Annotated in this window: 35 protein-coding genes (1 of these 35 only partly in view); 1 reads left to right on the plus strand and 34 read right to left on the minus strand. The window is 39.4% G+C overall.

Features of this window, described 5'->3' with window-relative positions; all coding sequences use genetic code 11:
- The 16 genes from BM146_RS03720 to BM146_RS03795 all read right to left on the minus strand — a co-directional run.
- Positions 1-1,573, minus strand: partial view of an EAL domain-containing protein gene (locus BM146_RS03720; RefSeq protein WP_074884532.1) — the 5' portion only. Its footprint begins 386 nt before the window's first position; the window shows 1,573 of its 1,959 coding nt (coding positions 1-1,573); it begins with the start codon at positions 1,571-1,573; its stop codon lies beyond the left edge, outside the window.
- On the minus strand, positions 1,573-3,525 hold the full coding sequence (locus BM146_RS03725) for an EAL domain-containing protein (protein ID WP_074884535.1): 1,953 nt from the start codon (positions 3,523-3,525) through the stop codon (positions 1,573-1,575). The genes BM146_RS03720 and BM146_RS03725 overlap by 1 nt, the downstream gene beginning before the upstream one ends.
- A 19-nt stretch (positions 3,526-3,544) precedes the next feature.
- Positions 3,545-3,805, minus strand: coding sequence for a hypothetical protein (locus BM146_RS03730; RefSeq protein WP_074884538.1), 261 nt, complete (start codon positions 3,803-3,805; stop codon positions 3,545-3,547).
- A 77-nt stretch (positions 3,806-3,882) separates the two neighbouring features.
- Positions 3,883-6,063: a beta-galactosidase gene (locus BM146_RS03735; protein WP_074884541.1), complete on the minus strand. Its 2,181-nt coding sequence runs from the start codon at positions 6,061-6,063 to the stop codon at positions 3,883-3,885.
- A 16-nt stretch (positions 6,064-6,079) separates the two neighbouring features.
- The gene (locus BM146_RS03740; RefSeq protein WP_074884544.1) at positions 6,080-7,078 is read right to left on the minus strand and encodes a LacI family DNA-binding transcriptional regulator; all 999 of its coding nucleotides are present in this window, start codon (positions 7,076-7,078) and stop codon (positions 6,080-6,082) included.
- 198 nt (positions 7,079-7,276) lie between these two features.
- Entirely contained in the window at positions 7,277-8,140 is an 864-nt protein-coding gene (locus BM146_RS03745) for a sugar ABC transporter permease (RefSeq protein WP_074884546.1), read from the minus strand.
- Positions 8,140-9,537: a carbohydrate ABC transporter permease gene (locus BM146_RS03750; protein WP_074884550.1), complete on the minus strand. Its 1,398-nt coding sequence runs from the start codon at positions 9,535-9,537 to the stop codon at positions 8,140-8,142. The genes BM146_RS03745 and BM146_RS03750 overlap by 1 nt, the downstream gene beginning before the upstream one ends.
- 106 nt (positions 9,538-9,643) lie before the next feature.
- Positions 9,644-10,984: an extracellular solute-binding protein gene (locus tag BM146_RS03755; RefSeq protein ID WP_074884553.1), complete on the minus strand. Its 1,341-nt coding sequence runs from the start codon at positions 10,982-10,984 to the stop codon at positions 9,644-9,646.
- Positions 10,985-11,202: 218 nt separating this feature from the next.
- On the minus strand, positions 11,203-12,387 hold the full coding sequence (dprA, locus tag BM146_RS03760; protein ID WP_074884557.1) for a DNA-processing protein DprA: 1,185 nt from the start codon (positions 12,385-12,387) through the stop codon (positions 11,203-11,205).
- Positions 12,384-13,955, minus strand: coding sequence for a YifB family Mg chelatase-like AAA ATPase (locus BM146_RS03765; RefSeq protein WP_074884560.1), 1,572 nt, complete (start codon positions 13,953-13,955; stop codon positions 12,384-12,386). The genes dprA and BM146_RS03765 overlap by 4 nt, the downstream gene beginning before the upstream one ends.
- A 265-nt stretch (positions 13,956-14,220) precedes the next feature.
- Entirely contained in the window at positions 14,221-15,282 is a 1,062-nt protein-coding gene (locus tag BM146_RS03770) for a type IV pilus twitching motility protein PilT (RefSeq protein WP_074884563.1), read from the minus strand.
- A gap of 204 nt (positions 15,283-15,486) precedes the next feature.
- Positions 15,487-16,080, minus strand: a complete 594-nt coding sequence (gene yfbR, locus BM146_RS03775; RefSeq protein WP_074884566.1) for a 5'-deoxynucleotidase — start codon at positions 16,078-16,080, stop codon at positions 15,487-15,489.
- Positions 16,081-16,107: 27 nt separating this feature from the next.
- Positions 16,108-17,334: a radical SAM family heme chaperone HemW gene (gene hemW / locus BM146_RS03780; protein ID WP_330391722.1), complete on the minus strand. Its 1,227-nt coding sequence runs from the start codon at positions 17,332-17,334 to the stop codon at positions 16,108-16,110.
- Positions 17,276-19,084: a translation elongation factor 4 gene (gene lepA / locus BM146_RS03785; RefSeq protein WP_074884569.1), complete on the minus strand. Its 1,809-nt coding sequence runs from the start codon at positions 19,082-19,084 to the stop codon at positions 17,276-17,278. The genes hemW and lepA overlap by 59 nt, the downstream gene beginning before the upstream one ends.
- Positions 19,085-19,435: 351 nt before the next feature.
- On the minus strand, positions 19,436-19,699 hold the full coding sequence (gene rpsT / locus BM146_RS03790; protein ID WP_074884572.1) for a 30S ribosomal protein S20: 264 nt from the start codon (positions 19,697-19,699) through the stop codon (positions 19,436-19,438).
- Positions 19,700-20,121: 422 nt separating this feature from the next.
- The gene (locus tag BM146_RS03795) at positions 20,122-20,616 is read right to left on the minus strand and encodes an Abi family protein (RefSeq protein WP_074884575.1); all 495 of its coding nucleotides are present in this window, start codon (positions 20,614-20,616) and stop codon (positions 20,122-20,124) included.
- Positions 20,617-20,759: 143 nt separating this feature from the next.
- On the opposite strand from BM146_RS03795, the gene BM146_RS03800 reads away from it, so the two are divergent.
- A complete protein-coding gene (locus BM146_RS03800; protein ID WP_074884578.1) occupies positions 20,760-20,957 on the plus strand; it encodes a hypothetical protein in 198 nt (65 codons plus the stop codon).
- A 19-nt stretch (positions 20,958-20,976) separates the two neighbouring features.
- On the opposite strand, the gene BM146_RS03805 is transcribed toward BM146_RS03800, so the two are convergent.
- The 18 genes from BM146_RS03805 to BM146_RS03885 all read right to left on the minus strand — a co-directional run.
- Entirely contained in the window at positions 20,977-21,957 is a 981-nt protein-coding gene (locus BM146_RS03805; protein WP_143087415.1) for a hypothetical protein, read from the minus strand.
- 229 nt (positions 21,958-22,186) lie between these two features.
- Positions 22,187-22,768, minus strand: a complete 582-nt coding sequence (locus tag BM146_RS03810; RefSeq protein ID WP_330391723.1) for an NUDIX hydrolase — start codon at positions 22,766-22,768, stop codon at positions 22,187-22,189.
- Positions 22,769-23,206: 438 nt separating this feature from the next.
- Positions 23,207-24,367 carry an RNA-guided endonuclease InsQ/TnpB family protein gene (locus BM146_RS03815; RefSeq protein WP_074884587.1) on the minus strand — a complete coding sequence of 387 codons (1,161 nt, stop codon included), beginning with the start codon at positions 24,365-24,367 and terminating at the stop codon, positions 23,207-23,209.
- The gene (locus BM146_RS03820; protein ID WP_177201584.1) at positions 24,330-24,953 is read right to left on the minus strand and encodes an IS607 family transposase; all 624 of its coding nucleotides are present in this window, start codon (positions 24,951-24,953) and stop codon (positions 24,330-24,332) included. Before BM146_RS03820 ends, BM146_RS03815 begins: the two co-directional genes overlap by 38 nt.
- 109 nt (positions 24,954-25,062) lie before the next feature.
- A complete protein-coding gene (locus tag BM146_RS03825) occupies positions 25,063-25,791 on the minus strand; it encodes a PrsW family intramembrane metalloprotease (RefSeq protein WP_074884595.1) in 729 nt (242 codons plus the stop codon).
- Positions 25,792-25,854: 63 nt separating this feature from the next.
- Positions 25,855-25,977 carry a hypothetical protein gene (locus BM146_RS20150; RefSeq protein ID WP_278308492.1) on the minus strand — a complete coding sequence of 41 codons (123 nt, stop codon included), beginning with the start codon at positions 25,975-25,977 and terminating at the stop codon, positions 25,855-25,857.
- Positions 25,978-25,982: 5 nt separating this feature from the next.
- Positions 25,983-26,735 carry a YdcF family protein gene (locus BM146_RS03830; protein WP_177201582.1) on the minus strand — a complete coding sequence of 251 codons (753 nt, stop codon included), beginning with the start codon at positions 26,733-26,735 and terminating at the stop codon, positions 25,983-25,985.
- 176 nt (positions 26,736-26,911) lie between these two features.
- Positions 26,912-27,355: a flavodoxin domain-containing protein gene (locus BM146_RS03835; protein ID WP_074884602.1), complete on the minus strand. Its 444-nt coding sequence runs from the start codon at positions 27,353-27,355 to the stop codon at positions 26,912-26,914.
- Positions 27,356-27,997 carry a hypothetical protein gene (locus BM146_RS03840; RefSeq protein ID WP_074884605.1) on the minus strand — a complete coding sequence of 214 codons (642 nt, stop codon included), beginning with the start codon at positions 27,995-27,997 and terminating at the stop codon, positions 27,356-27,358.
- Between the two features lie 282 nt (positions 27,998-28,279).
- The gene (locus BM146_RS03845; RefSeq protein WP_143087416.1) at positions 28,280-30,262 is read right to left on the minus strand and encodes a hypothetical protein; all 1,983 of its coding nucleotides are present in this window, start codon (positions 30,260-30,262) and stop codon (positions 28,280-28,282) included.
- A 94-nt stretch (positions 30,263-30,356) separates the two neighbouring features.
- A complete protein-coding gene (locus BM146_RS03850; protein WP_074884612.1) occupies positions 30,357-32,222 on the minus strand; it encodes a nuclease-related domain-containing DEAD/DEAH box helicase in 1,866 nt (621 codons plus the stop codon).
- 3 nt (positions 32,223-32,225) lie between these two features.
- Complete coding sequence (locus BM146_RS03855; protein WP_074884616.1) at positions 32,226-37,559, minus strand: DEAD/DEAH box helicase; 5,334 nt, start codon at positions 37,557-37,559, stop codon at positions 32,226-32,228.
- Between the two features lie 4 nt (positions 37,560-37,563).
- Positions 37,564-41,148 carry a hypothetical protein gene (locus tag BM146_RS03860; RefSeq protein WP_074884620.1) on the minus strand — a complete coding sequence of 1,195 codons (3,585 nt, stop codon included), beginning with the start codon at positions 41,146-41,148 and terminating at the stop codon, positions 37,564-37,566.
- 139 nt (positions 41,149-41,287) lie between these two features.
- Positions 41,288-41,539, minus strand: coding sequence for a hypothetical protein (locus BM146_RS03865; protein WP_074884623.1), 252 nt, complete (start codon positions 41,537-41,539; stop codon positions 41,288-41,290).
- A 206-nt stretch (positions 41,540-41,745) separates the two neighbouring features.
- A complete protein-coding gene (locus tag BM146_RS03870; protein ID WP_074884625.1) occupies positions 41,746-42,723 on the minus strand; it encodes a putative ABC transporter permease in 978 nt (325 codons plus the stop codon).
- 22 nt (positions 42,724-42,745) lie between these two features.
- Positions 42,746-43,705 carry a TIGR03943 family putative permease subunit gene (locus BM146_RS03875; protein WP_074884628.1) on the minus strand — a complete coding sequence of 320 codons (960 nt, stop codon included), beginning with the start codon at positions 43,703-43,705 and terminating at the stop codon, positions 42,746-42,748.
- Between the two features lie 20 nt (positions 43,706-43,725).
- The gene (locus BM146_RS03880; protein WP_074884630.1) at positions 43,726-45,009 is read right to left on the minus strand and encodes a GTP-binding protein; all 1,284 of its coding nucleotides are present in this window, start codon (positions 45,007-45,009) and stop codon (positions 43,726-43,728) included.
- A 104-nt stretch (positions 45,010-45,113) separates the two neighbouring features.
- On the minus strand, positions 45,114-46,745 hold a 1,632-nt coding region (locus BM146_RS03885), incomplete at its 5' end, for a hypothetical protein (RefSeq protein ID WP_074884635.1).

Below are 46,745 nucleotides of genomic sequence, written 5' to 3' on the forward strand. Positions count from 1 at the left end.
TTATCTCAAGATTTATATGTTTGGAATCAACATTGTATTTTTTCAATGTGCCAAGTATATTTTCTGCCAGATTAGTCTGAATGCAATCAACTATAGACAGATTAACCTCCACATATTCTATTCCGTAGTCCGTGATTCCCGTTGAGGAAATCATCTCACAGACGTTCTCAAGCACATAGCGGTCAATTTCAAGAACACTTCCGTTTCTCTCAGCAACCGGCATGAATACTGCAGGCGAAATAAATCCAAGTTTAGGATCCTTTAGACGCACGAGCGCTTCGCAGGATGTAAATTTCCCATCTGAAGGAGAAAAAATCGGCTGATAATAGACATCCAAAAGCCCGTCTTCGAGAGCCCTTTTGACTATTCCATCAATCTTCTTATCATGTTCAACATATTTAAGATTCAGTTCTGACAACCTTAAAACATCCCTGTTATGCCTAAGAAGTGCTTTTTGCATAACACTCCATATCTCATTAAACCTTTCAAGGGAGTCTGCTTCACTTGGAAATCCCAGAGCGCATGGACTCTGAAAAAGCTTAACTTCATTATTTTTTAAAATCCATTGGTCTTTAAACCTTATCTTAATCTGCTCTGCAGTTTTTTTAATTACAGCATCATCCGGATCTGCATCCGGGATCAGCAGGATAAATGTGCTGTCAAATGGGTAAAAAAGACTTCCGTCAGGGCACAATTTCTTTAGATAGTCTGATATCTGTCTAAGGAGTTCAGATGATGTTTCAACTGATTCTTCGCTAAGAAACACATCGAGTTTATCCACATACACTCCCAAGAGCGAAAATGTCTTTTTCTGCAACAGATTCGTAGAAATCGTGAACTCAAGAGCTTTCTTAGTTCCTGCCCCTGAAGTCAGATCTACAAATTCACTGGGATTTTGGAATGTGTAAACACACAGCAAAAGAGCTATCGATACTGAAAATTCAAATATAGAGCTGGATCTTGTCAGTATCCTTATGGGAATGCCTGCTGCCATAAGTAAATAGTAGACCACCAGAGCTACCTGTTTTTCACTGCTAAAAGATTTTTTGTACTTAATGATAAGGTAAGCTGCAAAAATCAAGTAAACCCATACACTCAGATATATTATTACGCCCTGAGGATATATATATCTGGTATCCGCATTTTCATCGAACCTATAAAAGAAATCAGTAAATATACTACTAAAGATAAATAAAAAAGAACAAAGCGTCGGAAGCACAAAAACAGTCTTTTTTACAAAGCCTTGTATTTCAATTCGAAAAATGGCAAGTCCATAGAGAACAGACAAAAACGGCATTGTATAAATGCATAGTTTCTCAAGCATTACCAGCACACAGACCGTTTGGTAACCAAGAGACATTTTGGCAAAATCAGACTGTATCCATACTTTGTGTATGAGGCCCAACAGGCTCATGCAAAAAGCATTAAAAAGCAGCCCTCCAAATATGTCATTTTGCCTGCTGTAATAATGTTCTCCGAATACATGCACAAAAACAGTAATAAAAAGAACCACCATAGAGCATAATGCAAAGCATATTTCGTAGTTTTGTGGATTTGTTAATAAATTCATCATCAGTTTTCCTCAAAATATGCATCAATAAACTTTACGTAGGAACTGTCTTTCATAGGTACACCCATGTAATCTCCTATGAGATAATCACATCCGAGGTCCTCTGCCATTTTTTTGTCCATCTCATTCTCAATATCAGTAGCGCAGACAAATATACTGATATCATGAAAAAGATTCACAATTCCCTGTGCAACCAGCATCATCTTTTCAGACTCCATGGCAGAACGAAGTATAGAGCTGTCTATGTTGATCTGTGATACCGGAAGCGACAGCACCCTGTTAAGATCTCCATAGCCACTTCCAAACTTATCAACAATGATTGAACTCTTTATATCTCCTAACATCTTTATATTTCTTTCTGCAACCGAATTCATGGTAGAAATCGTTGTCTCAGTAAGTTTAATGCTGACCCATGTGGCCATTGCATTTTCTTCTCTAAGTATTTTCTTGATACGCTTAATGAAATCATTTCTGGATATTTCACCCTGTGACATGGAAACAACAGCCCTGTATTTGCCATTTTTGTCGCCTGCATTCCAAAACGAAAGTGCTCTGCAAGCCCTTCTGAAAACAAACTCGTCCATATCCATAAGTGCCTGGGTAACTCTTATATCAGGAAATTTTCCTCTCATATCAATTTCGTTTCCGGACATATCATGGAGGAAGCAAAAAACATCTGCACAGTAATTGATCTTATAGATTTTAGACAAAAACGGCTGGAACTTTATAGTTGCCATTTTGTTATCAATATTCATCCTCGCCAGATTATCATAGTCGCTTTGCCTTTTGATCTCATCAAAATCAACCTTATCAACATCTATGATAAGTTCATGATCATCAGCCACATTATTAACCATCATTTCAATCTTATTTATCAGATCCGCTGTAGTCTCATAATGTTTTGGATAATGAAGTAAAAACAGATGTCCATCAACTTTCAGCTTCATGTTGCCAACGTTCCAAGGCTCACGCATTCTGAAAGAAATCTTATACATCAAAGCTTTGGCTTTCTCGGCGTCATCTGTATGAACAGTCAATGCAAATACATACTCGGAATATCTGTAAGCATAAGTAATAAGGTGAAGTTCCTTCTGGCCTACACTCTTTAAATACTTCGCAATGGTTTTAAGCGCATCCTGCCCCTTTCCATATCCTATTTCATCACTAAGGGCTCGAACGTTGCTTATTGTAAGAAAAATTGTATAATGCTCTGCTTTTCTTTTTGTCTTAAGGTCATTCCCTTCAAGAAATGCCTTTTTATTTAGGATATCCAGCACTTCATCAACCATTTCACTTGGATTTTGAAGAGTAATATAGATAAATGTAACACTGATAGTATTACAAAAATTCTCAATTAGCAGAGTCGGGTAAAAATACTGTATCAGAATTCCAACCAATACAAACAAAACATACGAAGCCACTACAACCTTGGTCTTTCTTCGCATGAGATTATTGTACTTTAGAAGCAGCACAAGGCTGACAGCCAGATAATATGTCGCAATGATATAAAACAGGAACAAATACTTTCCTCTGTGATAAATACCATCAACAGAGTAACTGAACATAATGGGAACAAACCAGTTAATCACCAAAAGAACAGCGCAGATAATATACCCAAACCACAGAAACCAAAACCCTTTCCACGTGGTAATAGGTACATAAATATCCAGTACTGACATGATATATAAGAGATAAAAAACAGCTGAGCCCAGATGAAAAAAGAAAAACGCGCTTCCAGATATTTTTTCAAGAATACTGTATTCCGAAAAAATAAAGGGATGCATCTGAAGATAAGTTTCTATTCTTTCACACAAGGTTGCCATAAAAATTGCAAAATAAAGCGCACTGTAAGCTCTCTGTCGATAAGAAGGCACACCTCTTCTGGACATAGAGGTTACAGCAATTGTAATTAGTATGAATAATGCGCAAATATCAAAATATATATTATATTGCATCTGCAAACTCCAGCTTTGTTTATAACCATTTAAGCGGATTGCTGATAACCTTTGCTTTTGAAATAATATCATCCGCATTTGCTCTAAGGTATACCTCAAGACCTGCTATTTCGTCCGGAGAATACCCATTATTTTTAACTATCTTTCCACCAGGAATAACACCTTCTGCAATCTCTTTACCATTTTTTCCGTTTCGTTCAAAAGAAACCCTTACAATTTTCTTGTTATCTTTTCCGGTAACAATTGCAGAGTAAGTCATTCTCATTTCTTCTTCAGACATACAATCACCATAAGTAAAAAACAAAAAAGTGTTATCGGAATTTTATAACCCCGATAACACTATTTTAACACATATTTTTAAATTTCAATTTTAAATTGCGCTATCAAATGTATATCATTTACTCTGCATGCCTTTCCATCTGTCATTTCGGGCCATTTCTGAAGATATAATTTTGTATTTTCTTTTAAAGACTGAATATTTATGTCACAGCAAAAGGCTTCGCATTCATTACCGCAAAAACGTTTAAGTCCAACTTCCCATTTTTGTCCTGTATAGAAGCTATCGGCAATCATCCTGCCATCAAAATACATTTCAGCAGTATCCCCTTCATAGTCTATGCTCATAAACATCTCATTTCTGTCAGAAGGCATGTTAGAAACTTTTATTGAAACATTAAGCTTATCAGAACACTCATCCGTAGACCAAAAAGCTTCTGCTCTGTTTTCATGGCTGTTTTGGCTCTTATAAACAGTAAAAGAGTCATCATCTTTCTTTAGCACTTCAAATCCATCAGGTGTATCAAGAAGTTCAGGAAAAGCCTTAAACACAGCGTGTTTAGTTTCATTTTCTGACACTTCAAAATATAGTTCCGGCTTTCCGTCAGCTTTTGTCACAACATCACCATTGCTTATAATAAAATGCTCTTTTCCGTTCTTTACAACTTTAGACCCATGAACAGCTTCATCTCTGGTAATAACAATCACCTTATGACCATCAAGTTCCCCTTTTACTGTTAAAGACGGCTCTTTTTCTGAATCTTTATAGAAAATATAAGCCACATGTCCCTTACCATCAAAATCAGCAACCTGACAAACAGGAGTTGCATCAATAGTAATTACAGCTTTTTTTCCAACAGGCATGTTAAACGGATAGAAGAAAAAGTCTCCATCCTCAACATCTATTTTTTCAAATTCGGCAAGAATACTCTTTCCGTCAGTATCATAAGCTCTCAGTTCAACATTCTTATGCTCTGCCATTTTATATCTGCGCTGATAATTATTAACGAAAAGATAACCGGATTTTACTGTCTCACCATCAAAGAGAATTCTGTCCTTGCATCTCACTGCGCTTCTAATATCTTCAAAATTATCAGGTTTTAAAGGATTTCCCGGTTGCTCAACATAAATCATGTCGCAAAGGTCACTTCCAAAATCGTGAATGAAATTCGCCAAAAGTCTGACCTGTCTGTAAGTATCCTCCATCTGTCCATATTCACGAAGAGGAGCATTAAAATCGTAAGACAAAACAGGAAGATCATTAGGATATCCTGTCTCCTTTGTCTCCTGAAGCGTAGTCAGTTTTCCTTCAGGATTGGTTCCGCCATGGTACATGTAATAGCCTAAAAGATTGGCTCCACTGCCAAGTTTTGTCATGGTCATAGCTGCTGTATCAAGTCCTGTCGCTATTGGTCTTCTGTGTTTTGTAACCTGAAGTCCTCCGCCAAGTTCAGCAGTAAGGAAAGGGAACTTGTTCATGTCAAATGTAATTCCATCACCCAGGCCATGATCTGAGCCAATATTGTGATCATTTCTTTCTCTGGTAAAAATGTAATTACCGCTTGGCTCAATCTCAGTAGTTCTCTGATCCCATGGAGCCTCGCAGTAACCGCCCATAACAGGGATCATTCCGCCGGTGACGGCACCGCCCCAGCCTGTAGCTGTGTAGATTGGCACTTCAAAGCCAATCTCTTTTGCCATGGCCAGAAGAGTTCTCATGTGCTGCTCGCCCTCTTCGCCATTTTTTCCACCGCAGTGCCCGTATTCGTTTTCAATCTGCACTCCGATCACGGGACCATCGTCCTTTATCAAAAGACCTTTCGCCTGTTCAAATGTCTTTTCATAGAACTTTCTTACATGTTCAAGATAGCGTGGCGCATCAGTCCTGACTTCGTAGCCATTATCCACTGAATCTTTTAAAAGCCAGTCAGGAAATCCACCGTTTCTTGCCTCTCCATGTGCCCATGGACCAATTCTCAATATTGCATATAAGCCACATTTTTTAACTGTTTCCAAAAACAGTCTTAAATTTCTGTCTCCGCTAAAATCAAAATCGCCATGGATTTCCTCATGGTGGATCCAGATGACGTAGAGAGAAACTATATCAATTCCTCCCGCTTTCATCTTGCAGAGTTCTTCTTCCCAGTACTGATGGGGATATCTGCTAAAGTGCATCTCTCCCATCATAGGGAATACTCTCTTCCCATCAACAATCAGACTGATCGGGTCGAATCCAACCTTTGAATCTGACAATATTTTCATAAAAACTCCCCGTTTCTTATTTAGTACTTTCTTTGAGTATTACTTCGTAGTTGGTAAGGACAGTATTTGAAACATCCTGTCCGTCTATGAGCTCAAGCAGCTTTTTGGCCGCCGTTGCTCCAAGATTTCTATCGTCAAAATTAAGCGACGTAACTGAAGGAACTGAACTTTCCAAAATGGAGCTGTTGTAAAAAGAAGCAACTTTAAGCTTTTCCGGAACAAGAATATGCTCTTCCCTGCACCTTGCAATAACCTCTCCTGCAAGATTGTCGTCCATACAAATAACTCCATCTATGTTCTTTTTCATTAATTCTTTTAAAATCCCGTCCACTTTAGTTGTTTTTTCAACATCAAGATAAACAAGTGCAGGATCCATCTCAAGTCCGGCATCAACAAAAGCAGCTACAAAGCCATTATGTCTGGTTCTTGTGATAACGTGCTCGGTTGAGCCGCCAATAAGCGCAAGTCTCTTTAAGCCTTTAGCAATGAGTACCGAAGTAAGCTCTTTGCACGCCTCAAAATTGGCATTGTCAACGCAAATTATCTCAGAATCCATTGAACTGCCTATAGCCACGAAGGGAATTCCGCACTCCTTTAAGTAAGCAGCGGGTTTATCATTTACCAGCGTTCTCGTAAGAATGATGCCATCCACCTTATGATTTTCAACCACTCGCCTAAGGCCTGAAATATCATCACCTGCAATAAGTGAAACCACAATATCATAACCATAGGATGAAGTTATCTCGCTCATTCCAACCATGCATCTCTGAAAGAACGGCAGGTCGACAGCGTTGTAGTCATCCGGCCAGACTACACCTATATTAAATGTTCTCTGCTGAGCCAAAGCTCTGGCCATGACATTTGGCCTGAAATTATGCTTTTCAATATATTCCATTACTTTGATCCTGGTGGAATTCCCGACCCTGCCTTTTCCGGAAATAGCCCTTGAAACAGTGGTCTTGGAAATGCCAAGAGCTTTGGCAACATCATCAATTGTGAGTTTTGGATTATTCATAACACTCTTTTCTCGCTTCGCTCGCCAGAATTCTTTATTCTGCGTGGGTTTTTCACAAGGAAGTTCTGCTCTCGCTTCGCTCGCCAGAACACGATTTCTTCTACACATGTTTTTTCACAAGGAAGTTAAGCTCTCACATGCAAGCATGTGAGCCTTAACACGTTCACACTAGGCTCGAAAAAACCTCGCCAAGTGTTCTCAGCCTTTCACCGCGCCGCCGGTTACACCTTCAACGTAGTATTTCTGAAGGAACATGAACAGTAATGTAACAGGAATGGCGATTAAAACGCCGCCTGCACAGAACCTTGTAAAGTAACCCTGATAGTCATTAGTCCACACCCATCTGGTCATGGCAACTGCTACATTGTAACTTTGATCGTGACCAAAAGCAACATAAGAAGCAAATACGTAGTCACACCATGGTGCCATGAAGGCAACAAGTGCAGTGTAGATGATTATAGGCTTTGACATAGGAATGATCATTGTAAAAAATATTCTTGCTCTGGTAGCGCCATCTATTCTTGCAGCTTCATCAAGAGCCTTGGGAATTGTGTCAAAGTATCCCTTACATACGTAGTATCCCATACCTGAACTTGCTACTGATACAAGGATAAGACCCGGGATAGCGCCTGCCTGAGTAAGTCCAAACTGTTTCAACAGGAAGTACAGGCAGATCATAGTAAGGAATCCGGGGAAAAGACCTAAAATAAGCCAAAAACGCATAAGAAGTTCTCTTCCGGCAAATCTCATTCTTGAAAGTGCATAGCTTACACAGAGGATGATGACGGTCTGGAAAGCAGTAACAAAGAACGCAACTATGAGAGTGTTGCCATACCATCTTACATAGTTGGTCTCACCCGAAAACAAAAACTTGTAATTATCAAGTGAAAAAGCTTTGGGAAGAAGGTAATCAACCATTCCTCCATATTCTGTTGCGTATGATCTAAAGCTCTGAAGAACAAGTCCCACAAAAGGGAACAGCCAAATTATACTGATAAGTATAAGAACAATGTATGCAATCACATTTCCTATTGCTCTTTTTGTTTTATATGATTTATTCATTATTGGAAGCCCTCCTCATCCTTTACTGATGGAAGCAGGCCATATACACCAAGTGCAAATATAGCGGTGACAATAAATACCATGATACCTATTACTGCTGCCATCTTGTAGTTAGTGTCATTTACAGTCATCTTGTAAAGCCACGTTACCAAAAGGTCTGTGTTTCCGGCATTTCCGGCAAGATTCATTGACTGAGGTTTACCCTGCGTCAAAAGGTATATAACATTAAAGTTATTGAGGTTACCGGTAAACTGAGTCAGGATAAATGGTCCTGTAACAAATAACATATATGGAAGGGTGATGCTCTTAAACATCTGCCATCCGTTGGCGCCATCAATTCTGGCGCTCTCATAAAGATCTTCAGGGATGTTCATGAGCAGTCCTGTTGCAATCAACATAAGATATGGAATACCAATCCAGATATTGACAACAATGATCGTTATCTTGGCAAGTAAGGGATCCGTCCAGAAAGGAATAGCAGTTTTAATGATTCCCCACTTTATAAGGTACCCATTGATAAGTCCGTCATTTGCGAACATTTTCATGATATAAAGGAGCGATACGAACTGAGGAACCGCAATTGTCATAACCAGGATGGTTCTCCAGAGCTTTTTGAATCTTACTCCTTTTTTGTTAATAAGAATTGCTACTCCAAGACCAAGGAAATAGTCTATAAATGTAGCAAGAAAAGCCCACACAAGTGTCCACAGAAGGACCTGTATAAATGTGGGGCCAAAGCCTTCTGTTCCGAATGAAACAAGGTTTTTAAAATTTTCAAGTCCAACCCATGTAAAAAGATTGGATGGCGCCTGATGATTTGCATCATAATTTGTAAAAGCGACACAAATCATGAAAACGATAGGTAAAACTGTGAATACAAATATTCCTGTAACAGGTAAAAAAAGAAGTGTCTTATCAAAGTTTTTATCGAAAAGAGATAAGAATGTCTCCTTATTTGAAGGAAGCTTTTTTCCGTTTTTAAGCAGCATCTCTTCTTTTCTGTTTTCTCTGATGTTTAAGTACCATACTACAAAAAATGCAACTACTGCGAATGCGCTCAATACACCAAACAGCAGAATAAGGAAACTGTTATCACCATAAACAGTCTTTCTTCCCACTTTCTGAGTTGCTACTGTTCCAAGGGTTGAAATCTTAGAAAGGTACTGCCAGCCAAATCCGGTCATATACCAGAAAAATAGAACTTCCAGTAAAAGAAGTACTGCTCCTATAAGAATTTGTCCTCTAAGTAATGGACCAAAACCAAAAATCAAATATGATACTTTAGTTTTAAAATCCCCCTCAACAAATGTCACCCCGATATTCTTAAATACCTGCTTAACAGTTTCAAGACCAGAGCTTATTTTTTTAGTTTTCGTTTTTCCAGTACTTCCTGCCATGCCTGGACCTCCCTTCTTAACTATTAGTGTTCTACTCAAAATATAGGCTCGGAATAATAGGTATTCCGAGCCTTGAAATCTTAGCCTTAATACAATTATCAGCTAATTATTTTGCATAGCTTTCGCAAGTTGCCTGGAAATCTGTAAGAGCCTTCAATATATCCTCATCGCTTGCAGTTGCTGCAATTTCACCAGAAATTACAGAATCACCAAGTGATGTAGCAAGTGACCAGTAATCACCAGGATACTGACCCTGAGGAATTGTATACTGAAGCTGATCAGCAAGAGCTGAAAGTGCTTCGTCAGCCTTAACAGCATCTGACTGCTGTGCATTTAAGTTTGAAGGGCCCCAGCCTACTGCTTCAAATCTTGCAAGCTGAACTTCTTCACTTGAAAGATATGCAGCAAGAGCATCACATACAGCAAGCTTAAGCTCATCTTCCTGAGGCTTAACACCAAGAAGCTTGAATCCACCAAATCCGCTCATCTGATATGTCTTTCCATCAGAACCTTCGAATGAAGGAAGCTTAGCACATGCATAGTTATCGCCAAACATTGCCTTAGCTGCTTCTGAATCCCATGTTCCATCAACAATTGCTGCGCAGTTTGTAGCGTTAGAAACTGATGAACCATTCTGGAATGACTTTGACTGAGCAAGCTCAATGATCTCTTTAAGAGCAACTACACCTGCATCACTTGCATATGTTGAATTGCACTTTGTGAAGTTACCGGCATCATCTGTGTCATAAGTAAGCTGTGCACCTGTTCCAAAGAAGAATGCTGTCTGATACCATCCTGAATTGATTTCGAAGTAGAAGTTCTTTCCTGCTGCTTCGCAATCTGCAACAATCTTTTCAAGAGATGAAGGATCTGTTACAACGCTCTTATCATAGTAAAGGAAATATCCGTTATCAGATGTAAGAGGATAAGCATAAAGTGTGTTACCTACTGTAGCAGCGCCAACAGCACCTGCATCGTTCTGAGCCTTAACCATCTCTGCGTTAGCTGGCTCAACTTCTTCAAGAGCACCTGCAGAAACAAGTCTTGCGATCTGATCCTGTGCAAATACATATACATCAGCACCAGCCTCAACGTCTGTAATCATGTTTCCGGCAGCATCACCTTCACCAGTTGCCTCAACTGTGAATGTGTAACCTGACATTTCAGGATGTGCTTCCTGGAATTTAGCAATCTGCTGATTTGTAAAATCAACTACAGCATCAGCAACCCAAACCTTAACCTCGCCTGTGCCGTAATCTGTGATTTCTTCTGTTGCTTCAGCCACTTCAGCAGGAGCTTCAGTTGCCTCCTGAGCTGCTTCAGTTACAGTCTCGGCTGTATCCTGAGCTGTTTCGGTTGCAGTCTCAGCAGCCTGCTGTCCACATCCTGCAAGGAGTGTTGCACCCATTGCAGCTGACAATAAAACAGAAACCAATTTCTTTTTCATTTTAATCCCTCCGTTTTTTCGTATCATTCCTTATTGCGCATCAGAGCGCAATCGGTTGCTCTGTAAAAAAGTTTAGGTCTTGTGCAGTTTTTTGTCAATAAAGCATTTTTTATGATAAAACGTATATAGTTTTATACAGTTTGCACATTGACTTTTTTGTCGGAAACGTTTTCGGCATCGTTGCCGGAAACGTTTTGCGCAATCGGTATCACAGTCCCTCATCTCGCTCGTTTCCTGTAATAGACACCATCTTGAATAATCCGGCCTTTATACGTCAGGTCCATTAGTTTCCCCATTAGTTCAGAAACACTAGTGGTAATTCCTTTTTCATATAGCCTTTCCATGATTGATGAAGCTGAAACAGGAATAATATCTACCACACCTACAATCTCATCATCTATTGATCCAGGTTCTTCCAAGTCAAAGCATTCCTCTGTATTGTTCTGAGTTTTTTCCAACATTTCAACACAATCGTTGCTGTTTGCTTTTGTTTTTGCTTTATCATCATATTTGCCGGGGACTCCACCACTCCAAAGCCTATCCAACACATCTTCCACAGAAAGAGCAACTCCCGCTCCCTGGCTGATTAGAAAGTTACAACCATCACTTAATCTGTCAGTAACTCTCCCCGGAACTGCCAAAACCTCTTTTCCCTGTTCCAAAGCCTGATCTACAGTTATCTGTGTTCCGGACTTTTGCCTTGCTTCTACCACAAGCACAATGTCGGCAAGTGCACTTATTATCCGATTTCGCATAGGAAAAAGATTTGGCTTTGGTTCGGTGCCGGGATGATATTCCGAAATCAGGCCACCACTTACGCTTATACTGCTATATACATCCCTGTTCTCTGCAGGGTAACATATGTCTACACCACACCCCAGGATTCCAAACGAGCTTCCTCCCGCCTCTATTGCCGCCTTCTGACTTATGCCATCTACTCCCCTAGCCATTCCGCTTATAACCTGAACTCCTGCAAGAGCTAGGCCTTTGCCGAATTCTCTTGACATAAATCTCCCATAATCAGAGCACATGCGTGCTCCTACAATCGCTACTGAAGGAAGCTCTGAGTTCGGAAGATTTCCTTTGACATAGATGCCAAAAGGCGGATCCGGAATATTTTTTAATTTCTCTGGAAATTCATCAGAAAATACAGAGATAAACCTTATACCCTTATCTTTTAGTTTTTTCTCCTCTTCTTCAAAGTTCCAAAATTTTCTTCTCTCAATAACTTCCTTTGCTATTTTCACTTTTGATGTCTTTTCTTTTATGAGTATACCTAAGCTCTTTTCATCCATTTTAAAAATATCTTCACAACTGACATTGCTCTCCAAAATGCTGTAAATTCCTCTATTTCCCAAACCCGGAATATTATATAAAAAATGGGCATATCTATTTTCTGTCATTTTTCCTCCCTCTGACTCCAGTATTTCCCATCTGTCATTCGATAGCTGATTGCCTCCATTATGTGAAGCTTTGTTATTTTTTCGCTCTCTTCAAGGTCTGCAATAGTCCTGGCAATTCTAAGAATCTTATGATAGGCTCTGGCACTTAGCTCCATCCTTGAAAAGACACTTTCAAGATATGCCTGTTCAATATTTCCAAGAGAACAGTATTTTTTAATGTCATTGGGCGACATGTCAGAATTGAACTTAAGATTTGTCCCTTTAAAACGCTCTTCCTGCCTCTTTCTGGCTGCCATTACTCTTTGCCTTATTGTCTCACTTGATTCATTTAAACTTCTGGATTTTTGTGAAAACTCTGATATATCTACTCTTGGTGCTTCTACACAGATATCGATTCTGTCAAGAATTGGCCCTGAAATATGGCCAAGATATCTTTTGATCTCATTAGATGTGCATTTACACTTATTTCTGTCAGGATAATAGCCACAAGGACAAGGGTTTAGAGCCCCGACTAATTGGAAATCAGCAGGATAGGAAAATGTTCCTCTGCTCCTTGCTATATGAATGAATTTATCCTCCATTGGCTGACGCAGCATATCAAGCTTAACTCTCGGAAATTCTGCCATCTCATCAAGAAAAAGCACTCCTCTGTGAGCTAAAGAGATTACGCCTGGACGCGGCACATTTCCACCACCTGTAAGTGCAGTTTCAGTAATGGAATGGTGTGGGCTCATAAAAGGTCTTCTGGTTATAAGTGCCTGATTCTCCTTAAGTTCGCCGGCAACTGAATAGATTGTTGATACTTCAAGGCTCTCTTCCAAAGAAAGCTTTGGCATGATTGAAGGAATTCTTTTTGCAACCATACTTTTTCCCGACCCCGGCGGTCCAACAAGGAGCAAATGGTGAAAACCTGCTGCCGCAACCTCTACAGCTCTTTTAACCGCAGCCTGACCATTGATATCCGCAAAATCGAGGTCAGCTTCTCTATTAGAATCCCGTTCAAATATCTCTCTGACATCCACAGTCGTAGGCTTTATGAGGCTATTTCTATCACCTTCAGATGCTGCCAGATAGCAAATTGCTTCCTGAAGGGAACCGACACCTACGATTCTGATATTATCGACAACTGCTCCCTCCATTGCATTATCTTTAGGTAAAAGAACTGTATTTATTCCCATATCTTTGGCCTTTGCAACAACAGGAAGGATTCCCTTTACAGGCTTAACTTCTCCATCAAGGCCAAGTTCTCCTAAAACAACCATATCCTTAACACATTTTTCTTCCAGTTCACCCATGGCAATCAATATCGCAATAGCCATAGGAAGATCCAACACTATGCCTTCTTTCCTAATGTCTGCAGGTGACAAGTTGACCGTGATCTTAGAAGGCGGTATCTTAACTCCTGCATTTTTAAGAGCCACCTTAACTCTGTCACCAGCCTCTCTTACATCGCTGCTCATAAAGCCAACCATACTAAAACCGGGGAGTCCCGTCGAAACATCCACCTCAACCTCAATAAGGTAAGATAAAATGCCCCTGACAGCTCCCGAAGTAACTGTACTAAACATAAACTTCCTCTCAATATCAAATTAAATATGGGTAATCAGTCTGCAAAAGAACTTTGCAAACCTCTAATGAGCATTAACAATTTAAACCAACTTGCATAATATACAACAAAAGCTCCACTTTCGCAAGCCAAATATTTATGCGCAATAACTTGGTAATTAATTGGTATCAAATTTCCAAGTTATTGCGCATATGAAAAGTGAGAGTATTTTGACATAAGCACAAAGCTTACGGCAAAATACTCTCACTGGTGCTGTAGTGACTTGCTTACCTTAGCATTTTGTTCTGCATGGTGTCAGGGTCCTGAGCGAACTGAAGGGCGCTTTCACGAGATATCTTTTGAGCGCGGTAGAGTTCAAGAATGGCGTCATCCATGGTCATCATGCCCTGCTTGCGGTATGTCTGCATGTAGGTTATGAGCTGATGAGACTTTCCTTCACGGATGAGATTTCTGACAGCGCTGTTTACGTGAAGAACTTCAAAAGCTGCTGCACGGGAAACGCCATCAGTTGTAGGAATGAGCTGCTGGGAAATAACAGCTTCCAATACTCCTGCCAGCTGAATACGTATCTGTTGCTGCTGATGAGAAGGAAATACATCTATGAGCCTGTCAACAGTATTGGACGCACCTATTGTATGTACTGTAGAAAGAACAAGATGTCCTGTCTCCGCTGCAGTTATAGCAGTACTTATGGTCTCAAGATCGCGCATCTCTCCCACAAGTATTACATCAGGATCTTCTCGAAGAGCTGCCCTAAGTGCGTTGGCATAGCTGTTCGAATCAGTTCCGATTTCTCTCTGGTTTACAATTGACATTCTGTGCTGATAGGTAAACTCGATAGGATCCTCAAGCGTGATAACGTGTGCCTCTCTGTTATTGTTGATCATGTCGATGATAGAAGCAAGGGTTGTGGATTTACCACTTCCTGTTGGTCCTGTTACAAGAACAAGGCCTCTTTGTTTTTGGTAAAGATCTACCACCGTTTCCGGTATGCCAAGGCTCTCTGCTGTTGGAATTTGTGTTGCAACAACTCTAAAAGCCATAGCTATGGAACCACGCTGTTTAAAAATATTCAGGCGGTAACGTCCTATCCCCGGTATTGAAAAAGACATATCGTGCTGACCGTTTTCTTCAAGCTTTTCTTTTTGCTTGTCATTCATTACTTCGTCAGCAATAAGCTTAGTATCTACAGGCATCATCTTATCGTAATTGTCCATTGCGATAAGTTTACCGTTAAGTCGCATTTTAGGAGGAAGACCAACTGTTATGTGTACATCTGATGCTCCCTTTTCTTTTGCTTCTCTTAAGATATCTTCTATTTTTGACATATAAATAATCCCTCATACTGTTATGTCTTTAATTATGAATCTGATTATACATTCTTGAATCAACAATTCAAGAATGCATCAACCAAGCCGATTTAAATCGACTTGGTTGACTCTTCACTCATATTCTCACGAAATCCGCAGTATATGCGGATTTCTGGAATTTAGTTCAAGATGTCATACTAAAAAAAACAATTAATGTGCATGTCATGTGAGCTCATCCAAAGTGCTTCCATAAGAAGTCAAAAACTCATTCACAAAATCTAAAACTTCAGGAAGTTCCTGATATAAACCTCTGATGGATTTACCTGTACTCTCTTTTGCAGTCCTAAACTCGCTGTTACCTGCATTCAGCTCATTTATGCACTTAATGAGGGCAGAAAGCTTATCTGCTGCCTTCACAAGCTTCCTCATATAAACTTCGTTCTCATCATCACAAGGCCTAAAAATCTCTTCATACGCAGGCCTTAAATCCTCAGGCAGCTTTTCCAAAAGCTTATTATCTGCAATGGTCTCCACCTGCTTATATGCAGCTTTAAGATCCGCATTAAAATATTTCACAGGTGTGGGCATATCGCCGGTAATGATTTCGGAAGCATCGTGATAAAGGCCTATAAGCGCAGCCTTATCAGCGTCTAGATGTTTTCCATACCGCACATTTCCAATGGTGCAAAGAGCATGCGCTATAATCGCAACCTCCATTGAATGCTCACAGAGATTCTCTGCCCTTGTATTTCGCATGAGTGCCCATCTGTCAATGTATTTCATTCTGGAAATAAGTGCAAAAAAATTATAATTCACCCCATGTCCTCCCACAAACAAATAGTTTTAAGTCAACAAAAAATCTGCCATAACAGTGTTACTTACATCAAGTCCTCTGTCAGTAAGATGGAGCCACTTTTCCTTGCTGCCATCGCCATTTTTATGATCATAAATTTCCAACAGCCCCATTTGAGTGTACTTATCAATTGTTTCTGAGTACACATCAAAAATATCGCACTCAAAAAGCTCTTGGAATTTCTTAAGTTCCACGCCTTCAACAAGCCTTAGTCCCAGGAACATGAACTCTTCCATCTGCTCCTGTTTAGATAGTACCTGCACATTCTCCTTATGTTCCAGAACAACAGCACTCTCAAAGGCTTTTTTATACTGCTTCATGTCAGTAATATTACTCCACCTGGTGTTTTTTACCATAGATGAAGCCCCAAGCCCTAGCCCCAGGTAGTTGCCTCGTCTCCAGTAAACCTTGTTGTGAAAGCACTCTGTCTCTGCAGTTGAAGCATAGTTAGAAATCTCATATCTGTGATAACCACTTTTTGCCAAAAGGTTCTTTGTCTCATGGTACATTTCCCTGTCCAGCTCTTCTGACGGCAGGTTCAGATCCATATTATAAAAAGGGGTTCCCTCTTCTACTATCAGACTGTAGGCCGAAATATGCTCAGGCTTTAAACCGATCACTTTTTTAACTGTATCAAGGTACGATCCAAGGCTCTGGTCAGGAAGCGCACTCATGATATCTATATTGATATTTTCAAACCCTGCACTTCTTGCATTTTCATAGGTTTCATAAAACATCCTGCTGTCATGAACTCTTCCGATTTTCTTAAGTTCCTCGTCATTCAGAGACTGTGCTCCGATGCTCAGTCTGTTAAATCCGGCCTCTCTATATAAAAAGAGCTTTTCCCTCATAGCTGAAGCAGGATTAGCTTCAATGCTTATTTCTGCACCTTCAGTCACATTAAAGCTCTTTATAATGATCCGGAGCGTATCATATATTTCTTGCGAATGAACAAATGAGGGTGTCCCTCCACCAAAAAATATGGATTTAACATCATAATCCACATATTTCTGTGAAGAAATAGCAATTTCTCTTCTAAGTGCTTCAAAGTAACTCTTTATCATCTCCCCACTAGCAGGAAAAGACAAGAAGTCGCAATACAAACACTTTTTTACACAAAAAGGAATATGAACATATAGTGATAGAATACTTTTCATCTTAATCGGTATTATCAAGCTTAAGAACAGATAGGAACGCTGCCTGCGGCACTTCAACATTACCGATCTGGCGCATTTTTCTTTTTCCTTCCTTCTGTTTCTCAAGAAGTTTCTTTTTACGTGTTATATCACCGCCATAGCACTTGGCAAGGACATCTTTACGATAAGCCTTAACCGTTTCTCTTGCGATTATCTTTCCACCAACAGCTGCCTGAATAGGTATTTCAAACATATGCCTTGGAATCTCATCTTTAAGCTTCTCGCACATCTTACGGCCTCTCTCATACGCTCCGTCTTTGTGAACGATAAATGAAAGTGCATCGACCTCTTCTCTGTTGATCAAAATATCAAGCTTAACAAGTTCAGACCGCTCATAGCCCTTAAGTTCATAGTCAAAAGATGCATATCCTCTGGATCTTGACTTAAGTGCATCAAAGAAATCATAGATGATCTCATTAAGAGGAAGCTCATACTTAAGGATTGCCCTTGTCTGTTCGATATAGTCGGTGCTGATGTACTTACCTCGTCTTTCCTGGCAAAGCTGCATGATTGCACCAACATAATCTGTCGTAACCATAATCTCGCCATTTACAATAGGCTCTTCCATATATTCTATTTCAGATGGATCAGGTAGATTAGTAGGATTAGTTAGGTCAAATACTGTTCCGTCTGTCTTATGAACCTTATAGACAACGCCAGGGGCTGTAGTTACAAGATTCAAATCGTACTCTCTTTCAAGTCTTTCCTGAATAACTTCAAGATGAAGAAGTCCTAAAAATCCTGCTCTAAAACCAAATCCAAGCGCCTGAGATGTTTCAGGTTCATAGAAAAGAGATGCGTCGTTGAGCTGAAGCTTTTCAAGGGCATCACGAAGGTCTGAGTAATGCGCAGAATCTGCAGGATAAAGTCCACAATATACCATAGGCATAACCTTCTTGTATCCGGGAAGTGCCTCTGCACATGGATTGGCAGAATCAGTAACTGTATCACCTACTCGAGTATCCTGAATATTCTTGATGGATGCTGTAAAGTAACCTACATCTCCGGCAGTAAGTTCATCGCTGGCAATAAATCTTCCGGGACCAAAATATCCTACTTCTACGACATCGGCCTCAGCTCCTGTTGCCATAAATTTCACTTTCATACCTTTTTTGATAACACCATCCCTTACACGAACAAATACAATAACTCCCCTGTAAGAGTCATAGATACTGTCAAAAATAAGTGCTGTCAAAGGCTTTGTAAAATCGCCATTAGGAGCTGGAATTTTGTGGACAACTGCTTCTAAAACATCCTCTATACCAATTCCATTTTTAGCTGAAATAAGAGGTGCATCCTGCGCCTCAATTCCAATAACATCCTCTATCTCGTCCTTAACCTCCTGTGGCTGAGCACTGGGAAGGTCAATTTTATTAATAACAGGGAAAACATCCAGGTCATGGTCAAGAGCCATATACACGTTGGCAAGTGTCTGGGCCTCAACTCCCTGTGTTGCATCAACAACCAGGATAGCACCATCACAGGCTGCAAGACTTCTGGATACTTCATATCCAAAGTCTACATGCCCCGGAGTGTCTATCATGTTAAAGATATATTCCTCACCATCTTTTGCTTTATAAACCATTCTTACAGCCTGAGACTTAATAGTAATTCCTCTCTCACGCTCTATATCCATATTATCAAGGACCTGATTCTGCATCTCTCTGCTTGTAAGAACGCCCGTTTTCTCAATCATTCTGTCAGCAAGAGTTGACTTGCCATGGTCTATATGTGCTACTATGCAAAAATTCCTAATCTTACTCTGATCCACGTAAAAATCCTCTTTCTAAAATTAGATAATGAAAGGGCCAAAGTAAATTTTGCCCCTATTTGACCCTGTCATCATAATATACCACAATTCAGCCCCCGAAAAAACTCTTAAAGCCCAAAATCTCAAGCCTTGGGAATTAAAGCATTTTCTTAAACAAGAAAGCATGTTGCTTGCAACATGCTCGCGCCGAGCGCGGTTGCATTTATGCAACATTTACCTATTGCGCGAGTGCGCATCCATAGCGGAGCGTTTTTTATGATATAGGAATTTCGGAGAAATTTCCTATATCAAAAAAACCACATGTCGGTGAGAAGACACGTGGTTTTGATTTATATATCATTATAAAAAAGATTAAGCCATCTTGTTTACAGCCTGAGCAAGACGAGAAACTTTTCTTGATGCTGTGTTCTTCTTGAATACACCCTTTGACTCAGCCTTGTCAATTGCAGATGTAGCACAAAGAAGTGCCTTAGCAGCCTCGTCCTTGTTGCCAGCTTCGATAGCAGCACGAACCTTCTTGATCTCTGTCTTTACAGCTGATTTGATGATCTGATTTCTCTCAGCCTTTTTCTTATTAACTAAAACTCTCTTCTTGGCGGATTTAATATTTGCCATAATTACCTCCGAATATTATAACTATTTGTATTTTTAGTGATGATAATGACTAAGGCTAGACACGGAAAGCCTTTTGTCACATACTCTAGAATATATTAGATGAAATATCGCAAACTGTCAACATATTTTTAGCTTCAAATATCCTTGTATAATTGACTTCAATTGGATACTCAGCTTTGTCTTTTCCTTTAGAGTCATGGATAATGGAAACTCCTTCTCTTGTACCGTCCTGATGAACGACATTAACAAGCTTATAAAACTTCCTTCTTAATGTACTTCCTATTTATACGTCAGCATTGATTTCCACTTATAAGGGAAATCAATATGCGCCTTATCTATGTCATCTTTATACTTTCTCATAAGCTTTGACAGAGGTTTTACAAAGTTATCATTCCACCTCTTCTGATCCGGATACATTAGCTTCAGCATATATAATTGAGCGAATAACCTTCGAGTAGGGATATAGGAAAATGCCCACCATAGTTATTCATGTGGTGTTTTACAACAAGTGTTCTCTGATTCTCTGCTATACATGCCGCAACTCGCTGCATAAATGCACTATGATTATGCTTTGCATTGTAATTCACCCCATTTGTATATCCTTCAGCCCCATACTTCTGTGAATGATAATAAGATATCTGTGACTTAAGGTATATTTCCACCTCGTCGATTGTTCCCATAAGCAGTTTTCTGAGCTCAGAATCAAAATAATATATGTTCTTGAGCTTCTCAAAACTCGTCTTGTCATGAAACTTTTTATCTGACTTGGAAATAAATGGAAGGAAATATCCAGAGAATCTGTAATAATTTACATGATTGAGAAAATTAACAACGTCGCCATCATTTCTGACAACCAGGCCTTTTTTCTTAAGTATCTCAACCTGTTCTTTATACGTCTTAGACTTCTTAAGCTGCATATTTACCCCTAAAATAAAAATGTGCCCCCATTGGACACTTCAGTGAGAGGTGTGGGAGCTCCTGTTGACTTTATTATAACAAAATAGGGCTATTTTTCAATAGATTTTTTTGTTTTTAACGACGTCCGCTAAATGAAAAGATCATGGTCGGCGGAGAAAGTGCCGGTGGTGGATTATGTGCTGCACTCTGCATGAAAGCCAGCATAGATATTTATGATGGAATGTATCATGCTTTCGACATGATGGAGCCAAATTCTGATATAGGAAAAGAGGCTATCCAAAAGTTTGAAGAACACTTTGAGTATGCAATGAACAACTACTACGCAAAACAGGAGAACTGAATCTCAGCTCTCCTGCTTTTTATATAGCTTCAAGCTCATGTTCTTTATCATACATCTTCCTATCCTGTCTTTTCATGAACAGGATTCTTGAAAGAAGCACTATCAGGCAGGATCCAACAAATATCTGAACAGGGTATGAAAAAATTGATTCTTCCGGAATTATCATTGCAAGCATAGTTATTGCACCCACCGGTGGCATATACATCCCGGAAAAATATATGACAGCCAGCATAATGCAGGTGGCAGCAATAGCTGAAACTGTCAGCGGCATCTCCATCTTTACAGAAAGCATATATCTTGATAATGCCCCTATGACAGAGCACAATGTGATCACCGCAATCGTTTTTACTGGCTTATTTCTTGTTTTGTTCCGTGGCCGTGAGAACTCTGTAAACGCTACTAACAAAGGCGGAGCCACTATAAATTTGAACCCGGATTTAATAGCGGCAAAAGCAATTACAGCAACGCAAATAATCCTTAGCACCGCATCGATCCAGTCGTCCTTTGAATTAAGCATGACCGGCACATACTCATCATCCTCCCTCAGTCCATTAACAAGAAACCATTTATGGAAAAGAATAACAAGAAGCGTAAGTACAAATGCCGCAGCCGGATATATTAAGCTTTCTGTTTGCAACATCACCGGCAGTACTATTGCAGATACAAAAGGTGCAAATGTTGTTCCTGAGTACATGAACAGTATCTGTGCCAGAGAAAATGCTATCATCATCTCGGTATAGACCCCCAGTCCTGAATATCTTACTATGCCTACTCCTGCCAAAGCGCAGCTTGTGATCAACATGAGCATGCGCCTTCCATTAACTTTCCAACTTCTTTTCGGAGCCATCATATAACCAACTGCAAGAGCTGTTATCTCAGGAAAGATTATCTCTTTCTCATGAAGCATTTCTGAAGAAAGAGTCATCAATGCTACCAATAATACGGTACAGACAGATGGTATCAATTCTTTTAATTTCAAATCTGATATGTTCATTTTCATTTTACATTTTATTAACAACGTTTTTAATTTGGCTTAAAGTTCTCTCAGTATTATAAATACATCAAGAGGAACACAAAACCTCCTGATACCCCACAAACAAAAATTTCTTTTTCATAACACCTCTCCGGCCAAACTCCGGAGAGTCCTCCCTAAAACAAAGCCGAAGCTTTTTGCTCCGGCTTTATATATTATCCAGGTACTTTTCCGTTCACTATCCCTAATATCAGCATCATGGAGCATAATTCAGATAGTCCATTACCAGCTCAAGCCCCTCTGTCGGCACACAGAATGTTCCATCTCTGTGCAGGCATCCTTCATGAACTTCCTTTATATCAAACCACCTGACTTCATCAACTTCTTCTTTCTGCAGAACAAGGCTGCTGATATCAACAGGTTTCTCATACACATAGACAAAAGCCACTTCATTGTCCCTGAACATCTTTCCATGGAACTCCATCTCATATTTGATATGGAATTTTCCCGCAAAAGAAAGATCTCCTTCATTAGCTCTTATCCCCAGTTCCTCAAATAATTCTCTCTGTGCAGATTCCAGCGGATCATCGCCTGCCTGGATATGCCCTGCGGAAGAAGTGTCAAACATTCCGGGAAATGACTCTTTTTCAGCACTCCTTTTCTGAAGAAGGACCTGATAACTATCACCATCTCTCTTCACAATCCATATATGTGCTGTCCTGTGAGGAATTCCCTTATCATGGGCTTCACTCCTTGTGATAGTCTTCCCTGTGGGAATCCCATTGTCATCAGTTATATCAAAAATTTCCATTGTATTACTAATTTCCTGTTCTGTCATTGAGACGCAATTGAGCGCCAATTGATTTTTCTGTTTTATCTTCCAGATCAATGTTCCGCTACTATCTCTGAAACAGCCACAAGTGCTGCTTCACCATTTATAGCTACTCTTCCGTTTCCAAGCATCTCACAATAAAGATGCCCACCTCTTTTGGAGGCCTGGTAAGCATGGATCCAGGTAAATCGTTCCTTGACTGCTCTTTATCCTTATGCTGCTCTGTGTGAAAACTTCGATATTATCAAGCATTACTATCTGCCACTCAAAATGTGTTTAAATATACTTAACACATCGAGAAATTGAAGTCCTCACGGATACTTCTTACTGCTTCAACGTGTATGCTTTGGCGATTGCAAGCAATACGCTACTCACAAGTTCTTGTACACTCCACAGTCGTAAATTCCTGCGATAGCCCACAGTACATACTTACGTTTGCTTTAGTTATGCAATTTCGTAAGTTTTGGCATCTCTAAGATTTATGCTTGCATTAAAATCTCTATCTTCAACATAACCGCAGTCACATCGATAAATTCTATCTGAAAGTTTTAAATCTTTCTTGATATTACCGCAGCAATGGCATATTTTTGATGATGGATACCATCTGTCTACAATCCTAAGTTCAATACCGTTATCATCACATTTAGTCTTTAACTTAGTTCTAAATTCATAAAACTTCTGCGATGCAACAGCTTCTGAAAGATGCCTGTTCTTCATCATTCCCGATACATTCAAGTCCTCAATAGTTATATAAGACGGCTTGGTTTTCACTATCTCAGCTATTGTCTTATTGATGTAATTAGTACGGATATTGTCTATCCTATGATGAAGCTTCTGTACTTTAAGCTTTTGTTTTTGTATATTTTTCTGAGTGGACTTTCCTTTCTTAAAATTTTCATACTTGCGTGATAGACACCTTTGTTCTCTACGCAGTTGTTTTTCAATTTTTCTTAATCTTGCTGACTTATTGATATTCTTGTATGTTTTCCCATTTGAAACAATCGCCAAATCTTTTAAGCCTAAGTCAATCCCTATGCCATCATTGCTATTATTGGCAATCTTGACATTAGGAATATCAACAAGAACTGATACGTAGTATCTACCTGCTCTAATGGACACTGTACCGCTTTTTATTTTCCATCCGTCTTTAGTTGTAGGTAAATAGCCCTTTTCTTTAAGACGTACCCAACCTAAAGTCGGTATGTTTAGTCTATGTCTTTCGCAGCAACAATCCTTTGGGTTGTTCTTTACAAAATACATTTTTACATCTGACTTGCCTTTCTTTTTGAAATTTGGAAAAGCACTCTGATGTTTAAAAAACCTTGTAAAAGCAGTGTATCCATCTTCAATAGATTTCTTTACGGCTTTTGAATATGCTTCCTTAATCCATACTTTATCAGGGTTATTAGGAATATATTCATTATTAAGCCATACACTAAAACTCTTGCCTGTCATGAACTTCTCACCCTTGTCATGTAAGCTTTTGTTATGACCAAGATAGAAGTTGTAGACATATCTACAAGTACCAATAGTCTTACTGATTTTAACTTTTTGCTCGGCTGTCGGATTAATTTCCGTTTTGAAGCTCTTTAGCAATTTCCTCATCCCTTTCTATTTGTTTTTTATACTTGCGAAGTCCATACAACCTACAAGAAAACACATGGAGTATTGAAACAATATCCTGTACTAGTTCTTCTTGTGGTGATAGATCTTCATTGTTTACTACCACTATGGTCGTATTGAACTTCATACAGAATTTTTCAAACCAATCATAGCCAAAACGGATAAATCTGTCTTTATGCGTTACTATGATAGTTTTGATTTTTTGTTCCATGACTTCATCTAATAGTTCATTCCACTTTTTACGGTTGTAATTTAGACCACTTCCATAATCTTCAATACATTGGTCTACAATAATGCCTCTGGCATTGCAAAACTGCCGTAAAAAAGATACCTGATTATGTAAGTCATCTTTTTGATTTCTTGTAGACACTCTGGCATAAATAACAATCTGACGATTATCATTTTCTGTGTTTATACCTTTAAACTGAAGATATTGGTCATAAGTATAATAACGCCTATCAGTTGGAGTTCGGTTCGCCTTTAGAGTTCCTTCCCTATCCCATCGCTGCAATGTCTTAACGGAAACACCCAATAGTTCGGCAAAATCTTTTGGCTTGTAATTTGTGATATTTGATGTGTTCATAATAACTTACTCCTTCGAGCACATTTAAACACATTTAATCACATTTAATCACATTGGTCAATATCTTAGGTTGCTTAACATTTCTCCTACTGTTTTAATATATTGGTCTGTCAGCCTTGGCAGTCCTACCAACAAGAACATAGGAAAGCAGGAACATCACAGCCACAAACCCGATGAAATAACCATTTCCATCCTGCGATTCCATAGTTGCAATATAATCATAAGCCCCATGCAAAAGAGCCGGTACAACTACAGCAAGTATCCTACAGATCTTGGAACCAATATTTTCGCCTCTGTAATCAAGCTTCTTGGCAATCCCATAAAAGATTCCCATGAAAACGCCAAAACAGGCATGCCCCGGAATTGCTGTGACAGCCCTTACTATGGCAGTTCCAAAGCCATACATCATAACATAGCTGATGTTCTCCCACAATGCAAATCCAAGGGAAACAAAAACTGCATATACAACTCCATCGTACTGGCAATTAAACTCCCAGCTGCTCCATGTCTGTCTTTTCATGCAAAAATATTTCGAGCTTTCCTCAGCAAATGCAACAATGCCAAAGTAAAGGATTATGTTATATAGTGGCGATTCATACGGAACTGCAAGCCCCAAAATAGCAGACAATACTCGCTCCTCAACGAGTGCCAGCAGCGATGACAATATACCTGCTTTTATCAGAGTCCATATCATATATGGGCTCTCCCTCTCAAGCTTGTCTGACCTGTATACCTTTACCATCAGAAATATCGCAGGTATAACAGCTGCAGCTATAAGTATTCCGTTATAAACAAGATATGGTGCAACAAGAAAATAGAACATTGTCCTTCTCCCTCTTTACAAAATCACAGTATCCATCCTGCATCCTTCGCTGGTTGAATATCCTTACCTTCCACAGCTCTTTCCATATGCAGAACGGCCAACAAGAAACCCTGCCAGTCCAAACAATGAAGAAATCACCAGTAATACAGCCATCAAAGTCCATTCTTTTTTTATATTATTTTTCATATCAGTTAAATCCTCATCTTACGAAAGTCTCTTATTATTCCAAAACATTCTCTAACCATGTTATTAGGAAGATACCATGGAACAGTATATGCAGCAATTCCGCATACTTCATCATCTGTGAGCATCTTTGCCAGATGTACTCCTCGAAATACATGGAAATTGTTTGTCACAATTCCAACCTTTAGCTGTTTATCAACATCTGCTGCCTTCTTCATGATATCAAGCGAATACTGTATGTTCTCGCTTGTGTCCATGGCTTTAGGCTCAGCGATAACCCTCTCCGGGTCTATACCTCTTGAAACAAGATAGTCCTTTCCTCCATCGCCTTCACTTACAGATTCATTTTGCCCTTGTCCTCCAGAAACTATGCAAATAGTATCCGGATTCTCAGAAAGATAGGTATAAGCTGCATCCAGCCTGTACTTAAAAATAATACTTGGTCCATTATCCCGCATCTGGGCACCAAGTACCACGATATAGTCAAGATCTTTTTCACCTTTATCACCAAAGTGGCTTACCATGGCGATCGTGCATATGATCAGCACAGTCATAGCCAGTGCAATTAAAACATAGCTAATTGTCCTAAGTGCAATTGGTACTTTCAGCAACCGCCACTTGCCTGCAAGAAAAAATGCCAATCCAAAAATAGCTGCACCCGCGAGCCAGATGACAAAAGAAAATGTTCCACTTCCGACCATATAGATGCTCACGGAATAGGCAAGGCAGATAAATATAAGCGTCAATAATATGTATCTCATGGGATTCATCAATACTCTTCCTCATCCAAGCGCTCTATGACATAATCCCTGGCATGGCATCCAGCTCTTCCTCTGTTCCAAATAAAGTAAACTGCTTAGCATTACTTATAAGCATGTCATAGTCTGCGCATTCTTCCTCAGTTAACTCCCTCATAGTCAAAACTAATTCCCCACCATCATAAGTTTTTGTAAAACTCAACTGCTGCCCAGCACTCTTCCTCTGTGGGATGGCCTTTCTGAATACCGCCAACTACTTTGAGCGGTCCAAAGGTATCAAAACCTTTTGCAGTAAATCTACCAAGTTCGCTGCAGTGTTTACCCTCTGTTATTTCTGATATAGCATTGAAAATTCCACCTGTGGGATTACCGGCTGTGGCTATGAAAAAAACATCCTTATTAGTCGGCAGGTTTACCCTTGCGAAATTCAGAACCTGTTCTGCAAACTTTAGGTAATATATACCGGAAGCCAAACCAATCCTGTCATAACCTGTCAGGTCAACCTCATGCTTATCTGTAACATCGATAAGCACAACCTCGGGATCATATCCTTTTATCGCATCTAGCACCTTTTTAGTATTTCCATGATGCTTGCTGTAATACACAATAGCTGTCTTTCCCAATTATCTTTCCTCTTTTACTATTTTCATAAGCAACTCATTTCTTTTATCAATCACATGATTCACATGTTTTAAGAAAGAGATATATTTCTTTGGCGTATCTACCCGCTCAAGCAGATCGCTTGTCTCAACAACAGCAAAACCGGAATCAACTACATCTTTCAAAAAGGCTGTTGGATTCTGTGTAACGAGCTCTCTGTACCAACGCTCATGCCTTTTATAGTACACATCCGGGATATCATAACAATGTGACTTGCCCCTGTGTTCATTTCCCCCCGGCCATGTAGGGCATACATTGCCAATCGTTGAATAATGTTCAATAAAAGTCTTTAGCTCCTCAGTTTCATTAAGAGCATGGTACTTTCTATGTGTTTTGGATAGATATTTCCTATTATACAGGTTATGACCTTCATTATTTTTTATAATAATTCCTGACAAAGATATTCCTTGCTTTTGATCATCTTTATAAAAAGACCAGATTCCAAGAGTATAGATACCCAAAAACGAATACAATACATCTGGATATTCCCATTGAAGAGTACCAACTTTATTACTTCTTGCCTTCTCTACACTTTGTCCTTTACTTTCGCTCCACTTGAACCAGTCATCAACTGAGTTCATATTGTCTACTAAAACTTTTTTCATTCCATTTTCCCTGTATCTTTGCTGATTCTTATAGTGCTGTCTCCCATGAGTGGCAGAATTCTGCCGTCATCGTTAATAAACCAAGCCCAAAGCACCAGACATTCGGGCTCTCAAAAGAATCCACTATAACAAGATTTTCGGCGAGTTTCTCCTGTATAATCTTACGTGCACTTTCCTTATCAATCATTATCTACCTGTTCCTCACATCTATTTCGTCCTTCTCTAGACTGCTAACATATACTAATCCATATAATCTTTCACATTAAAATACTCATCAGTCCACTATTCTTCCTCAGTGATACCAGGAACGAACTCTTTGCTGTATGTACTTCCTGAAAACCGATCTATGTAATACCGGAGTTGGGTGCCAGTATAGGATCTGTACAATACGACTATATCCGTGTCATCTATCGACTCAACATTCCAGTAAACTGTGTAATCTTCAGAATCTATCATGCTCTTCAAATCGGCATTTTTTTCAAGACAATAATTCTTAATAGCCGTTAAGGCCTGCTCTTCAGTAATCCCCACTTCTTTTCCAGCAAGCTTATCCAAAAATGTCGAATAATCCATCCTTCCGGAAATCTGTTTCATTTCATAGCTTTCGTAAAGACTGATTGCCGCTTTAATTTCGTCCTCAGTCATATCTTTCCCAGTTTCGTTATGATATTCTGAAGAACCAACATCTTCACAATAATCCTGGAGTTCGTTATCTGAGGGCCATCCATCACCGTCAAGATCATTAAAGTTAATATCTTTTACCCAATAATCCGTTCCAAGCTCGCCCTCTTCACGCTTGGACATATATGTGTTGTAGTAGATAGCTCCTGCGTATTCGGCATTCCCGTTATAATAAATTCCCTTTCTGGGAGCATAAGAATAGCCACTATTACCTCCTGCTCCATAAGGCCATCTATTCATTAGGTAATGAGCTTTTCCATCATCATATGCTACAAGAGAAACCCAATACCCTGGGCAGCCAACGACAAACTCCGGTATATTATCATCATCTGCATAGATAAGATCAAATAGATTTTTATCATCTTGAATACTGTATACTTTTGCTAAGTGAGTGTATAATTCCTGATAACTTCTATAAAGACCTTCCTGAGCCTCCCCAAGCAACGCTTTCTGAATTCCTGCTATTGTGAAGTCACACCCTATCTCTGACATTTTTTCTTCATTCAAATCTGCAAAAGTTTCAAATGGATAGTCTCCATGGACTGACTCATATAGCAGAACGTGTTTTCCAAAATCCGAATCGCCTATAACAGCTATATCATCCTTACCATCACAATTAAAATCAAAAAAACCTACAGCTATAATTTTCTTCAGATAATTGGTCCCATTTTCAGAATATATTGATGTATACAGATCTGAAAGGAATTTACCATCTTTAACTATGGTAATATCCGCTTCATCTGGATTTACAGAATAGGTAACAAAGTGTACCGGTCCATCATACTGCGAAAGTTCGACATCGAATGTCTGCTCTTCATCACAATAATCGTCCCACTGTATAGCATTCGACTCAATGACTATAGTATCCGATGTTTTATTCATTTTGAGAACTCGGTCAGCCCACTTTCCATAATTCTTACCAGCATTTGCCCCCGGTAATTCTTCTGAGTTCACTCTAAATCTTAATTCATAATGATTTCCAGATTTTTCACCCGATACACATGTGTATTGATTTTGATGTGCAGCCCAATGCTCTTTATAATATGAGTCATACTTCGGGACATAATCCCAGGAAAGAACATCATCTGCTATATTGCTTAGACCAGTATGCTGGATAATATAATCTGCAAGGTCACCCTTTCTTATTACAAAGAGATCTCCATACAGTTCCTTCTCGCCTATAGACTCTAGATAATCGCTAATCTCATTTTCAGAAACATCCTGTACAGACAATCCAGCACCAAACTCCAGAACAAAGTCCCAATTGATTTCCTCTGGCGAATTATATGATTCTAGAAGGAATCCATTATACTCATCTGTGTTAAGGAGATTTGAAAATTCCTGTAATTCATCTTCTGTCAAAGCTACCGTGGGTTCCTCTTTTTCGACCGTAATCGTATTTGTTTCTGATTGTTCTTTAACTGTTCCTCCCTGAGATGATTCTGTGCCAATAGCTGTTTCATCAGACACGGCGCTATCACTACATGCAGATAAAAGTATCGTCGTAGATGAAATAAGCAGTACTGTACTAATAAAATGCTTGCTTGCCCTATATATAATTTTTGTATACTTCCTATTATTCACTCAAATCACCTAAAACTTAAATTCCAACTTATCTTTACTACCCTACGTATTCTCTACCCACTTGATTACTTACGCCTTTCTCAAGAAAAGCATACTATTCAATAACTACCTCTGATGAAAATAGATTACCAAAAATCTTTCTAAGCGCATTCTTATTCTTTGGACCACTAAGTGCTCCCTTATCAATTGCTGAAACCACTGTTAAGTAATCATCATCACTGAGCGTACAAACCATATCTAACTTGCATTTTGCTCTCGATGTTCCTACATAGAACTCCTTACCTCGCTCACCTTCAAATGACTTAGAATTAAGGTTCAACAAAATGATAGCATCTGCTTCAAGCCCTTTAAATGTAATGCATGTGGCAACCCTATATTTCTTTCCATTGTGTTTAAAGTAATCATATGGGTCATCAATTGTACTCTCTATGAGGTGTCCCCCAAGTGTACTTGAGCTCAACTTTCCTTGCGTAAGAATGACTACATCATCAAGTCCCAAGTCTTTATATTCATCTAATGTTTTTTTCAAAACATCCAACTCTTTTTCTCTGGAATCAATAACATGCATTACTGGAGTATATGGCTTTACCCAAGAATATGCAGCGTCAATTTTAAGACTCCTGCCTTTTTTATCTTTAATTGGAGTAACTGATGTTTTTGCTATTTCTTTTGTGTTTCGGCAATTTTTATGAAGCGTTAGCCTGCAGTCTGCACTATCGATGCAGTCAGGCAATATATTTTCTATGCTCTGTCCGCCTTGTATGGTCTGATACTTATCATAGAATAGATAGAATGTGCCCTCCTGTTCCAATGCAGCCTCTTGTAGTTTATTGATAATCTCACAGTTCTGTATTCCTTCATCTTCCTTATCTGGATGAGCTTCTACGTCTATTACCCCGAAGTCTTGCCCTTCATCAACTATAATGTGCTTATAGCCAAGCTCAGCCTCACGTCTAATACATCTATCTAGCCAACGTTCAAGTCCCGCATAGTCTTCAAAATTCCCTGTTTTATCCCGTGTCAACTTGCTTATTGTCATAAAATCCACATTCTTATAATCAGGGTTGCTCCTATTATCATCCTCTAATTTTTTTTGAAGTTTCTTATTAAAGCACAAGAATAGAACTTTGTCTCCATCAACACTATGTAGTCTGGCTTTTTCTGTAGCAATCATCGTTTTCCCTGTACCAGCCGCTCCATTAATAACAGCTGTTGGTTGCTCTGTTAAAAAATCCAAAATCTTATATTGCTCACGGATAAGTTGTTTTAGTCTAAAGTTTATAAGCCCTGTGGTTGCCTCTGGCGAAGGAATAAGATGAAACTCTGGGCAAAGAATATTATCAAGCAGAAGTTTAAACTCTCCTTCATTCATTCCTTCTGTAAGAGTATTATCATACTTCTCTGATGGCATTTTTATGTCATATATCGCTTCAACCTTATCCCAAATAGTATCGAGGTCATCCTGTAGTATAGTCATTTGGATAGTTGCCTCTTCTGGTAATGACTGACCCTGGAAGTCTTTCTTCCTCATATCTACAAAACAAACCGCCCCAACAAACCGACATTTACTTAGGAGCGCACTGACTCTATTGTTACTATGATATTCTACTTTATCTCTAAGTGCTCTCTTTGCACCTGCTATCTGTTTATATGGCCCATGGTGCTGCATGATTCTTCCACTACTATAATGCCACTCTCTGTCAGACGACGAATAATAAATGCTGTCACCGGCCTTTACCTCAATGCACAATACTCCTCTCTTTGCATTTGCTATAACAAAGTCTAGGTCTCTGTCATAAACAACATTATCTTCTTTATTATAAGCAACAGCGTTATAGGAATGAAAAACATAGTATTCCTCATTCCCGGAATAATTATTCTTTAAGGCATTAAACAGAATATCCTCATGACTTCTTGGATCAAAATCCTTTGGTTCCTCAGGGACCATATGAATCGCCATTTGTTAAACCTCCAAAATATTTGAAATTGCCTCATCAATATCAGCATCTTCATCAAGCATCAAGCAGTACCAATCGTAAGTCTTCAACTGATCATACTGCTGTTTCTGCGTTTTCCAGAACAATGCAACCCTTGAGTCCGGCCAGAAAACTGCGGGCCAAATTTTTCCTTCTTTTATCTCAACACTATCGTATAGAACAGGCTTCTCACGATTCTTATCCTTTAGTTTGAGATACATATCCTCGAATATATTCTTTTCCTCATGTGAAAATTCTTCCTCTTCTGCAGACATAAAGTCGCTGTATACCTCGTCTATATCGCATCTCGAACTTTCATACTCAGAGGCATTAAAGTTTGTTATTGTTCGTGTCCCTCTGCTCTTTGCAGTTTTTGATGCCTTTATTATCACAGATTGCTTTGCCGCTTTCTCAGCCTCGCTATGCTCTACCACATCATTCAGAAGCCAATCAAGGTACTTATATGCAAGACCTCTGGATAAAATATCATGGTAGAATTGGTTTCCATAGTTCCTAAGACAGCCATAGCATGATGTCTCAGCAGTACATCCGCAGGAACCACTTACTTTTTCTTTTGCCTTTTCCAATACAGCCTTGAGGTTGCTATAAATATACTTTACAAATCCTGAGCCTCCCGGCGTATCATCATATAGAATTATCTGATTATTAGCGGTCACACATCCACTTATATCACCTCTACTGATATCCAAAGCAGCACTTGCTCCTTCCAATATCGCATACATAACAGACAGATACTGGTCCTTATAGCCAAGAGAATCCGCATGTTCCTGCTCAATATCATGCATCGGGAGAGTGAGTTTCAATATGTCAGTTGAAAACTGATGCCCCAGCGATACTCTCTGCAGTGACTTATTGTAACAAGGCCTTCCATATTTTGTCTTATGTCCTTTTCCTTTTGGAAGCTTAGCAACTTCTGTTGCAAAGCCGCACTCAGGACATACATATATTCCCGCACCATTTGTTCCCTGGTTCAGAATAAACAGCTTTCCACCAGGAGAATACTTTGCATGAATTTCTTTCCCCTTTAAATCCATGGTGCACTCCTTGACTTCCTGTTGCTGTAATTCTGTCAGTCCCTCATCAGTCCAGAACTGTGTCTGAGTCGCATAATATGCTTTTGGTCTTGATTCTCCCACCTGCCTTGGCTTATCTGTATATGAAGTAGAAAAGCCAAACATGGGAACAATAAACTTTCTTGGCTTTAATTCGCCGCCGCACACAGAACATATCTCAACTGCATCATCAATGTCTATGGTCACTTCAGTAACATCCCCCTTTGGAGGGAATATTTTCTTACAATTTGGACATTCATGATAAACATAGGTTGGCCAGCTCTTATCCGGAACTGTATTAATAGCATAACTCTTCCATTGTTTTCCATTTGCTACAATCTCAGCCGGTGGTGCAAACTCACTTATAGCCATGCTAAGATCACGCGAAAGATCTATCTTTTCCGCGTCTTTATTCTTATTGTTGATAATATCAAGCGATACTGTATCAATAGGGAATCCATATTTAGGCAGTACTCCCTTGGCACTGAGGAAGTTTATAGAGCCTTCATCATTAAGCGTTTCAATCAGCTTTGTAACGGCCCTTGCATCGCCCAGCTCCTTTTCAGTACTGTCAGCACTAACACTTTTCTTTAACTCCATAAGACCTGCAATATTAGACTCACGCTCTCTTATGGCAATATTGAGCTTTCCATCATCGCCGACGATCTCTCTTACAAAGCTCCAGTCATCGACACCAAGCATCTTACAAAGTTTTTTGTCAAATACTCCATGCAACGTATCCAGCAAATCCTGTGGCTTAGAATCCAGATACTTCTTAAGCTCAACCCCCATGTTATCCTTATCATCATAAGAGATGATTCTCTTTGTCTTTTCCATGAAGAATTCCGGGCGTTCTCTGAAGAATGCTGATATCACAACAGAGTTAAGGTGTCTTATTGCTATTTTTTCATTATCAATTTCCAAAAGTGGTGCGGCAATCTTGCCTGCAATAATCTCTGATGGTTTCTGGAAGAAGGTCATGTCATGACTGTTTCTACGAGCAAATGTAACAGAGAACGCTGCAGATGAAGTTCTTCGACCCGCACGACCAGCCCTCTGGATATAATTTGATGTTTCCGGCGGTACATTTCTCTGGAATGTTGCTTCCAGTTCGCCAACGTCTACACCCATTTCAAACGTGGTGGAGCAACTAAGCACGTTTATCGCACCCTCTTCAAAGAGTTTCTGATACTCTCCTGCTGTCTTAGTAGCAAGCTGGGCAGTATGCTCCCTGGCAACCATAGGGATAAACTGTTTCCCACCGTACAACTTATCGTAATAATTATCTTTTCTTATCTCTTGAGCCGTGATTTCTTCGAGTTCACCATCGCATTTAAGCTCCGGACATATATCCATAACAGAATAAGTGAATATCTTACCGCACTTCTTACATCTATAAATGGTCTCCTCAGGAGCAATATACTTAACAAGCCATCTCTTATGATTAAGTCCGTAAACCTGCCCGCTATCACTGGAAGGACCATCGATTACATACCCCATCTTTTTGAGGCTGTTCATAATGTCGTCATAGCATTTCTGAAGGTTCTCTATTGCCAGTTTCTCATTTTCTTCCTTAGCTTCAGCTTTATTGAGAATCTTCTGGAACATAGCGGAACGCTTATTCTTATGTCCCTCACTGGGCATAAATCCATAAACATATCCCTTTCTATACAGGGTTTCATTTCCGGTTGTTCTGAAATAACCAGCATGGTTTCTGGGTGAGAAGAAGTCATCTTCAGGACTTATCTCTGAAGGGAACGATACTGTTCCTTTCTGTCTCAAAGTATCAAAGACAAAACGGTATACATTCCAGATGTTTCTACCACCAGTAACTCCATATCTGGACACAGATTCCTTCTTGACCACCTGCTCAACCTCTACAGGCATTATCTGAATATATCCCATGCCCTCAAGGCCTGTAGCGATATCTGGGGAAATAAACTCCTGCATAACATAATGCGCTGCCATTGCCTTTTTCTGCTCATTACTCATAAGGCTCGCATTCATATTATTGTTACTCATTTCAACAAGATTTAAAGCATATAAGCCTTCCTTGTCGGCCATCTGCTTAGCTTTTGAAATCAGGTCATCAACAAGGAGCCCATCTTCATCAGTTTCCTTAAGGCAGTTGAGAATTATCTTTCTCCACATAGCCTGTCTATATTTCTTCTCAAAAAAGCCTGCAAAAAAGGCAGCTTCCTGACGGTTATCAGAAAAAATAAGTAATTTTCTACCGCTTTCATCAATAACCTGCTCATCAATATCACCGCTTTCTGGTTCTAAATCGCCAAACAGATCGTCATCAAACAGGTCATCTGATGATTCTTTTTTCTTATCTCCATTGATAGGTCGTGGAGGAATGGCATCATACAAGCTCTTAGCCACCGCAAATGTTGCAGGCTGGTTAGCTGTCAGGAATCGTTTGATCAGTCCTTCTTTTGTTGCTCCACAAACAGGACAACAATTAGATTCTTTGCCCTTTCCTGAATATTTAAGGTTGTATACTGTGACCACCTTGCTCTGATCAGCCGTTCTACAACAGTTATAATCAATGTTCTCCGCATACTCAGATATTCTTCCGCAGGACAAACACAGATGAAACTTATCCAAAGAAGAAAAGCTTGCCTTTTCTTCCAGTGCATCATCTTCATCAAACACTTCGTCTACTTCAGAATCAGAAATGAAATAGTACTCCGGTTTCTCATTGCTGCTTGTTTGAACCAGATAGTTCTTTCCATTGTTGTTTATTGTTTTTCCTAATATATACTCCTGGCTGCACTTCTGACAGTTAGCCATTTCAAATACAGAGTATTCCCCTGTTCCATCATTAAACTTCTCTTTGCGATCTAGGAAAACGCGCTTACGGGGATAATACTCCACAAACATACCTTCCAAAGATTTCACAAACAGATGGTATCTTGCCGGAAGTAATGCTGATTCATATTCACTTGGCTTAGCCGCAGCCGCCAACTCAATCAGGTCAATAAGTGCCTGCTCCCTTAAGGTATTATCCTTTATATCCGCAAACACATAGCTCGAAACTTCTATGATATCTTTGGGCTTTTCCTTTAACGAATCATATAGCTTGATTATTCTGGAATCCGGAAGAAGTTTCTCATAGAGGTATTTCCCCTTTTCATCTTCTGGCATTCCAGCAACTTTTTCCTTAAGCTCTATATATTCAGCAGGTGCATAATCTCTTGAATTCTTTCCAGCTTTCCGTTCCTGCCTCTCTGTTGTAATGACATCCGAGCCGTCAAAAGGCTCATCGAACAGCTCTGAAGCAAAAGTTGCCAGTGCCTCTTTCCCGCCCTCGGTTCCCAGCGTTGCACTGGTAGCAATGCATCTGAATGGCTCATTCATATGATGCCTGATACGTTCCTTTAATCTGCGAAGCAGGAAACCAATCTCAGTTCCATTTGCCCCCTTGTATGTATGAGCTTCATCTATAACAAGGAACTTCCAGTTTTTGGCCATGTCTGTATCAAAAAATGGAGCGGTATTGGGCTGTAAGAGCATGAACTCAAGCATAGCATAGTTAGTAAGCAGGATATGTGGCGGATTCTTAGCCATATATTCTCTGCACATAAGCTCATTGCCAATAGATTTTCTTGAATCAGGGTCATTATCGTTCTGATGCTGAATATCATATTCTTTGTGAAGTCTCGCTTCTGCCTCTGCGGGATCCTCGTTTGTCTTTGCATGAGCAGTCTCACCGGTATATCTTCCGAAAGTGATATCCGGGTAATCAGCAAGCAGCTTCCTAAGTTTCTTTTGCTGGTCATTCGCAAGCGCATTCATAGGGAAGATCAGTAATGCCCTAACACCAGGATCAAGCTTTCCTTGCTCTTTCTCACGCATCAGCTCATTAAAAACAGGATACAAATAGCATTCTGTTTTTCCAGAACCTGTACCAGTTGATACAACCATATTCCTGCTGTCATTTATGATATGCTCCAAAGCACGCTGCTGATGGATTCTGAGTTTCCAATCCTCATAGTGTACACGTTTGCCCATTTTGGCAAACTCTTTGCTTATGAGTCCATCTTCAGCCAGTTCCTTAAGGCTCTTACCCTCTTTGAATGGTAATGTAGTCTCTAAATACGGGCCTTTAACGAAGCCAGTATGCTTCACTTCTTCTTTTGCAAGTCTACGTATTTCACGGTCTCTTACTGTAAGAATAGAGGAGACATAGCTCCTGTAGTCCATTTTTATCTTATCTGTAGTAGCTCTGGGATTCATTGACATATAGTCAGCCCTCCTTCTTTCGTAGATACAGGAATAATGATGCCATTATCATGTCTCTTTCTGATATATATGGTGCCCATTCAAAAGCATTTATCATAAACATATTTGCTTCATCTTTGATGTTTCCATATTCCCCAGGCACATCCATCCGAGTTACAAGTGCTGCAATCGCAACGAAATAGAAATAATTGGGAAGTGCAAATCCCATTGATTCTCCAGCTGTCCTGTTCATTAAAACAGCGTCATACTCTGCAAGGTACTTTCCATTATTATCCATGCGTTTCAAAGTAAAGAGTTTCAGCCATACAACCTTTTTAAATCTTTCAAAGGATTCTCTCATAGCCCTATCTAATTGAGGATCCGCAGCCCCACCACCCGGGTGATTTCTGATATACCAGTTTACGAAAAGATCTGTGTACCTGGTTCCATTTAGATACATACCATCATCTGGAATCTTTTTCTTATCAAGATATATCCTGTCTTTCCTACTGCGCTCTTCGTCTATCATTTCATAGAATCTGTTTTCACCAGATATTTCCTTGGTAAGACGAACATGTACCCTACTGTTGCCATCCTCTCTTAAGAAATGCTTCCTATCTTCAGTACGTTCTACTTCTGTTCCTGAGCTTTGAAGCATTTCCACTATTGCTTCCTGACCAATAATATCCCTATAAGTAGCATTTCCAAGCGTATCTCTGATTGCAGTATCCAGCTTCATAAGCATAAGAAGCGCAAGCCTTGATGATGCAATCTTTACCCCACTTATTACTTCCCTGATGTCCCCTTTCTTTTCATCATGGGGATATTCCAGAAGCATAAGAGCGTAATTCTTTATGCACCATCCAAAGACATATTCACTTACTTTCAGTGAAACAAGCTCCTTTGTAATCCTGTACCTGTCCTGGTTAGTAAGAACATTACGCGATATCAGCGTCATGAGTCCGCATATTATATTTTTATGTTCATTGGACAGCTTCCCTTCTAGCATCTGAGCAAGAATGACAAGATACGAAACCACATCATCATCAATATCCAGATCTTTATAACTAAGCAAATGTGTCCTTGCCATATAGCTTTCAGACTGTCGCAGTGCAGGTATGTTCTTTACGCTTCTACACTTTATAAGCTCACTTATAATCTGTTCCAGCCATATCTTGAAGCTATTGATATCATCATTCTTTCCCTTTCCGGATACGAAAAACTGATCCGTATCCATAGATACAGAAAAGACTTCGTCCAGAGAGAATAAGTCATCCATGGCATTTTCTCTTACCACCCTATAGTAACCCGGTGTTAATGCGTCATCCTCTGAGAGCCTGAATACTCGCCAACCTTTTTCATTTAATGTGGAATCCTCATATCTTAGCTGCAGAGAAAAATCTGGCTCGGCGTATTTCTCCACAACAACATCGCCTGTAATATCCTCGTCCCAAATACCAATGGAGCGAGTCTTGGGTGCATACCCCGGTCTTCTCTTAAACTTTGAGACCTCTTCAATAATCAGTAGATCAAGTTTCTCATCCGTCTCATCATTTATCACAGTGATTTTCACCGGCAGAGGAGCTGTCTGCACAGTATCTCTAAATACATTCAGGTCAAAATTTATAGCACCGGTGTTGCTCAGCTTTATCTGCTTCTTCTGTTCTATTCCATTTACTGAAAACACTTCAGCTGTATATTCATAATCTCTGTAATCGCCATAGAAAGATATTGATGACCATGCCTTACTTTCTAGAAAATCTGTAAGATCACATCTCTCTGTTATTGAATTCTCAGATATCAATTCTGTTTTGTAAGCACAGATAGGTAATTGAAAATCCACATTTACATGCAAATTCTCAAGTTTTGATACAATTGTTCCCGACAAAACACCTTCTACATAAGGAACTGAAACCACATACTTATCAACCAAATCCTGAGCGGATCCATTAGAGAAGTTCATCTCCCAGCCATCTATCTTTTTTATAGTTATTTTGGCCATATTTGATTTTATGTTTCCATGTGGCCAAACAAGTTCAGTATCATAATTGGATTTAAACTCCGGAAGCAAAAAGAATCTCTCTTGCTTTAAGAACCTATTAAACTGATATATTCTTACAGTCTTGATACCATAATCATCTTCATCAAAACCTGCGGAAATATCTATACGTGTCTCTTCATCAACATCAAGGTCTTCTACTACAAGGGACTCCTTACCAATACGTATTTCCAATCCTTCTGCACTGGTAAATCCCTGGAAGCTAACATCCAATGCGGGAATTTCTGTAAATAGCGGTATCTCTGACTCTATGTAATCTGTTCCAAACAGTTTTTTTCCAGATAAACTAATTGTTATCTGTGGTCGCATCTGGAACACTATGTCTTCAGAACCCGTGCTTATTATGTATTCAGCGTCAATATCTGTAGGAATAATCTGCTCAACTCTATAGTCTGATGTTATAAGCGGATAGCTCTGAATATCCCTTTCAACATTAGTGGCACCAACATTTGATGTTGAGGGATAAATGACAATTCCAAATGGCACCCTTAAATATCTCTGATTGATTCTTCGACCATCGGAACTAAAATATAGGTAATCATTACTTCCTATTCCCTTAAGTTCGAATTGTGTGGGATGTTTATCAAAGCCATCATCATACTCAAAGGTTAGTGTGTAGGACTCGCAAGGTCTTACAGATACGGTCATCTGATCAGTAAACCTCTTGCCTTCGCTTCCTTGAACAAAGCATTCTTTTACAATCTTATAATCATCATCACCGGAAAGAATCCACTTAGCGCCTTCTACCCATTCTTCAACCATATTCTGCCTAGGTAGTACGATGCAAAGACCTTTTTTACCATTGTCAAAAGTAAAATACGGCCTTACCTCAACCTGATCATCGTCTTTTTTGCTACGATATGTGGTCTTCTCCTTATCAAGCTCATGCCAATCACTATACGCAGATGCATATTTACCAGACATATCATCTGCCTGTGTGGCCGATAAATACGTATCCTGCATATCTACTATGAAGTTTAGCGACGTAGCTTCAGGAGTATCCTCCAAGAAATGCAATAAAGGCTTATGAACCCCATATGCTCTGGTTGTTATTTCATCAATCAACACCTGTGGCTCAACATTACTCATGAAGCCATATTTAAAGAGATAAAATAGATCCCCAAGATTACTTTCAGGCGGTTCTCCTACTTCATAAAGAACTGCATCCACATATATCCTGGTAGAAAATTTCACCGGACTATAATTTAATCCTGCCAGATCAAACGTCAACAAAATCTTTTTGCCAATCTGAGCTTGATCAGTACCACTCGGCTTATCAATCCCTATTTCTTCACTTATCATCCCCCAAAAATCACCATTGTACTGATATTTTGTAAGGAACACCACATATGTTACCATTGCATAAGGATAGTCCTTAAATAACTGCTTGAACTCAACTCCTCTGTCAATGAGCAACTCTATCCTGTTTTTTATTATTTCAAGATCATCTTTAGAGACATCAATCTGCCCCCAAAAGTCCTTGTCATGTAATTCTTGTTTAACTTCTTTATTTATTTTGGTTAAAGAATCGTCTTCCGTGAACTTAGGCACTTGCGCTCCTCCAAAAATCCTCATGCTATAACCATCAATTTAGAATATATCGACTATTTTAACTCAAAAAACAGCCAATATAATTATAAACCATCTGACATATGTGATGCTATTAAAGTCATATAAAAGAAAATCATTTTTAAAAAATGGCAATAAAAAAGAACGACATCACAGAGATGGCGTCCTTCCTTATTTTCCAACTAATTCCGGGTAAAAAACCTTTTGAAAAAACTTTTCTTTTTTTATCAACAGTGGGATCGCCAAAAAGGACCTCTCTTAGGAACTTATCATGCTCATCCGAATTATAAGCGCAGACCTTCCCCGGAATTACAAGAACAATCGCTAATAGTATGGCAATCAGCTTCCATGCTAGCTCTACTCTTTTTTTCATTTTGTTCTCTCAAATTCTATTGTAGGAATAACAACGAACTTCTTCTCATGTGCAACAAACTGCGCCTCAACTTCTTCACAGGAGCTACCCTCAACCGGTACTACTGTGATATCTATTGTCGTTCCCTCAATATACTTATATTTCTTAGCCTTTTCACTCTTATAAACTCATATTAAGAAACAGCGTTTAAAGAAATCATCTAATGATCATTTTTTTCTAAAGCTTGCAGCTTTTTCTTTTATCTCTTCCAAGCTTGTCTTAAACTTACCTGAAACCATTCCTGGGTTACCAAGAATAGTCCTGTTTCTATACCATTCAAAGAAGCCTCTTATTGGTTTTGGAGCAAGCCTATCCATAAGGATTCGGTACTTTGCATACATTTCGCCAACCTCTTCTCTTACATTTAACATGCTTGGAGAAGGATCGTGATAAAGCTTTTCTTTTAAACCGGCGAAAGATTTTTCCAGTTTTCCACTAAGTACATCTACTCTGCTGCCAATTTCGGAGCTCAAAACTTCTACTCTGCTGCCGATTCCGGAACTAATGCCATCTACCCTCTGTCCAATGGTCTCACGAACATCCTCGCCCTTAAAGGCAATGATAACATCGAGTCTCTTCTGCATTCTTCCCATTTCTTCTTTGGCTTTTTCCATATATACAAGGAAATCTCTAAGATCGATGGCTGTCTTAAAGGCCACCATAAAATCGCAGCTCACATAAACAGTTAGCACCATTGTAAAAACAGTGAGAAAATTGTAAGGTATGGACATTATGAAGTTTTCCACAGGAATCTGAAGATAATGCGTGAAAACAACAGTGAAAAATCCCCAAACAAGCGTGGATTCAAGGCATACATATCCATTGATATTAAGAAACTTATCTGAGTAGTCCCAGTATCTAACCTTGAAAAGCAGCTCCATCAGAACACCTACGACATATTCAAGGGCTGTAGCTCCAACGCATCCTGCCAGATAGACCAAAAGTATATTGGAATAAAAGGGCTTTGATACAACAAGCATCATTATCCCGCCACTGCCATATAAAGGTAAAAAGGGGCCTCGCATAAAGCCCCTGTTTACAAACCTTTTATTTAATATAGATACATAAGTGGATTCGAAGCACCACCCAAAAAAGCTGTATAAATAGAATAGAAAAAGCCACTGATGTGGTAAATAGTTAAACAAAGCAATTCCCCCAAAAAACTACTTATTGTTCCGGATTAGAAAAATCTATTACCGGATTATCAGGCTCTGTTGTCTTTTCAACTGATACAGCCTTAAGAACAGGTCCTTCGCCCTGATACTCCTCAACATACTGCTTCTCAACTTTTGCAGTAACAAGTACCCAATCCTTTTCATTAAGGTCAGCTACCTTGTCATACTCACATGCAAAGCCAAGGAACTGCATATCCTGCGCACAGCATGTCATTGCCATTCTTCCAGGAACAAAGCGGTTCTCAGGGAACTCTGTTGGCTTAAGCACCATACCTTTAAATCTGACTGTCTTGCCTTCATATCTGTCAACATGGTCAAGAGCATCAAGATAGAACATTCCATAACCATAGTTGTTGAGATCGATAGGATTAGCATTAAGGTCAAAAGGAAGATCCTCATCCAGAGTTACGTCTACTTCACCATTTTTATCTTCAAAGATAATATCAGCCTTCTGGTTGATAGCCTTAACATTTCTTTTATAAGAAGCAAGGTCCTCAATTCCATCGCAGCGGTTGAATAAAATAAGGTCAGAATTTCTGATCTGCTCTGCAAGAAGAGACTTCATGTTGTTGAAATACAGTTCAAAACTTGAAGCGTCTATTACAGTTATCTGCTGCTCAAGATTCCACATTACAGGGAGCTTTAAGTTCTTAAAGTTCCACATTCCGTTATACTCAACAAGGACTCTCTCAGGATTGTGCTTGGCATCAAGTGCAATAAGCGCATCCGGATTAAAGTCTTCCTCGTCTTCTATTTTCTCAATAACAGTGTTTGTGGATTTGAGAAGTTTTTCCTCATAATCATTCTCGCCATCCTCACAGACGATCAAAAGAGTCTTGCCTTTTGTCCTGAAGTAAGGCTGTGCAATTGTATATCTGAAGAAATCTGTCTTTCCACTGTCGAGAAAGCCATTGATTATATATACTGGTTTCAAATTAATTCTCCTTATCATAATCGCTTAACTTCTGTCTATCAAAGTCTGCGGAAGAGCTTCTCAAGGTTCTCCTCTTTAAGTTCAGATCCGATTACGCAGAACTTACCTGTTACATCTGCTGCGCCCTTACGAACATCAGCTTCACCAGGTACATAGTCAAACTCGATCCATGATCCGTCTGTGCTTGGAACAACGCCCTTTGTACGAAGAACGATACCAAATCTCTCATCATCCTCGAGCTGAGCCAGCATGCCCTTTATCTCATCCTCTGTATATTTGAGAGGTGTCTCCATGCCCCAACTGATAAATACATCTGCTGCATCATGGTGATGATGCTCATGCTCGTCGTGATCATGGTGATGGTGGTGCTCATGCTCATCTTCATCGTCATCATGGTGATGATGGTGCTCATGCTCGTCCTCGTCGTGATCATGGTGATGATGGTGCTCATGCTCGTCCTCGTCGTGATCATGGTGATGGTGGCACTCATGTTCATCTTCATCATCGTGATCATGGTGATGATGGCAGCACTCGTGCTCCTCATCGTCATCATCATGGTGATGGTGACAGCAACACTCATCTTCATCGTCATCATCGTGGTGTGCACTGTAAACTACTGAGCCATCCTCAGCAACAGTCTTGTGGCTTCCATGGTGATGATGGTGGTGATGATGCTCCTGTTCCTGCTCCATTACCATCTTTAAAAGCTCTGCCTCAAGGTCATTGTTGCCCTCAAAAGTATCAAGAATCTCTTTTCCTGTGATCTCACTAAGTGGAGTTGTGATGATAGTAGCCTTTTCATTATGCTTACGAATAAGCTCTACTGCCTCTTCGATCTTTTTCTGATCAGCCTTGTCTGTTCTTGTAAGAATGATTGTTCCGGCGTTCTCAATCTGGTTAATGAAGAACTCACCAAAGTTCTTGATATAAACCTTTGCCTTTGAAACATCAACAACAGTAACAGCGCTGTTAAGTTCCATTTCATCTGAAGTATCTGCAATATTCTGAATGGCTCTCATAACATCTGAAAGCTTACCTACTCCTGAAGGCTCGATAAGGATACGCTCAGGTGCGTACTGCTCCATAACCTGCTTAAGTGAAGTCTCAAAATCACCTACAAGTGAACAGCAGATACAGCCTGAATTCATCTCTGTGATCTCAATTCCGGCTTCCTTTAAAAATCCGCCGTCAATTCCAATCTCACCGAATTCATTTTCAATAAGAACCACCTTAGTTCCTGCAAGTGCTTCCTTTAAAAGCTTTTTTATAAGAGTTGTCTTACCAGCTCCCAAAAATCCTGAAATAATATCTATCTTGGTCATTATATCTCCAATCTGCACATCCTTTATCTGTGCTATAACTACTACAACAAGGTATATTCTATAGCAGCCCGTAAATGAATGTCAAGAAAGGCATCATAACGCTGTCAATCATCGCCCGATATTTGTTCAGATGCACTTTCAGTAGACGATGCTTCGTTTACTTCTTCTTTTTCACTTTCGCTATCTATATTATTTTCAGATGAACTATTTAATGAAGACTCTTCCTCTTCTTTAAAAACTGCTATGTTCGAAATGTCTTCCGGAATTTCAAAATCTGCATTTTCACTGTTTGAAAGGTCAATTGCGCTTTTACTTTCTGCTGCCTCATCACTTTCTTTTTCTGCTGTACTTCCGGCAATTGTATTTTCTTGTGTTCCAGACATGCCTTCAGTACTCTCGTTCATAGATGTTTCAGCTGAAGCGTTTTCTTCTGTAGATAACTCAAATCCCTTGAACAGACTTTCAATATCTATTTTTCTTTCCGGGACCATCATGTGCGATGTCATTATATTTCTTGGGCTTGGCACATTTACTGTACTGTTGTAATCCCTATGATTTTGGTCAAAAGAAATATGCGCCTTAATAATCTGTCCATGAACATATCCACATGATGTACGATATCCTATAAGCTGACCATCTTCATAATCACATTTTTTTATCTTCTCAGTATCCACCTTGATTTCTCTTCTGGCTCTGTCACGAAAGACATTAATGTCCAACGTGGACTCATAATGGTAGCCATCGTCCGATTCATATTCGATTCCACAATAGTTGCATCGCCATCTAAAAATCGGATCATCGCCATTGTCACGATCAGTTACATGATTAAGCTTATCGCAATTATCCCTTGTTCTGTATGAATACCGATATGCAAAATCATAGCAACTGTCAGTGTGATTATGAATTACAGGTACATTGTAGCATCCGCCTCTTCTGTTTTCAGGAACATATTCTTCGTCGCACTCTCTGCCTTCTCCATCCCTGTGGTAGTGATATTCGTACTCAACATTGCCTGACACATCACCATTTCCCAAAATAATCTGCTGAGGAATTCTGTTTATAGCATCGCTAAGTTCTTTAAATGTGGCATCCTGTCTGACATCAACGCCTTTAGTGAGTAATGTGGATGCCAATAGCTTTTTGCCATCACTCACACGCTGAAAAACCTCATCAAGTTTTGAATTTGTTTTATTTAACTCACCGGCTATATAGCTCTTTAAATCGTATGTATTATTTAAAGAGGCATCTGTAATATTCTTGAAGCTATTATTTATTGAGGCATTAAGCTCATTAAACTTATTGTTATTTGTATTGTTCATACCATCAAGCTTACTGTTTGTGGCTTTATCCATTGCATCAAGCTTGCTATTTGTTGATTTATCCATAAAATCAAGTTTGTCATTGGTAGCTTTTCCCATAGAGCTTATCCTGTCATTTGTAGACCTATCTATGGCATCAAGCTTGCTACTGGTATTTTTACCAAGTTCATCCAGTTTACTTCCGGTTTTTTTATCAATCGCGTCAAGCTTATTATTTGTTGTATTTCCCATTTTATCAATTTTATTATTGGTTGATGATTGCATTTCATTGAGCTTATTATTTAGAGATGAATGCATTTCATTGAACTTTTTGTTTGTAGATGAATTCATCTCATCAAGTTTTTTATTTGTGGATGTATTCATTTTGTCCAATTTACTGCTAGCTGCTGCACTTATCTCATCAAGCTTTTTGTTTGT

It is taken from the genome of Butyrivibrio proteoclasticus (genome assembly GCF_900115735.1).
Taxonomy (GTDB): domain Bacteria; phylum Bacillota; class Clostridia; order Lachnospirales; family Lachnospiraceae; genus Butyrivibrio; species Butyrivibrio proteoclasticus_B.

Bases quoted from the DNA above. Each gene is read 5' to 3' on its own strand.
- BM146_RS03725 (WP_074884535.1), bottom strand. From the start codon at position 3,525: ATGCAATATAATATATATTTTGATATTTGCGCATTATTCATACTAATT.
- BM146_RS03730 (WP_074884538.1), bottom strand. From the start codon at position 3,805: ATGTCTGAAGAAGAAATGAGAATGACTTACTCTGCAATTGTTACCGGA.
- BM146_RS03735 (WP_074884541.1), bottom strand. From the start codon at position 6,063: ATGAAAATATTGTCAGATTCAAAGGTTGGATTCGACCCGATCAGTCTG.
- BM146_RS03740 (WP_074884544.1), bottom strand. From the start codon at position 7,078: ATGAATAATCCAAAACTCACAATTGATGATGTTGCCAAAGCTCTTGGC.
- BM146_RS03745 (WP_074884546.1), bottom strand. From the start codon at position 8,140: ATGAATAAATCATATAAAACAAAAAGAGCAATAGGAAATGTGATTGCA.
- BM146_RS03750 (WP_074884550.1), bottom strand. From the start codon at position 9,537: ATGGCAGGAAGTACTGGAAAAACGAAAACTAAAAAAATAAGCTCTGGT.
- BM146_RS03755 (WP_074884553.1), bottom strand. From the start codon at position 10,984: ATGAAAAAGAAATTGGTTTCTGTTTTATTGTCAGCTGCAATGGGTGCA.
- dprA (WP_074884557.1), bottom strand. From the start codon at position 12,387: ATGACAGAAAATAGATATGCCCATTTTTTATATAATATTCCGGGTTTG.
- BM146_RS03765 (WP_074884560.1), bottom strand. From the start codon at position 13,955: ATGTTTAGTACAGTTACTTCGGGAGCTGTCAGGGGCATTTTATCTTAC.
- BM146_RS03770 (WP_074884563.1), bottom strand. From the start codon at position 15,282: ATGTCAAAAATAGAAGATATCTTAAGAGAAGCAAAAGAAAAGGGAGCA.
- hemW (WP_330391722.1), bottom strand. From the start codon at position 17,334: ATGTTGAAGTGCCGCAGGCAGCGTTCCTATCTGTTCTTAAGCTTGATA.
- rpsT (WP_074884572.1), bottom strand. From the start codon at position 19,699: ATGGCAAATATTAAATCCGCCAAGAAGAGAGTTTTAGTTAATAAGAAA.
- BM146_RS03795 (WP_074884575.1), bottom strand. From the start codon at position 20,616: ATGCAGCTTAAGAAGTCTAAGACGTATAAAGAACAGGTTGAGATACTT.
- BM146_RS03800 (WP_074884578.1), top strand. From the start codon at position 20,760: ATGGTCGGCGGAGAAAGTGCCGGTGGTGGATTATGTGCTGCACTCTGC.
- BM146_RS03805 (WP_143087415.1), bottom strand. From the start codon at position 21,957: ATGAAAATGAACATATCAGATTTGAAATTAAAAGAATTGATACCATCT.
- BM146_RS03810 (WP_330391723.1), bottom strand. From the start codon at position 22,768: ATGACAGAACAGGAAATTAGTAATACAATGGAAATTTTTGATATAACT.
- BM146_RS03815 (WP_074884587.1), bottom strand. From the start codon at position 24,367: ATGAGGAAATTGCTAAAGAGCTTCAAAACGGAAATTAATCCGACAGCC.
- BM146_RS03825 (WP_074884595.1), bottom strand. From the start codon at position 25,791: ATGTTCTATTTTCTTGTTGCACCATATCTTGTTTATAACGGAATACTT.
- BM146_RS20150 (WP_278308492.1), bottom strand. From the start codon at position 25,977: ATGAAAAATAATATAAAAAAAGAATGGACTTTGATGGCTGTATTACTG.
- BM146_RS03830 (WP_177201582.1), bottom strand. From the start codon at position 26,735: ATGAGATACATATTATTGACGCTTATATTTATCTGCCTTGCCTATTCC.
- BM146_RS03840 (WP_074884605.1), bottom strand. From the start codon at position 27,997: ATGAAAAAAGTTTTAGTAGACAATATGAACTCAGTTGATGACTGGTTC.
- BM146_RS03850 (WP_074884612.1), bottom strand. From the start codon at position 32,222: ATGGCGATTCATATGGTCCCTGAGGAACCAAAGGATTTTGATCCAAGA.
- BM146_RS03855 (WP_074884616.1), bottom strand. From the start codon at position 37,559: ATGTCAATGAATCCCAGAGCTACTACAGATAAGATAAAAATGGACTAC.
- BM146_RS03865 (WP_074884623.1), bottom strand. From the start codon at position 41,539: ATGAAAAAAAGAGTAGAGCTAGCATGGAAGCTGATTGCCATACTATTA.
- BM146_RS03875 (WP_074884628.1), bottom strand. From the start codon at position 43,705: ATGATAAGGAGAATTAATTTGAAACCAGTATATATAATCAATGGCTTT.
- BM146_RS03880 (WP_074884630.1), bottom strand. From the start codon at position 45,009: ATGACCAAGATAGATATTATTTCAGGATTTTTGGGAGCTGGTAAGACA.